The sequence below is a fragment of the Methylobacterium indicum genome (assembly GCF_001043895.1).
Taxonomy (GTDB): domain Bacteria; phylum Pseudomonadota; class Alphaproteobacteria; order Rhizobiales; family Beijerinckiaceae; genus Methylobacterium; species Methylobacterium indicum.
This window is the reverse complement of sequence record NZ_JTHF01000024.1, coordinates 1-57,015: the sequence shown is the minus strand read 5'-3', so window position 1 is coordinate 57,015 and position 57,015 is coordinate 1. Positions and strand designations below refer to the sequence as shown.

Below are 57,015 nucleotides of genomic sequence, written 5' to 3'. Positions count from 1 at the left end.
CATGGCATCACCTTCGACGTGAAGCCCGGCGAGGTGGTGACCCTGCTCGGCCGCAACGGCGCCGGCAAGACGACGACGCTCCGCGCCATCATCGGCATCCTGGGCAAGCGCAAGGGCTCGATCCGCTACGACGGCACCGAGACCATCGCCATGGCCTCGCGCAACATCGCCAAGCTGGGCTTGGGCTACGTGCCGGAGGAGCGCGGCATCTTCTCGAGCCTGTCGGTCTACGAGAACCTGATGCTGCCGCCCCGGGTGAAGCCCGGCGGGATGACGGTCGAGCAGATCTACACCCTGTTCCCCAACCTCAAGGAGCGCTCGGGCAGCCAGGGCACCAAGCTGTCGGGCGGCGAGCAGCAGATGCTGGCCATCGGCCGCATCCTGCGCACCGGCGCCAAGCTGATCCTGCTCGACGAGCCGACCGAGGGTCTCGCGCCGGTCATCGTGCAGCAGATCGGCCGGACCATCGCCCGGCTGAAGTCCGAGGGCTACACGATCATCCTGGTGGAGCAGAACTTCCGCTTCGCCCAGACCGTGGCCGACCGGCACTTCGTCGTCGAGCAGGGCCGGGTGATCGACATGATCCCGAACGCCGAGCTCGACGCCAACATCGACAAGCTGCACACCTATCTCGGCGTGTGATGCGGGCGCGGGTCCTCCTCACGGCCCTGCTGGCGGGGCCCGCGCTCGGTCTCGGCCCGGGCGTGGCAGCGCTTGCGGGGACCCCCGGCCGGGTCGTTCCGGTCAAGATCGGCGTGCTCAACGACCGCTCGGGGGTCTATGCCGACATCTCGGGCGAGGGCTCGGTCGTCGCCGCCCGCATGGCGGTGGAGGATTTTCGCGCGCAGAATCACGGCCTGTCGGTCGAGGTCGTCTCCGGCGACCACCAGAACAAGCCCGCGGTCGGCGCGAGCCTCGCCCGGGCCTGGTACGACCGCGAGGGGGTCGACGCGATCTTCGACGTGCCGACCTCGTCGGTGGCGCTGGCGGTGCACGAGGTCACCCGCGAGAAGAACAAGGTCTTCGTCGATTCCGGCGCCGGCACCGCGGACCTCACCGGGCCGGATTGCTCGCCCAACACCGTCCACTGGACCTTCGACACGGTGGCGCTCGCCAACGGCACCGGCGGCGCGATGGTCAAGCGCGGTGGCGACACCTGGTTCTTCGTCACCGCCGACTACGCCTTCGGCGAGGCGGTGCAGCGCGACACCACGGCGCTGATCGAGCGCCGGGGCGGCCGGGTGCTCGGTGCGGTGAAGACTCCGTTCCCGGCCTTCGACTTCGCGCCCGCCCTCCGGCAGGCGCAAGGCTCGGGGGCCAAGGTGATCGGGCTCGCCAATGCCGGCGGCGACACGATCGGGGCGGTGCGCGAGGCGGCGCGGCTGCGGGTGGCGGAGGGCGGACAGGCACTCGCCGGGCTCCTGATCTTCTCCTCCGACATCCACGCCCTGACCCCGAGGGTGGCGCAGGGGCTGGTGCTGACCGAGCCGTTCTACTGGGACCTCAACGATAACACCCGGGCCTTCTCGGACCGCTTCGCCAGGCTCGCCGGCGGCAAAAAGCCGACGGCGGCGCAAGCCGGGGTCTATGCGGGCGTGCTCCACTACCTGAAGGCCGTGGAGGCGCTGGGCTCGGCCGCGGACGGAGACAAGGTCGTCGCCAGGATGAAGGAGATCCCGACCGACGATCCCCTGTTCGGCAAGGGCACGATCCGGGCCGACGGCCGCAAGATCCACGACATGTACCTGTTCGAGGTCAAGAAACCCGCCGAGTCGAAGGGCGAGTGGGACCTCTACAGGACCCTGGCGACCATCCCGGGTCGCGAAGCCTTCCGGCCCCTCGACCAGGGCGGATGCCCGCTGGTCCTGAAGGCCGCGCAGGCGGAAGGACCGAGGCCCTGACGGGCTCTCTCCATCCAGAAGCGGGCACGGCGCCGTCGCGGCGCGCGAAGCCCGCCCGACTCACCAGCCGAACGCCGCCGCATGCGGGCGGCATCCACAGGGAGGTAGAACGATGCTGAAACGGTTGTTGCTCGCCAGCGCCCTCTGCGCCGTTGCCGCCGGCCAAGCGCTCGCGCAGACACCGGTCAAGATCGGCGTGCTGAACGACCGCTCGGGCGTCTATGCCGACATCGCGGGCGAGGGCTCGGTCGTCGCCGCCCGCATGGCGGTGGAGGACTTCAAGGCCGCCGAGAAGGGCCTGAAGGTCGAGATCGTCGCCGCCGACCACCAGAACAAGCCCGACGTCGGCGCCTCGATCGCCCGGCAATGGTACGACCGCGACGGGGTCGATGCGATCTTCGACGTCCCGACCTCCTCGGTGGCGCTCGCCGTCAACCAGGTGACGCGGGAGAAGAACAAGGCCTTCGTCAATTCGGGCGCCGGCACCGCGGACCTCACCGGCCCGCAATGCTCGCCCAACACCGTCCACTGGACCTACGACACCGTGGCGCTAGCGAACGGCACCGGCGGCGCCATGGTCAAGCGCGGCGGCACCACCTGGTTCTTCCTCACCGCCGACTACGCCTTCGGCCAGGCGCTGCAGCGCGACACCACCGAGGTCGTCAACAAGAACGGCGGCAAGGTGGTCGGCGCCGTCAAGACGCCGTTCCCGACCGCCGACTTCTCGTCCTTCCTGCTCCAGGCCCAGGGCTCGGGCGCCAAGGTGATCGGGCTGGCCAATGCCGGCGGCGACACTATCAACGCCATCAAGCAGGCGGCCGAGTTCGGCATCACCGAGGGCGGCCAGGCCATCGCGGGCCTGCTGATCTTCTCCTCGGACATCCACGCCCTGACCCCGAAGATCGCGCAGGGGCTGGTGCTGACCGAGCCGTTCTACTGGGACCTCAACGACGGCACCCGCGCCTTCTCCGATCGCTTCGCCAAGCAGAACGGCGGCAAGAAGCCGACCGCCGTGCAGGCCGGCGTCTATGCCAGCGTGCTCCACTACCTGAAGGCGGTCGAGGCGCTGAAGTCGGCCTCCGACGGCGGCAAGGTCGTCGCCAAGATGAAGGAGATCCCGACCGACGATCCCCTGTTCGGCAAGGGCAACATCCGCCCCGACGGCCGCACCATCCACGACATGTACCTGTTCGAGGTGAAGAAGCCGGCCGAGTCGAAGGGCCCCTGGGATCTCTACAAGACCCTGGCGACCATTCCCGGCGACGAGGCGTTCCGCCCGCTCAACCAGGGCAACTGCCCGCTGGTGAACAAGAGCTGACGCTCCTTCCGGCGGCGCCTCGCGGCGCCGCCGGCCCCATCCGCACCAGGCCCGGTCCCCACGCGAGTCGCCAGACCCCATGCCCACGATCCTCGGCGTCCCCATGCAGGCGCTCTTCGGCCAGCTCCTGCTCGGCCTCATCAACGGCTCGTTCTACGCCATCCTGTCGCTCGGGCTGGCGATCATCTTCGGGCTGTTGAACATCATCAACTTCACCCACGGCGCGCAGTACATGATGGGCGCCTTCGTCGCCTGGATGCTGCTGAACTACGCCGGCCTCGGCTACTGGTGGGCGCTGCTCCTCGCGCCGATCATCGTCGGGTTGTTCGGGGTGATCCTCGAGCGGCTGCTGATCTCGCGGCTCTACAAGCTCGATCACCTCTACGGCCTGCTCCTGACCTTCGGCCTCGCGCTGATCATCCAGGGCCTGTTCCGCAACGAATACGGCGTGTCGGGCCTGCCCTACGCGATCCCCTCCGAACTCTCGGGCGGCCAGCGCCTGCCCTTCATGTTCCTGCCGAACTACCGCGGCTGGGTCGTCGTCGCCTCGCTCGTCGTCTGCATCGCCACCTGGCTCGTCATCGAGAAGACCAAGCTCGGCGCCTACCTGCGCGCGGCCACCGAGAACCCGACCCTGGTCCAGGCCTTCGGGGTGAACGTGCCGCTGCTGCTGACGCTGACCTACGGCTTCGGCGTGGCGCTCGCCGCCTTCGCGGGCGTGCTCGCCGCGCCGGTCTATTCGGTGAACCCGAACATGGGCGCCGACATCATCATCGTGGTCTTCGCGGTCGTGGTCATCGGCGGCATGGGGTCGATCCTCGGCTCGATCATCACCGGATTCAGCCTCGGGCTGGTCGAGGGCCTGACCAAGGTCTTCTATCCGGAAGCCTCCTCGACCGTGATCTTCGTCATCATGGTGCTGGTGCTGCTGGTGAAGCCCGCCGGCCTGTTCGGCCGCACCGCCTGACCCGCCACGCCTGAAGGAACACCCCCCATGTCCTCCGCCGCGGCGTCCACCGACGCCACCCCGATCGCCGCCACCCTGCCCGAGGGCCGAGACGCCAAGGCGTTCCACCGCCTCGTCTTCGTCATCATCGCGGTCCTGCTCGCGGTGCTGCCCTTCATCCTGTATCCCGTCTTCTTGATGAAGGTGCTGTGCTTCGCGCTGTTCGCGCTGGCCTTCAACCTGCTGCTCGGCTACGGCGGCCTCCTGTCCTTCGGCCATGCCGCCTATTTCGGCATGGCGAGCTACGTCACCGCCTACACCGCCAAGAACTGGGGCCTGACGCCGGAACTCGCGATCCTGGGCGGGACCCTGATGGCGGCGCTTCTCGGCCTCGTCTTCGGGGCGCTCGCCATCCGGCGCCAGGGCATCTACTTCTCGATGATCACCCTGGCGCTCGCCCAGATGGTGTTCTTCTTCTCGCTGCAAGCCAAGTTCACCGGCGGCGAGGACGGCATCCAGGCGGTGCCGCGCGGCAACCTGTTCGGCGTCATCAGCCTCGCCGACGACCGGGTGCTCTACGGCCTCGTGGCGGTGATCTTCTTCCTCGGCCTCCTGCTGATCTACCGCATCATCCACTCGCCCTTCGGTCAAGTGCTGAAGGCGATCCGCGACAACGAACCCCGCGCCATCTCGCTGGGCTACCGCGCCAACCAGTACAAGCTCGCGGTCTTCGTGCTCTCGACGACGCTCGCGGGGCTCGCCGGCTCGACCAAGGCGATCGTGTTCCAGCTCGCCTCGCTCACCGACGTGCACTGGTCGATGTCGGGCGAGGTGGTGCTGATGACGCTGGTCGGCGGCATGGGCACGGTGTTCGGCCCGATCCTCGGCTCCTTCGTCATCATCGCGATGGAGAACTACCTGGCGCAGTTCGGCGCCTGGGTGACGATCATCCAGGGCGTGGTGTTCGTGGTCTGCGTGCTGGTCTTTCGCGAGGGCATCCTGGGCCTCGTCGCCCGGATGCTGAAGCGGCCGCTCTGATCCGCCTCGGCGGATGACGAGACGGCGCCGGTCCCGAGCGGGGCCGGCGCCGTCGTCGTTTCGGGGGCCTGGTCGAGGGGCGCCTCGGCTAGAGAGCGTCACGATCGCGTTGCAATCGCGAAGCTCTCTCGGCTTTTGATTTTGCCGCTTTTTCTTCGACGAACCGGTATCCACTTCGTCGGACAATGCTCTGGCGCCTCACCGCCCTCCGGCAGCAGGCGGGTCTCTTCAGGCGATGGCCCGCCGGATCGCGGCGCGGACGCGCTCGGGCGCCTCGAAGGGCAGGAAGTGGGTCGTGCCCGGCACCGTCTCGACCGCGATGTCCGGGCGGGGGCTCTCCGCCAGCGCACAGGTGCTGCCGGTCTCGGCGCGCAGGATCTCGGCCGGGCAGGACAGGCGGGCGAGGGCCGCCCACGGGTCGTGCCCCTGCGCCATGTAGCTCGACGCCTCCCAGGCGCCGGTGCAGGCGAGCGTGACCCCGCCCGGGACCTCGCGAAAACCGTCCGCGACGTAATCGGCGAGCGGCGCGTCCGGCCAGGTGCGGAAGGCGCCCCGGCCCCGATAGGCGGCGAGTGCCGCCTCGCGGGACGGGAAGTCGCTGCGCCGCCTGAGCGCGCCTCCGGCGAGACCGGCATGGCCCTCACCGCGCCGCTCCGGCGCCTGGATCACCGGATCGAGGAGGACGAGGCGGCGCACCCGCTCCGGTCGCTCGGCGGCGGCGAGCAGCGAGGCGGTGCCGCCCATCGAGTGACCGATCAGCACGAGCGGACCGGTCTCCAGCCGGTCGAGCACGGCGATCAGGTCGCGCGTGACGTCCCACCAGTCGATCCGCCCGGCGGGCTCGGCCGGCAGGGTCGAGCGGCCGTGGCCGCGCTGGTCGTAGGCCAGGATGGACCGGTCGGCGAGCGGCGCGACGAGGCTGCGATAGGTGCGGGCGTTGAAGCCGTTGGCATGGAGCAGGATCGCGTCCGGCGGGCGCGAGGCCGGCCCGAATTCGAGCGCGGCGAGATGCCCGCCGGAGGGGTCGCCGGTCGCGAGGCTGCGCCGCACCAGGCCGTTATCGGTCACTGCTTCACTCCCTTGGGCCGGGCGAGCGCGGTGCCGGCGGCGCCTAGGGCCATCAGCACGGCGGTGCCGAGGAAGACCGCCCGCATGCCGACATGCCCGCCGATGAAGCCGCCGAGCAGCGGGCCCACCACCTGCCCGACATATTGCGACGAGGTCGAGTAGCCCAGGACCGTCCCGGCGACCCGGTCGGGCACCGAGTGCCGGATCACGCTGGCGATGCAGGGCAGGAGCCCGCCGAGGGCCAGCCCCATCAGGAAGCGCAGGGCGACGAGCTGCCAGTCGCGCGTCACCAGGGCCTGGGGCACCAGGAGCAGGGCGCAGACCGTCAGGCTGGCGGTGATGACGGTCCAGGGGCCGATCCGGTCGGCAAGGCGCCCGAGCCGCGGCGCCGACAGGATGCTCCCCAGGGCCGTCGCCGACATGGCGAGCCCGGCGACCAGGGTGACCCGGGCCGGGTCCGGGGTCAGTTCGGCGACGTAGACGGTGATGATCGGCTCGATCGACATCACCGCCAGCATCAGGAGCATCCCGGTCGCCAGCATGGCGAGCGCCGGGCGCTTATCGGGGATGCCGGCAAAGCTCGCCGAGGCCCGCGCGGCGCGCGGCGGGCGCGGCGCCTCGCGAATCAGGAGAAGCGTCGCCAGGAAGGCGAGGAAGATCACCCCGCCGGCGGCGAAGAACGTCGCCCGGATGCCGATCAGCGGCGGCAGCACCCCGCCGACGAGCGGCCCGACGAGGTTGCCCGCCATGATGCCGGAGCCGAGCATCCCGAGCGCCCAGGCCGAGCGGTCCTTCGGGGTCTGGGTCGCCACGAGCACCGTCGAGCCCGAGGCGTAGCCGCCGAGCAGCCCCGCGAGGAGGCGCAGGCCGACGAGCTGCCAGACGTCGCCGGCGAGCCCGATCAGCGACATCGCCACCGCCATGCCGAGGCTCGCCCGGATCAGCATCAGCTTGCGGCCGTAGAGGTCGGCCAGCCGCCCCCAGAGCGGCGCCACCAGGGCGGCGCTGAAGAAGGTCGCCCCGAACGCGACGCCGGACCATTGCACGATCGCCGCCTGGTCCTTGACCCCGAGCTCCTCGACGTAGAGCGGGAGGAACGGCAGCAGCAGGGTCATCGCCACGAGGGTGGTGAAGGAGCCGAACACGCAGACCGCGAGGTTGCGCCGCCAATAGGCGTCCTCCGGCGCCGCGTCTTCGGGTGCCGCGCTGCCGTCGCGGGTCATCGCTTCTGTCCTCCCCCGTGCGGCCGATGGGCTCGCGCGCCGCGATCTTGGCTGAGAGGACGACCCTAGCCCCCTCCTCCTTCCGCGCGAACCCGCCTCGGACGCGCCTCGGCATGACGGGATGTCATGCCGGTGGCCGCCAGTCCGGCCAGGCCGAGACGCGATGGACCAGTCGCCGGTCCCGTGCCTCCTCGCCGAACGGCGCCAGGATCCAGTCCCAGCTCCGCGGCGCGGGGCCCGGATCGACCCCGTAGAGCAGGTCCAGGCGCTCGATCACCCGCCCGTCCCGGTCCTCCTCGATCTCGTCGCGATCGGCGACGAGGCAGATGCGGGCGGTGAGTCCGGCGAGCGCCGCGAGATGCGCCGCCACGATGCGGCACCCGCAGGCGTCGGGATCCGTGAAGGGGCCGAGCCGGCCCGTCGCCTCGAGGCGCGCGACCGGCAGGATCGGCAGCTGCGACAGGAGATTGGCCGAGATCACGAGATCGGCCTCGCGGCAGACCGGCGGCAGGACCGGGCCGACGGTCTCGCCACGGCCGAGCATCAGGTCCTGCATGCCGCTGAGGTCGAAGGTCAGACGCACGACGTTGGGATGGCGCCGCGCCCGCCACCGGCCGCGCCAGGGATGCACCGCGTCGACGAGCACCACCCGGCGGAACGCGGCGGCGAGGTCGTCGATCGGCACGTCGTCGAGGAGGCCCGCGCCCAGCACCACGGCGGTGTCGCGGCGGGGCAGATCCGCCATCGCCGCCCGGACCGTATCCCGCGCGGCGGCGAGGTGCGGCGCCCAGGCCCCGCGGCAGCGCCGGGAGCGCGAGGCGAGCCGCACGCTCTCGCCGGCATGGCCGAGGCGCCGCGCCGCGAGGGTCGCGGGCTGGACGAGCCAGTGCAGGAGGTCGAGGAGCACTAAAGCCCCCCGGCCTCCACCACGAAGCGGGCCACCGCCTCGACGCCGTCGCCGTGGCGCAGGGACGCGAAGACGTAGGGCCGCGTGCCCCGCATCCGCTTGGTGTCCTCCTCCATCACCCCGAGATCGGCGCCGACGAGGGGCGCGAGGTCGGTCTTGTTGATGACGAGGAGGTCCGAGCGGGTGATGCCGGGACCGCCCTTGCGCGGGATTTTTTCGCCGCCGGCCACGTCGATGACGTAGATCGTGATGTCGGCGAGCTCGGGCGAGAACGTCGCCGCGAGGTTGTCGCCGCCGGATTCGAGCAGCACCAGATCGAGCGCGGGAAAGCGCCGGCGCATCTCGGCCACCGCCGCGAGGTTGATCGAAGCGTCCTCGCGGATCGCGGTATGCGGGCAGCCGCCGGTCTCGACGCCCATGATCCGCTCTTCCGGAAGGGCGCCGGCCACCGTGAGGAGGCGCGCATCCTCCTTGGTGTAGATGTCGTTGGTGATGGCGCAGAGGTCGTAGCGCTCGCGCAGGGCCTTGCACAGGCCCTCCATCAGGGCGGTCTTGCCCGACCCGACCGGGCCGCCGATGCCGACCCGCAGAGGTCCGTGGCTGGTAGTCATGACGCTCTCGCTCTCCGTGAGATTCAGTAAAGCCGCCCGCCGTTCGGCACAGGCCGCTCGGGTGCGATCAGCACCACGGCGCCCTCCCCGTCCGGCACCCCGAGGGTCAGGACCTCGGAGCGGACCGGGCCGACCTGGCGCGGCGGCAGGTTGACGACGCACAGCACCTGCCGGCCGATCAGAGCCTCGGGGGCGTAGTGCACCGTCACCTGCGCGGAAGACTTCTTCAGGCCGAGCGCCGGGCCGAGATCGATGACGAGCCGGTAGGCCGGGCGGCGCGCCTCGGGGATCGGCGCCGCCTCGACGACGGTGCCGACCCGCACGTCGAGCTTCAGGAAGTCGTCGATGGCGATCGGGGCCGGCGGCTCGGTCTGGTCCATGGGATGTCCGGGCGGAAGAAAGGGTTCTCCTGCCTAACCCAGCGGACGCGACGCGGCGAGCCGCTTTACCCCACGGACATCGTGAGCGGCGGCTGCACCTCCGCCGGCAGCGGCGAGACGTAGCCCTCGGGCCCGGTGCGGGCCTTGAGGTCCGCTTTCGCCGCCTCGCGCAGGGACGCGTCGGTGGCGAGCCGGGCGCCGAGCGCCGCCATGGCTTTGGCCACCTGCACCATCGCCTTGTGGGCCGCCGGGGTCTTGCCCTGCGCCACCACCTGCCAGGTGTGGAACGGGGTACCGACCGCCACCGTCGGGGCGTGGGCCTGCACGGTCGGCACCACCCAGCTCACGTCGCCGACGTCGGTCGAGCCGATCGCCGGGTTGCGGTTCGCGTCGAGCGGCACCAGGAAGTCGGCCAGCGGCGCGTCGGTCACCGGGAGGCCGATGGTGCGGTAGACGGCCGCGATGTCCTGCGGGGTGAGCGTGCCCTGGATCTCGCGGGCGAAGGCCCGGTCGGAATCGTCGAAATGGGGGGCGCCCAGATCCTCCATGACCCCGTGCAGGGCCTCCTCCAGCGGAGTGTTGCCGACGAGGTTCGAGACCGCGCTGACGATGCGCACCTCCACGCGCGTCTCGGTCATCAGGGCCGCGCCCTCGGCGATCTTGCGCACCCGGGCGACGAGGTCGCGCATACCGGGAAGGTCGCGGGCGCGAATCGAGTAGCGCACCCGGGCATGCGCCTGGACGACGTTCGGGGCGATGCCGCCGGTGTCGAGATAGGCGTAGTGCACCCGCGCATCGCTCGGCATGTGCTCGCGCATGTAGTTCACGCCGACATTCATCAGCTCGACCGCGTCGAGGGCCGAGCGGCCGAGATGCGGGGCCGCCGCCGCGTGCGAGGCGCGGCCGGTGAACACGAAGTCGGCGCGGGTATTGGCGAGCGAGAGCGGCGGCGAGACCTCCCAGAAGCTCGACGGGTGCCAGGTGACGGCAGCGTCCGCATCCGAAAACAGCCCCTCGCGGACCATGAACGCCTTGGCGGCGCCGCCCTCCTCCGCCGGGCAGCCGTAATAGCGCACGCGGCCGGGGAGCCCCTGCTCGGCGAGCCAGTCCTTGAGGGCGGTGGCGGCGAGCAGTGCCGCCGAACCGAGCAGGTTGTGCCCGCATCCGTGGCCGTGGCCACCCTGCTGGACGGGAGTATGGGCCGCCACGCCCGCCTCCTGGCTGAGCCCCGGAAGCGCATCGTACTCGCCGAGAAACGCGATGACGGGACCGCCCTCCCCGGCCTCGCCGATGACGGCGGTCGGAATGCCGGCGGCTCCCTGCGTCACGCGAAAGCCCTGATGACGCAGCTCGGCGGCGTGCGCGGCGGCCGAGCGTTCCTCCGTGTAGCAGACCTCCGGCGTGCCCCAGACCTCGTCCGAGAGGGCGATCAGCCGGGCCTTGTGGGTGTCGACCTGGCGCCAGACGGCGTTGCGGTTGTCCATGGGGTTCACTCCCTCGCGGGCCCTGCGGCGGGCCGCCTTGCGGGCGAGCCTCATGCAGGCGGCGCGCCGGCTCAAGCGCGGCGGGAGCGGATGTGGCGCGCGCAGCCGGAATAGCTTGGATCGACGCGCGGCGTGGGGCAAGTGGCCCGGGCTTTGCCTGATGGAATCTCGTTAGTGCTAACAACTAGTGCTGATTTTTGCAGAGCCGCTTGTAAGGACAAGCGGCGGGCGCGATGCTGATGGCCGCGAGAGGCCAGCCAGAAGGGTGTTTGTCGATGACCGAGCGTGGCGTAACCGAGCATGACCTGCGCGCGCTGATCGGCGAGGTGAAGGACGGCAGCCTGTCGCGGCGCGGTTTCGTGGGCCGGATGCTGGCGCTCGGCCTCACCGCTCCGATGGCCGGGATGATGCTCGCCCAGAACGGCGTCGCCTTCGCGGCGAGCCCCTTGCGCGACGCCTACAAGCCGACCAAGGCCGGCGGCGGCGGGCCGCTGAAGCTGCTGTTCTGGCAGGCCGCGACCCTGATCAACCCGCATTTCGCGGTCGGCACCAAGGACCAGGAGGGCTCGCGGATCTTCTACGAGCCGCTGGCGGCCTGGGACGCCGACGGCAACCTCTTCCCGATCCTGGCCGCCGAGATCCCCTCGAAGGAGAATGGCGGCGTGGCGGCCGACGGCTACTCGGTCACCTGGAAACTGAAGCCGAACGTGAAGTGGCACGACGGCAAGCCCTTCACCGCCGACGACGTGGTGTTCACCGCCGAATACGCCGCCAACCCGGCCACCGCCGCGGTGACCGGCGGCAGCTACATGAACGTCAAGGTCACGAAGGTCGATGATCTGACGGTGAAGCTCACCTTCAAGGAGCCGACCCCGTTCTGGGCCGATGCGTTCGTGTCGAGCGCCGGGATGATCATCCCCAAGCACGTCTTCGCGGATTACAACGGCGACAAGTCCCGCGACGCGCCGGCCAACCTCGCGCCGGTCGGTACCGGCCCCTACAAGTTCAGCGAGTTCCGCCCCGGCGACATCCTGCGCGGCGTGCGCAACCCGGATTACCACGTCCCGAACCGGCCGTTCTTCGATTCGATCGAGATGAAGGGCGGCGGCGACGCGGTCTCGGCCGCCCGCGCCGTGCTTCAGACCGGCGAGTACGACTATGCCTGGAACATGCAGGTCGAGGACGAGATCCTCAAGCGGCTCGAGGCCGAGGGCAAGGGCCGGGTCAAGATGGATTACGGCGGCAACCTCGAGTTCCTGCTGCTCAACGCCACCGATCCGAACGTCGAGGTCGACGGCGAGCGCGCCTCGCTCAAGACCAAGCACCCGGCCTTCTCGGATCCGGCAGTGCGCAAGGCGATGAACCTGCTCGTCAACCGGGCGGCGATCCAGCAATTCATCTACGGCCGCACCGGCCGGGCCACCGCCAACGTGTTCAACGGCCCGGCGCCCTTCGTGTCGAAAGGCACCTCCTTCGCCTTCGAGCCCGACAAGGCGGCGCAGATCCTCGAGGACGCCGGCTGGAAGAAGGGGAGCGACGGCATCCGCGCCAAGGACGGCAAGAAGCTGAAATTCGTCTTCCAGACCTCGATCAACGCGCCGCGCCAGAAGACCCAGGCGATCATCAAGCAGGCCGCCCAGAAGGCCGGCATCGACATGGAGCTGAAGTCGGTTCCAGGCTCTGTGTTCTTCTCCTCGGATGTCGCGAACCCGGATACCTATCCGCATTTCTACGCCGACATGGAGATGTATACCTGGAACATGACGCAGGCCGATCCGGCGGTGTTCGCACTCCAATACGTCTCCTGGGAAGCCGCCACCAAAGCCAACAAGTGGCAGGGCCGCAACATCTGCCGGATGCAGAACCCGGACGTCGACGCCGCCTACAAGGCGGCGCAAAGCGAACTCGACCTCGTCAAGCGGGCCGCCCTGTTCGTCAAGATGAACGACCTGGTGGTGGCCGACTACGTCCTGCCGCTGCTCCACCGCGCCCAGGTCTCGGCGATCAACGGCAAGCTCGAGGCGCCGGCGAGTGGGTGGGACAACTCGCTGGCCTTCCTGGCCGAGTGGTACAAGCAGGCGTAACGAACCCCCGATGGGAGCCTATCTCCTCCGCCGCCTGCTGATCGCGATCCCGAGCCTGCTCGGGATCAGCCTCATCCTGTTCACCGTCCTGGCGCTGGCGCCCGGCGACCCGTTCGGGGAGCTGGCCACCAACCCCAACGTGCCGCCGGAGGTACGCGAGGCCCTGCGGCTGAAATTCGGCCTCGATGACCCGATCCTGGTGCGCTACCTGCATTGGCTGACGGCGATGCTCCAGGGCGACTGGGGCTTCTCCTTCGCCAGCCGGGTCGATGTCGACGAGTTGATCCTGCAGCGGCTGCCCACGACCCTGTTCGTGGTCGGCTCGTCGCAGGTGCTGGCGCTGCTCATCGCCGTGCCGGTCGGCATCCTGGCGGCGATCCGGCCCTACTCGGTCTTCGACCAGGTCGCCAACACGCTCGCCTTCATCGGCTTCTCGCTGCCGACGTTCTTCACCGGCCTCTTGTTCATCCTGCTGTTCAGCCTCACCCTCGACTGGCTGCCCTTCGTCTACCAGGCCGACATCTCGGCCACCGGCTGGCGCTGGGCCTGGGAGCACGTCCGGCAGGCGATCATGCCGGTCTGCGTGCTCGGCTTCTTCCAGGCGGCGTCCTACACCCGCTACGTCCGCGCCTCGGTGCTCGACGTGGCGCGCCTCGACTACGTCACCACCGCCCGGGCCAAGGGCCTGTCGGACGGCACCGTCACGGTCCGGCACATCGCCCGCAACGCCCTGATCCCGGTCGTGACGCTGGTGGCGCTCCAGATCCCGGCGGTGTTCGGCGGCGCCATCGTCACCGAGCAGATCTTCCGGATTCCCGGCATCGGCTCGCTCCTCATCAACGCGATGCTCGCCAACGACACGCCGGTGGTGATGGCCGTCACCTTCGTGTTCGCCTGCCTCGTCGTCCTGTTCAACCTCGTCGCGGACCTCCTCTATGGCTGGCTCGACCCTCGCATCTCCTACCGCTGAGGCGGCCGCCCCCGCGCCGCCGGCGGCGTCGGGGCGGGACACCTGGCGGCGCTTCCGCCGACACCGCCTCGCGGTGGTCAGCGTCGGGGTGCTGGGCTTCCTGGTGCTGGCGGTCGTGGTCGGCGGCTGGGTCTGGCCGGTGGCGATCGACGAGATCGACTTCGCGGCCACCCTCCAGGGCCCGTCCTGGGCCCACCCGCTCGGCACCGACGATCTCGGCCAGGACCTCCTGGCCCGGATGATCTATGGCGGGCGGATCTCGCTCGCCGTGGGCTTCGCCGCCATGGTGGTGGCGACGCTGGTCGGCGTCGTGGTCGGCGCGCTCGCCGGCATGTCGCGGCGCTTCCTCGACCCGTTCCTGATGTGGCTGACCGACCTGTTCCTGTCGCTGCCGCAGCTGCCGCTGCTCCTCCTCATCATCTACCTCTTCCGCGATCAGCTGAAGCAGGTCTTCGGGGTCGAGGGCGGGGTCTTCGTGATGATCGTCGCGGTGATCGGGGGCCTGCGCTGGATGCCGGTGGCCCGCCTCGTCCGGGCGCAGTTCCTGAGCTTGCGCGAGAAGGAGTTCGTCGAGGCCGCGCGCTCGCAGGGCGCGACCGCCTGGCACCTCGTCACCCGCCACATCCTGCCGAACGCGATCGGGCCGGTGATCGTCGCGGCGACGATCGAGGTCTCGTCGGCGATCATCGCCGAATCGACCCTGTCGTTCCTAGGTCTCGGCTTCCCGCCCGATATCCCGACCTGGGGCCGGCTCCTCTACGACGCCAAGGACCACCTCGACGTGGCGCCGCACTGGGCGCTGTTTCCGGGCGCCGCGATTTTCTTGACCGTGCTGTCGATCAACTTCATCGGCGACGGCCTGCGCGACGCGCTCGATCCGCGGCGGGTGTTGTAGTGCTCACAGCCTCACCCTTTCCCGGACGACTGTAGCGAAGCGGAAGGAGATCCGGGATCCAGCATGAAAATTCGCGAAGCGTCCTTATGTCTGCAACGGTGCAGCATACGGCGCTGCTTCGCAGCACATTCTCTGCTGGATCCCGGATCTCCTTCCACTTCGTTGCAGTCGTCCGGGAAAGGGGGAGCGTATGTGAAGGCTCGACCCCGCCTTTCGACCGAAACCCATTGAGGGGACACCCATGACCACCCCGATCCTCTCGGTCCAGGACCTCACCGTCGCGTTCCGCTCCGAGCAGGCCTGGCGCCCGGTGGTGCACGGCGTCTCGTTCGACATCGGCCCCAAGGAGACGGTCGCCCTCGTGGGTGAATCGGGCTCCGGCAAGAGCGTCACGGCGATGTCGATCATGCGGCTCACGCCGCGCGACGCGACCCGCACCGGCGGCCGGGTGCTGCTCGAGGGCCGCGACCTCCTGCGCCTGCCGGACGCCGAGATGCGGCGCATCCGCGGCGATGACGTCGCGATGATTTTTCAGGAGCCGATGACGAGCCTGAACCCGGTGCTCACCGTCGGCTTCCAGATCGGCGAGGCGCTGCGGCTCCACCGCGGGATGTCGCATGGAGAGGCCGAGGCCGAGACCGTCCGGCTGTTCGACAAGGTGCGCATCCCGGCCGCCGCCTCGCGGGTGCACGACTACCCGCACCGCTTCTCCGGCGGCATGCGCCAGCGGGTGATGATCGCCATGGCGCTCGCCTGCCGGCCCAAGCTCCTCATCGCCGACGAGCCGACGACGGCGCTCGACGTGACGATCCAGGCCCAGATCCTCGACCTCATCAAGCTCCTCCAGGAGGAGGAAGGGATGTCGGTCCTCTTCATCACCCACGACATGGGGGTGGTGGCCGAGATCGCCGACCGCACGGTGGTGATGGTCGAGGGCCGCGCCGTCGAGACCGGCGCCACCGAGCAGATCTTCCGCCGCCCGGCCCACCCCTACAGCCGCGCGCTGCTCGCCGCCGTGCCGCGCCTCGGGGCGATGCAGGGCACGGAACGGCCGGCCCGGTTCGAGATCGTCGACCGGGCCACCGGCGAGCCGGAGGCGGCGCCACCGCTCCCCGACACGGTGCGCGAGGGCGAGCGGCCGGTGCTCGAGGTGAAGGGGCTCACCACCCGGTTCGACATCCGCGGCGGCCTGCTCTCGCGGGTGCGCGGCCGGGTCCACGCGGTCGAGGCCGTGTCCTTCGCGGTCCGGGCGGGCGAGACCCTGGCCCTCGTCGGCGAATCGGGCTGCGGCAAGTCCACGACCGGCCGCTCGGTGCTGCGGCTGATCGAGCCGGTCGCCGGCGCGGTGCTCCTCGACGGCGAGGACGTCCTCGGCCTGTCGCCCTCTGCGCTCCGCGCCACGCGCCGGCGGATGCAGATGATCTTCCAGGATCCCTTCGCCAGCCTCGACCCGCGGATGAGCGTCGGCGCCGCCATCGCCGAGCCGCTGCTGATCAACCGCCTCTGCTCGCGCGGGGAGGCGCGTGCGCGTGCCGCCGACCTGCTGCGCCGGGTCGGCCTCAAGCCCGAGATGGCGAGCCGCTTCCCGCACGAATTTTCCGGCGGCCAGCGTCAGCGCATCTGCATCGCCCGCACGCTGGCCCTCGAACCCCGGCTGATCGTGGCCGACGAATCGGTCTCGGCGCTGGACGTCTCGGTGAAGGCGCAGGTGGTGAACCTGATGCTCGACCTTCAGGCCTCGCTGGGTCTGGCCTACCTGTTCATCTCGCACGACATGGCGGTGGTGGAGCGGGTGAGCCACCGGGTCGCCGTGATGTATCTCGGCGAGATCGTCGAGATCGGTCCCCGGGCGGCGATCTTCGGCGCGCCCCAGCACCCCTACACGAAGAAGCTGATGGCCGCCGTGCCGGTGCCCGATCCGGGCCGGCGCCGCCAGCTCCACGCCGTGCGCAGCGACGAGATCAAGAGCCCGATCCGCCCGGTCGACTATGTCCCGCCCGAGCGGATCTACCGCGAGGTCTCGCCCGGCCACGTCGTGCAGGTCTGGGGCCCCGAATGGGAGGCCCCGGGCGCCATGGCGGCGGTGGCCTGACGCTCGGTCGCCCGGCGCGTCAGAACGCCAGCTTCATCCCCCCGACGACGCTGCGCGGCGCGCCCGCGAAGATCGAGCCGGTGGTGGTGGCGAGCACCCCCGCCCCGTTCTGCAGCCCGGTCGCCGCGCTGATCGAGTTCGCCAGCGGCTGGGCCGAGGCGATGTAGGTCGTGTCGAGGATGTTGCGCACCTCGACGTAGAGGCTGAGGCGCTTGGCGTAGGACCCGACGAGGTCGGTGTCGTAATGGAGGTTGGCGTTGAGGAGCGTGTAGCCCGGCGCCTTCAGCTGGTTGGCGTTGTCGAGGAAGAAGCCGTCCTGGTAGACCGCCTCGACGAAGGCGCCGAGCCCCTTCAGCGGCCCCGTCGGCTGGTTGTAGCCGATGCGGGCGAGGAGCTGGTGGGCCGGTACCCCCGGGATCAGGCGCCCGGCCCGGTCGAACCGCGCCGTCAGGCTGCCGGCGCTCAGTTGCTCGACGTAGCGGGTGTAGAACTGGTCGTTGAGGCCGTAGGCGGCGGTCGCCCGCCAGCCGGGCGAGAACGCCCATTCGGCCCCCGCCTCGATGCCGCGATGCTCGGAGGCCGGGGCGTTGAAGGTGTAGCTGAGGAGCCCCGCCCCCGGCGACTGCGTGACGAGCTCGTTGCGGAAGAACTCGTAGAAGCCGGTCAGGCTGAGGCGCAGCTCCGGCAGCGGCGACCAGTCGACCCCGAGGTCGACGCCGAGGTTGGTCTGGGTGCGCAGGTCGGTGTTGTTGCCCGGCACGCCGGCCGGGGTGACGAAGAGCTGGCTTGCCGCCGGCGTCGCATAGCCGGTGGCGACGCGGCCGCGGAACGCCAGGGTGTCGTCGGGCCGGTAGACCAGTGCCAGTTCCGGCGCGACGTTGAGGAAGCTGCGGTCGATGTCGGCGAGCGCGGTCTTCGTGCCGTTCGCCGAATACGTGTAGGTCAGGGTCCGGCCCTTGAGCCAGGTATTCTCGGCCGAGATGCCGAGCACGCCGGTCCACTGCTCCGACAGCGCAACCTCGGCCCGCGCGCGGCCGCCGAGATTCGACTGCGCCGCCTCCTGGTTGCTCGCGAGCGCGCCGAGGCGCGGCCCGAGATAGGGCGCCCGGTTGAACAGCGAGATGTAGTTGTCGATGGCGCTGTACGAGAGCGCCGCGTAGCCCACCGTCGGCAGGCCGAACACTTCGCCGCGATGCGTTATGTCCGACAGGACGGTGTAGGACGGATAGCTGCCCCGCGAGGAGGTCGTGTAGAATGGCTGGTTGAAGTTGCGCTCGTCGAAGCCGACCTGCGTGCGCCAGGTCGTGTTCGCGTCGATGTCGTGCTCCCAGCGCGCCGCGATGATCGTGCGCCGGTCGTTGCGGCCGAAGGCGCCCTCGGAGGCCGTCACCGGCACGGTGGCGCCGAAGGCGCCGTTCCGCAGGAGGTTGACGGTGGTGCAGCCGGGCGCCGCGGTGGCGGCGCTGGCGCAGCCGCGCTGGTAGGGGTTGATCCGGTACTGCGCCAGGGACGAGCGGGCGGGAAGATCGGCCTCCAGCGTGTTGTTGATCACCTTGAGGGTGAAGCGGTTGTCGGGGCTGGGCGTGTAGCTCGCCAGCAGGTTCACCGTCTGGGTGTCGGCGCTGGCGTGGTCCTGGTAGCCGTTGCTGCGAAAATCGCTGGCGAACAGGCTGACCTCGTAGGGCCCGCTCACGCCGCCGACCGTGAAGTACCGGCTCAGGGTGCCGAAGCTGCCGGCATCGACCCCGACCTCATAGCCGTCGATCTCCCGGCCGGTGCGGGTGCGGAACGCGATCGCCCCGCCGGTGGCGTAGTTGCCGAACAGGGGCGATTGCGGCCCGCGAAAGACGTCGATGCGCGAATAGGCCCGCGGATCCGTGATGTCGAAGCGCGAGGCGCCGTCGGGCTGGGTGACGACGAAGCCGTCCTCCAGCACCACCATGTTCTTGATCACGCCGGTCGAGCGGGCGTTGTTGCCGCGGATCGACACCACGACGTCGCGGGGCCCGTTGCCCTGGCGGACGGTGACGCCGGGACTGTTGACGAGCACCTGCGCGACGCTGGTCGCCGGCCGGTTGGCGATCACGTCCCGCCGGCCGATCGCCGTGACGATCTCGCCGACCGGGCGCTCGATCACGCTCGGGGCGGAGCCGGGCGGTGCCGCGACCCCGAAGGCGGGCGTCGAGGATGGATTTGGGGACGCCGCCGCGCCCGCGACCGAGATCTCGTCGAGGGCGATGGTGTCCTGTGCGACGGCAACCTGGGGAAAGGCGGCACCGGGGATGGTGGCGAGCAGCAGGGCGAGCGCGCGGGGGCGCAGGCCGGAACCGGAGGGGCGCGGCATCGAAACGAATCTCGGGACGAGGATGCGAGGGCCCGGCGCGGGTCGCGCCGGCGTCGGATCAGGCGGCGGCGGGGCGCCGGGATGTGCGGCGCAGGCCCATGAACGCGGCGTCGAGCGCGATCATCGCGAGGATCGCCAGCCCGGTGAGGGGAAAGACGATTCCGAGCGCGACGACGATCCCGGTGACGCCGCCGACGACCCGGCGGTTCCCGGGCCAGGGTGGCACGCCGAGGCGCCCGGCGGGCCGGCGCTTCCACCACATCACCGCGGCGCTCGCCGCGAGCAGGATCGTGGCGAGGCAGAAGGCCAGCATGAGGAGCTGGTTCACCCGCCCTGCGAGCTCGCCCTTGTGGAGCCCGATCCCGTACTGGATGCCGCGCCCGACGAGGCCGATATCGCCGAAGCGCACATCGACCAGCGGCCGGCCGCTATACTGGTCGAGGGTGATCATCCGCTGGCGCGTGACGTCGCGCGGATAGGCGGCGGCCGCGTAGACCCCGGCCGGGCCCTCCGGCAGGGCGAGCTCGTAGCCCGCCGGCATGCCGAGCCCGGTCATGATCGCGACGGCCCGGTCGATGCCGATCGGAACCCCATCCCGTCCGGGAGACCGTCCTTCCGAGCGCGGCAGCGGCGCGGCTTCCAGCGCCCAGCCCGCCGTGTCGAGAACCTCGCCCATCGGCACGGTCGAGACCGGCACCCGGGCCCAGAGAGCACTGGGCTGGCCGAGCCCGGCCCGGTTCGAGATCGCCCGGACCTGATCGCCCCACAGGATCGACCATGGCAGCCCGGTCGTCGCGAGGAACAGCAGGCCCGCCCCGGCGACGAAGCCCGTGACCGCGTGCAGATCGCGCCACCACACCCGCCGCCGCGGCGTCCCGCGCACGGTGACGACCCCGCCCCCCTGCCCGCGGGGCCACCACAGATAGATTCCGCTCAGGACCAGGATCACCGTGAAGCCGGCGACGACCTCGATCAGTCCGTTCGCCACCGGGCCGAAATAGGCCAGGCTGTGGAGGCGGCGCACCACCATCATCGCCTCGGCGTCGCGCCCGACCCGGTCGAGCACCGCGCCGTCATAGGGGTCGAGATAGACGAGCGTCCTGCCCTGCGGCCCGGCCATGGTGACGATCGCCGCCCGGTCGGGGGCGTCCGGGCTCGCGAACGTCTTCGGCGCGGCATCCGGCACCGCCTCGGCGGCGATGAAGATCAGCCGCTCGGGCGAGAGCGGCGGCGTCGCGCGCACCGGCACCACCGTGCGGTAGGCAAACAGCGTCCGGTTGATCTCGTCCTTGAACAGGTAGACCGAGCCGGTGGCCGACAGGAGGATCAGGAACGGCAGGCAGAGAAGGCCGGCATAGAAGTGCCAGCGCCAGACCGCGCGGTAGAGCGCGTCGCGCAAGGCGCCTCCCTGCGGGGGAACGCCGCGCGAGGACGCGCGCCCCGCGGCGGGAGCGGCGGAGAATGTGGACATGGGGTTGGGGATCCGAACAGGCGGGCGATCGATGGCGAACGGGATCGATCAGGCCTGCGGCGGTCCCCTCGGGCTGGCGATGCGGTCGGGCGGCGCCCGGGCCGGGACCTCGTCGGCGGCGGGCGGAGCGTGTTCGGGCGGGCGCGGGCCGTCCCAGGCGAACCCGAAGGCGAGGAGGACCGGGACCGCGAGGGCGACGTGATGGGCCGCGACGCAGCAGGCCAGGGCGCAATGCGTGCCGGTCCGGGGCGAGCCGTCGCCCGCATCGTGCTGGCAGATCACCGCGCCGGAGGCCGCGACGGCCGGCACCGGCGCGAGCGCGCCGAACAGAGCCTGCAGGCATAGCGCATAGAGCGCGACCACCGCGATGGTCGCGCGGCCGATCGATCGTTGCGGCGAGGCCCTGCGCATGATCGCCGGTTAAGCCCTGCGACCCGGAGGCGTCAATGGCGAAGGTCGGGCCGCACGCGAGCTCCCGGCGATCTTTTCCGGGTCTTCCCGATGTCCGTCATCTCGCACGACATGGTTGGCAGGCGGTCGAGACAATGTCTCCCGCGCGCTCGACCGCATCCCGGGATGGGGCCGCCGGGAGCCTCATCGGACATCTCCACATCATCGCGTTTTCCGCAGATCGTGCTTGGCGACAGATCGCTCCTCGGTCGATCGAGGTTTCACCGGGGAACCGCGACGTTAAGGGGGAAGTCAGAGGCTCAGGCGGTTGCGGCGTCTCGTCGGCGGCGATGTCCGGTGCGGCTGAATCTCGCTCCCTCCTCACGGTTCCTCCGTAGAGCCTTGCCGTCGCGGCCACGGCCGGACGCATGGCCCCAATGTCTAGGGCACGATCGTTCCGTCCGTGACACACCGATATCGGCGGAAAATGGTTCCTTCCCCAAGGGCGATGGGGCCGATATCTGCCAGATTTAATCGTCAATTAACCACGATGAGCGAGGCTTGCGACGGAAATTCGGGGCGACCCGGCTGGAGCGACGGGACGGACGTCATGGGAGTCGATTTCTTCGCCAGCCAGCGCGCGGCGCGGCGGAGCGCCTGTGAGGATCGCTCCTCGCCGGAGGGCCACCCGCATCTCGCGGCGGTGATCCGGTCGGTCGTCGAGCGCCACGCGGAGAGCGGCCTGGGCTCCATCGATCGCCGCTCCCCGCCCCGGGACTGGGACCGGCTGATCGCCCAGGTCCAGACCGCCGCGCGGATCGTCGAGGAGACCGATGCGGAGATCCGGCGGCGCGAGGCGCAGGCCCGGAGCCTCCTGCGCAGCGCCCATAAGCGGCTCGACGAGGCGAGGCAGCGCATCGACGAGGCCGAGGAGCGGGCGCGAAGGATCGAGACCGGGGCGGATGCCCGGGTCGCCGCCGCCGAGGAGCGGGCGCGCCAGGCCGAGGATGCGGCCCGCAGCGCCCTGGCCTGGCTCCAGCGCGCGAACCGCCCAGAGCAGGCCCGGTCCCCCGACGAGCTGGCGGTCGTGATCCCGCCCCTGCCCCCGGTCCTGCGGCGGGTGGCCTGAGCTAATACCCCCGCGCCACGTCGACGGAAGCGGGGATGCGCCCCGTCGCCCGGTAGGCCCGCACGTTGCCGGCGACGACCGCCGCCGCGCTGCCCGGCGTGGTCGGCCCGGAGATGTGCGGCAGCACGGTCACGCCCGGATGGCGCCACAGGCGCGAATCCGGCGGCAGCGGCTCGACCGAAAAGACGTCCAGTACCGCGTGCGAGACCCGGCCTGTATCGAGGGCGGCGACGAGCGCGTCGGTATCGACGATCGCGCCGCGGCCGAAATTGATCAGTGCCGCCCCGGGCCTCATCGCGGCGAAGCGCCCGGCATCGAGGAGGCCGCGCGTCTCCTCGGTGAGCGGCAGCAGGCAGACCGCGATGTCGCTCGCCGCCAAGAGGTCCGGCAAGCCCTCCGGCCCGGAATAGGCCGTCACCTCCGCCGGCACGGGCTTGGGCGCGCGGGTCCAGGCCGCGACCCGGAACCCCGCCTGCACCAGCCGCGCGGCCGCCGCGCTCCCGAGCGCCCCGAGGCCGAGGAGCCCGACCCGGACCTCGCCCGGCGGACGGTAGGCGAGCTGGCGCCAGGTCGCGGTCTCCTGCTGGCGCCGGTAGGCCGGCATGTCGCGCTGCAGGTAGTAGGTCCAGGCGAGCACCGCTTCCGCCATGGTGCGGGCGAGTTCGGGATCGATGAGCCGCACGATCGGCGCGGTCCCCGGACCGAGGTCGCGCACCAGACGCTCGACCCCGGCCCACAGGCTCTGGATCCAGGCGAGGTTCGGCAGCAGCGCCACCTCGGCCGGATCGGGATTGGCCACGATGGCGATCCGCACCGTTGCGCGCTCGTCGGGCGTGAGCGTGCGGAACGGCCGGATGGTTTCCTCCGGCAGAGCGGCGCCGAGGGCGGCGAGGAAATCGGCCTCCTCGTCGGGATCGAGATTGCCCAGGAACGCGATCGGCTCGGACATCGGGGGCCCTTCTTCAGCGGCCGAGGACGGCGGAGAGCCGCGCCACCGCCTCCCGGGCGAGGCCGGGGCTGATGGCGAAGCATAGGCGGATGAAGCCCTCGCCCTCGGGCCCGAAGGCGGTCCCGGGCGCGACGCCGACCTTGGCCTCGGCCAGGAGCCGGAAGGCGATCGCGAGGCTGGTCTCCTCCGGCCGCGGGGTGCCGGGGCCCGCGACCCGGGCCATCAGGTAGAAGGCCCCCTCCGGCACCGACACGGTGATGCCGGGCAGCCGCGACAGGCCCTCGACCAGGATCTCGCGGCTCTCGGCGCAGCGGCCGACCATCTGGCGGATGAAGCCGTCGCCCTCCTCCAGGGCGGTCACGGCGGCATGCTGGATGAAGGTCGGGATCGAGGTGGTGTTGTACTGGCCGAGCTTGGCGAAGGTGGGGGCCAAACCCCGCGGCGCGATGAGCCAGCCGGCGCGCCAGCCGGTCATCGCCCAGTTCTTCGAGAAGGTGTTGGTGACGATCAGGCGGTCGTCCTCGGTGCAGATCTGCAGGAAGGACGGCGCGATGGCGTTGCCGTAGGCGAAGTGGGCGTAGACCTCGTCGGCGACGATCCACAGCCCCCGCGCCCGGGCGAGGTCGCGAAGGGCCTTCATCTCGTCGAGCGGCATGATCCAGCCGGTCGGATTCGAGGGCGAGTTGACCACGACGGCGCGGGTGCGTGGCGTCAGGGCGGCCTCGATGTCGGCGAGCGGCAGGGCGAAGCGCCCGTCTCCCTGCACCCGGTACGGCACCGTCACCGGCACGCCGCCGGTGATGCGCACGGCCTCGGCGAGGTTGGGCCAGGCCGGCGAGGGAATGACGATCTCGTCGCCGGGCTCCAGCAGCGCCTGGGCCGCCTGCATGATGGCGTTCATGCCCCCCGCCGTCACGGCGAAGCGCTCCGGCGGCACGTCCACGCCCCAGTGCCGGGCGTGGTAGGCGCTCAGGGCTTCGCGCAGGCGCGGCAGGCCGAGCGAGGTGGCGTAGCGGGTATGCCCGGCCAGCATCGCCTTGTGGGCGGCCTCGACGATGAAGGGCGGCGTCGGCAGGTCGCCCTCGCCGATCCACAGCTTGACCACCTCGGGATCGTCCCGGCCCCGGTCGGCGACGAGGCCGATCTGGCTCGTGCCGATGCCCTGCATCCGCGGCGACAGGGTACCGGCGAGGTCCGGCGGCGTGGCGGTCTCCGCATGGGTCATCGGCGGCTCGTGCCCTCGTTGGTTCAAGCGTGTCGGTCACCCCTCCATAGCACCGGTACTGCGGCGCGCGAGCCGCGTCCCGCGCATACATCGCGGTGGACCCGGGCCGTTCCGCCGCTACAACGTGGCAAGAACGAACAAACTCAAGAACGAACAAACTCGAGAACGATCCGGAGGACACAGCGCGTGACGGTCAATCGCAGAACGGCCCTGGCGGGCGTCTCCCTGGCGGCGGCGGCCCTGGCGCCGGGCGCGGCGCAGGCGCAAGGCGCGGCTTCGAAGACCTACGTCCTCGTCCACGGCGCCTATGGCGGCGGCTGGATCTGGCGCGATGTGGCGGCGGGCCTTCGCGGCCGCGGGCACCGGGTCTTCACGCCGACGCAGACCGGGCTCGGCGAGCGCAGCCACCTCCTGTCGCGCCAGATCACGGTGGACACCCATATCGACGACGTGGCGAGCGTCTTCGCCTTCGAGGACCTGCGCGACGTCGTGCTGGTCGGGCATTCCTACGGCGGCATGGCGGTGACCGGGGTCGCCGACCGCCTCACCGACCGCATCCGCCACGTCGTCTATCTCGACGCGCTGATCCCCGAGACCGGCGACACCGCCTTCACGATCCTGCCCGCCGGCATGGCCGACGCGCGGCGCAAGGTGGCGCTGGAGCAAGGGGCTGGGGTGGCCCTGCCGGTACCCGGCCCGGAGGCGTTTCCGATTCCGGCCGGCCCGGCCAAGGACTGGTTCATGCAGCGCCTGCGGCCGCACCCGATCGGCACCTACGAGAGCCCGGTGCGGCTCTCCAAACCCGCCGGTGCCGGCCTGCCGGTGACCTATGTCGCCTATACCAACCCGGCGCTCGCCGCGATCGAGCCGAGCCGGCAGCGGGCGCGGGCGAAATCCGGCTGGACCTACCGCGAACTGGCGGTCCCGCACGACGTCGAAGTGCCCCACCCCGAGACGGTCGTCGAGCTCCTGGCGGGGATCGGCTAAGCAGATTTCGCCGAAGTGGGTACCGGTTCGGCGCAGAAAATCTGAGATAAAGCCATAGTCTCGACAGACTTGCGTTGGCCTACCAACGCAAGTCTGTTTAGGGCCGCGCGTCCTGGGCGAGAGCCGGGGCTGAGCGTCGCCCGATCCGGGGCCGGGCGGCGTCCTCGGTCTGTGCCGCAACCGGACGCCCCCGCCCGGATGCGACGCCGCCCATCGTCCGCGGCGCGGTCAGCGCCCCGGTCCGACCACCTCCGGCATCGTCACCGGCACCGGCACCACCGCCGGGCCCGAGGCACCGGAGGCCAGGGTGTTGATGGTGCCGGTCTTCGGGGCGGCGGTCCCATTGGTCGCGCCGGGCGCGGACGCGTGGGCCGGGCCCGCGGAGGCGCGGCCCAGGAGATCGGGCGGGGTCTGCCAGACGAAGGCGTCGAGGCGGCCGCTCACCGGGGAGACCGGGGCCCAGCGGTCGGAGACGAGGCCGTCGGCGCACCAGGCCGGGTCGCGGGCCGCGCGGGCCGCGCGGGCCTGCCACTCGCGGGCCTTGCCGGAGGACGCGCCGTGCTCGGCCTCCTCGATCTCCGCCATCGTCTCGTAGGCACGCACGGTCGGCTGGTCGGCGAGCAGCGGGCTGAGCACGTCGCGGGCCCGGGCAAATTCGCGGGCGTCGAGCGCCGCGCGGGCGATGGCGAAGCGCGATTCCGGATGCCACGACGAGATCCGGGCCAGCGTCTCGGCGCGGGCGAGGCGGTCGCGGCTCGAATCACCGGTGCGCAGGTCGAGATAGACCCGGGCGAGGTCCGGATGCGGGCCGGCGCGCCAGGCCGCCTCGACCACCCGGGCGCCGCGCTTGAGATCGCCGCGGCGGGCGAAGAGGCGCCCGGCGAGGGCGGCGGCCGGCACCAGGTCGGGGGCGAGCTTCACCGCCTCCCGGGCCTGGGCGAGCGCGCGCTCGGGATCCCCGGCCTCGAGGTCGAGGGCGCTGGCGGTGAGCAGCACGGCGCGCTGGCGGCGCATCGCCGCCTTGTCGGAGAGGCCGAGCGCGGCGCGGCGCGACACGGTGTCGAGGGCGCCGGCCCAGTCGCGGTCGGCGCACTGGCTTTCCATCACCGCCTCATTGGCCCAGGTCACGCTCGGGGCGAGGCGGGAGGCCTCGATGGCGTAGGCGCGGGCCGTGGTCTCGTCGTCCTGGCGCCGGGCCTCGACGAAGAGGCCGCGCAGGCCGAGGACCCGGGTCTCGGGATCGTCGACCATGCGCTGGAAGGCGCGCTCGGCCCCGGCGCGGTCGCCCGAGATCTGGGCGGCCTGGGCGGTCAGCAGCAGGGCGAGCGGCTCGTTGCCGAGCAGGCGCTCGGCCTCGCCGGCATGGCGGCGCGCCGCGACCGGGTCGCCGGAGCCCACCGCCACCATGCCGCGCGAGAGCGCGTTGTAGCCGCGGGCCTGGCGCCGGCGCCGGCTCGACAGGGTCAGCCGCTCGGGCAGGTTCAGGATGCCGCGGGCGAAGGCCCAGATGAAGCCGAGCACCACGGCGAGCACCATGACGCCGACGAGGGCCGCCGCGAGACTGGTCGCCAGCTCGTAGCCGCCCCAGGTCACGGTGACCACGCCGGGCCGGTCGGCGAGCCAGACCGCCCCGTAGGCGGCGAGGGCGAGGAGTGCCACGAAGGCGAGTGCGCGCCACATCGGTCCATCAACTCCAGAAAGCCGCGCTGCCGCACCGGGCGCGCGAGGGGGCGTCGATCGAGCCCCGGGAGGTTGCTTCCCGCGGCCGCCCGGGCAGGCGGCCGCACTGCGTCAGGTGGTCAGCGGGTCGCCGGACCCTGGATCGCCGCGAAGGCGGCGGCGAGCCGGGCCCGCGCCGCCTCGCCGGCGGCGGCCCGGGCCTTGAGGCGCTGGCCGACATCGCCGGCCTCCTGGCGGGTCTGCTCCGGCAGGGCGTCGAAGGCCTTGGCGGCATCCGCCACCGCGCCGCGGGCCAGCGCGTCCTGGACCTTGGCCACGCCGGCCTCGGTCGGATCGGCGGGGGTGCTCGCCGCCGGGGCCGCGCCCTCGCTGCCGACCTTGCGCACCGAGACGATCGACTCGGCCATGCTGGTCAGCCGGTCGGTGATGCTGCCGCGCTCCGCGACCGCCTTCTGCCGCGCGGCGAGCGCCGCGGCGTTCAGCTTGGCGGCGACGGGCTGGAAGCTCTGGGCGAGCGAGGCCGCGGTCGGGGCGCCGCTCTGGGCGAAGGGCTCGAGCGGCGCGAGCGCCCCGGCCTGGCCGGGATCGAGCTGCTTGAGGGTGGCGAGCGCGTCGGCATAGGGCGCCCCCGAGGCGAGCGCGCTGGCGATGCGGTCGGCGGCGACGACCCGGAGCGCCGCCTGGACGGTGCCGGCCTCGGCCCGGCCCTCGACCGACTTTGCGAGGTCGGCGAGGCGCTGGTCGACGGTCTTGGTGCGGGCGTCGAAGGCCTGCTGCAGCCCGTCCGCGCGCTGGTCGGCGGCCTTTGCCCGGGTGTCGAGGGCCTGGCGCAGCTCGTCGATGCGCTGGCCCAGCGCCTTGTCGGCCTGCTCCTCGGCGGCCGTACGGGTGCCGAGATCGGCCTGGAGCGCCTTCAGGCCCTTGTCGAGCCCGTCGAGGCGGCCGCGCAGGTCGGCGCCGTCGTTCCGGCCCTGGAGCGCCGTCACCGCCTGGGCGAGACCGTCGACCCGCTGGCGCAGGCCGGCATCGCCGCCGCCGCGGCCCTGGAGGTCGGCGAGCTGCTTCTCGATGCCCTGGAGGCGCGCCGGGTCGATGCCGGCGGCCGGCGCCGAGGTCGCGGGGGCTTGCGTCGCGGGAGCCTGCGCGGTGGGGGCCGTCTGACCGGCGGGAGCGGCCTCGGCCTTGCGCAGGGCCTCGTCGGCGCGCTGGGTCGCGGTCTTGGCGGCGGCATCGGCCGCCCGCACCGCGTCGGGGAGCGGTCGCACGGTCTGCTCGATCGAGGCGATGCGCCGGTCGAGGGCCTGGACGCTCTCGCGCGGGGCGAGGTCGGCGAGGCGTTGATCGAGCGGCACCGCGTCCTGCGCCTGCGGCGTCGCGGGCTTCGGCAGGTTGATGCCGTAGGCCGGGGCGTAGGTGGTGGCGCCGTAGAGGAGGCCCGCACCGACCACGCCGCCGAGCAGCGAGGCGGCGAGAAGCGAGCCGAAGCCGGCGCCCGAGCGGGCCGGGGTGGGGACGACCGGGGTCGCCGCCGTGGTCCTGGGGGGTTCCTTGGAGGTGTCCTTCGGTGGGACCGCACTCCCGGCGGCGGCGCCCGCCTGCGGGCCGGTCTTCGGCACCGTCGAAGGGCGTGCCCCGGTGGCGCCGGTCGCGCCCGTGGGGGCCGTGCCCGTCGCTCCGGCAACGGTCGTGCCGGTCGCGCCCACGGCCTTCGGGCTCGCCGGGTTCGGGCCGGAGCCCGCCGCGGCGGCGCCCGTCGTCGCGCCGGTTCCGGCGGTCGGGGCCTTGCTGTCGATCGCGGGCTTGATGCCGGGCACGCCGGCCGGCGAGGTGCCAGGCTTCGCGTCCGCAGCCTTCGTCTCACCCGGCTTGGTCTCGCCCGGCTTGGTTTCGCCCGGCTTGGCATCCCCGAGCTTGAGCGGCCCGCTGCCGGGGCCGGTGGCGACCGGAGGGGTGCCGGGCTTCGCGGTGCTCCCCGGCATGGCCGACGCCGCGGGTCCCGTGGACCCGGTCGATCCCGTCGCGCCGGGCTTGGTCTCCACCGCATTGGCGGCCTCGCCCGGCTTCGTCGCCGTGGCCGATCCCGTCGCCCCGCCCGTCGCCCCGCTCGGGCCGGTGGAACCGGTCGAGCCCGTGGGTCCCGTCGGGCCGCCCGTGGCGCCGGCCGGCTTCGCCGCGGACGCGCCGGACGCCGTTGCCGAGCCCGGTACGGTCCCGGTCGCGCCGGGCTTCGGCGCCTCGCCGCTCTTCGTCGGCTCGCCAGGACGCGCGGACGCCGCCGCGGGCGAAGAGGGCTTGCCCGCCTCAGCTTTGCCCGCCTCGGCCTTGCCCGGCTCGGCCTTCGGCGCGTCGGCGACGCGGGTGGCCTTCAGGTCGATGATCGGCCCATCCGCCGGGTTGCCGCCGCGCCCGCCGGAACGGTTGCGGGAATCCTTCTGGTCCTTGTCGGATGGGTTCACGGCGAAAGATCCTCACCTCTGGGTCGGGCCGGGAGTCCGCCGCGAAGGCGGGCCCGTCGGCTCGGCTGGAGCGCGTCCACGGGGCAGGATCCCGCCCGGGCGCTGATTCATCGTCCCTTAGCATCGGTCCCGGCCCGGGCGAAGGGCCGGCGACGCCTCTGCGTCACACTCCGGGTGGACGGAGGCGAGTCCGGCCATCAGGGCGTCCTCGTCGGGCCGCGCCGCGACCACATGGGACAGGATGCCGGCCGCGACCAGGGGCGCGGCGACGTCCGCCGACAGGCAATGGTGCACAAGGCGCCGAAATCCCGCTTCCCGGCCCGCCGCCCGGGCGAGACCGAGCGCCGTCGCGGCGCTGCGCCGCGAATAATGCAGGGCCGCGTCGAGGCTCCCGTCGACACGGTTCGCTTCGGCAAGGCCTCCTTCGGCGAGGCCCTGGTCGGCCAGGGCCGCCGCGACGGCCTCCGGCAGGGCCGGCAGGGGCGTGGCGGCATAGGCGACCCAGACCTTGAGGCGGTAGCCGCGGCGCCCGAGCGTCGCGGCCGGCTCGTCCTTGCGCTCGCGCCCGGCGGCGTGAAGGAGGCGCGCCCCGGGCGGCAGGGTGCGGCCGATCAGTCCGGCCAGCGCCGCGGCATCGCCCGCGGCCTCATGGACGGACTCGTGGACGGACCCGAGTCCCGCCGCCCGCGCGGCGGCCGCGGTGCGGCCTCCGACGCAATAGGCCGGCAAGGCCGCGAACCGCGTGCCCGCCACCGCCGGAATCGCGCTCGCGCTCGTCAGCACCAGGGCGTCGAAGGGACCGTCGGGCGGCGGCGCGCCGCTCGGCGCCAGGGCGAGGACGGGGGCGAGGAGCGGCCGGTGGCCGAGGGCGGCGACGCGCTCGGCGGTGCGGCGCCCGGCCGGCAGCGGCCGCGCGACCCAGACCCGCAGGGCGGTCCCGCCTTCCGTCGGCCCCGTCACGCCATCCTCCCCTTCCCGCGATCCGGCCCGCGCCCCCACCGGACCGATCGGCCGAACGGACACGATCGACCCGGCTGATACGTTCGACCCCTTGGCCGGCCCCGTGCCGGCGGGTTATCTGGTGGCACCATACCGGCCGCCGCGCGGCGTGCCAGCCCCCTCGCGAGACCACCCCCACGCCATGAACGTCCTCGGGATCGAGACCACCTGCGACGAGACCGCGGCCGCGATCGTGGCGGTGGAGGAGGATGGGCGCGCCGTCATCCGCTCCAACGAGGTGCTGAGCCAGATCGCCGAGCACGCCGCCTATGGCGGCGTGGTGCCGGAGATCGCGGCCCGCGCCCATGTCGAGGTGCTCGACCGCCTGGTCGCCCGGGCCCTCGACACCGCCTCTCTGCGGCTCGCCGACCTCGACGGCATCGCGGTGGCGGCGGGACCCGGCCTGATCGGCGGCGTGCTCGTCGGCCTCGTCACCGGCAAGACCCTGGCGCTGGTCGCCCGCAAGCCCCTCGTGGCGGTCAACCACCTCGAGGCGCATGCGCTGACCGCCCGGCTGACCGACGGCCTCGCCTTCCCGTACCTGCTGCTGCTGGCCTCCGGCGGCCACACCCAGCTCGTCGCCGTGAAGGGCGTCGGCGACTACGTGCGCCTCGGCGGCACCATCGACGACGCGATCGGCGAGGCCTTCGACAAGGTCGCCAAGCTCCTGGGCCTCGGCTATCCGGGCGGCCCCGAGGTCGAGCGCGCGGCCGAATCCGGCGACCCCGAGCGCTTCGCCCTGCCGCGCCCGATGCTCGGCCGGCGCGAGCCGAACTTTTCCCTCTCGGGCCTCAAGACGGCCTTGCGGATCGAGGCCGAGCGCATCGCGCCGCTCACCAACCAGGACGTCGCCGATCTCTGCGCCGGCTTCCAGGCGGCGGTGGTCGACGTGGTGGTGGATCGGGTGCGGGTGGCCCTGCGCGATTTCGGCGACGTCGCCGGCCATCCGACCGCGCTGGTCGCCGCGGGCGGCGTCGCGGCGAACGGAGCCCTGCGCCGGGCCCTCACCCACCAGGCGGGCGAGGCCGGCCTGCCCCTCGTCGCCCCGCCCCTGCCGCTCTGCGGCGACAACGGCGCGATGATCGCCTGGGCGGGGATCGAGCGCCTGCGCCTCGGCCTCACCGACGACATCACGGCGCCGGCCCGGCCGCGCTGGCCCTTCGCGCAGGCCCGGTCCGACGCCCGCTCCCCCGCGGCCGGATGAGCCCCGCGGAGGTCGAGGCACAGCGCCGCCGCTGGCGGGCCCTGGTGGACGAGCGCCTGCCCGAGGCGGCGGGCGGGCGCCCGGACTGGCCGGTCTCGCGCAACCACTGCTTTGCCCGCATCCTGCTCGACAATGCCTGCGGCGGGCCCTGGCGCGAGAGCGTCGCCCCACCCGCCTGGGCCAACATGCCGCCCGAGCGCCTCGACGTCGCCCTCGCCCTCGGCGAGGCGGTGCTGGCCGGCCGGCAGGACCTCGCGGTGCTCAACCACCGCTCGCTGCTGTGGCGGCGCAAGCGCCCGGTGCCCCAGCCCCCCGCGAGCCTGCCCGGCGACGGGTTCGCGCTGCGGCGCTGGCGGCTGACCGACGACGCGCCCTTCGCGGCGCTCTGCGCCGACCCGGCGGTGATGCGCTTCTTCCCCGCGCCGAAGACCGCCCGGGAGAGCCAGGCGGAGGCGCGGGCGCTCGCCCGGCGCTTCGAGGAGGACGGGTTCGGCCCCTGGGCCGTCGAGGCCCCGGAGGGGTTCGTCGGCTTCGTCGGCTGCTGGCGGCCGGCCCGGCCCCTGCCCCTCGGCTCGCTGATCGGCCGGGAGGCCGGCCTCGTCGAGATCGGCTGGCGGCTCGCCCGCCCGGCCTGGGGCCGGGGCTTCGCGGTCCGCGGCGCTCGCCTCGCCCTCGCCGACGCCTTCGCCCGCTGCGCCCTGCCCGAGATTTTTGCCTATACCGCCAGCCTCAACGAACCGTCCTGGCGGGTGATGGAGCGGCTCGGCATGGCGGCGGTCGGCGGGTTCGACCACCCGGCCCTGCCCGAGGGCCACCCGTTGCGGCCGCACCGGCTCTACCGGCTGGCGGCTGCGGATTTCCTTGCCGGAGATGCAGCATGAGCACCCTCGGGCCGACGACCACCGTCGGACCGGTCGCAGTCCTGGGCGGCGGCGCCTGGGGCACGGCGCTCGCCAACGCGGCGGCGGCCTCCGCGCCGCGGCGGGTGACGCTGTGGATGCGCGACGGCGAGGCCGCCGCCGCCATGGCCCGTTCGCGCGAGAATGCCCGCCACCTCCCCGGCGTGACGCTGCACCCGGGCGTCGCGCCCACGGCCGACCCGGCGGACCTCGCCGGGGCCGAGGCGGTGCTGGTGGTGACCCCGGCCCAGACCCTGCGCGGCGTGCTGACGGGTTTGCGTCCCCACCTCGCGCCGGACGCCGCCCTGATCCTGTGCGCCAAGGGCATCGAGCGCGGCACCGATGCGTTCATGACCGACGTCGCCGCCGAGGCCGCGCCGGGAGCAACCCTGGCGGTGCTGTCGGGCCCGAGCTTCGCGGCGGACGTCGCCCGCGGTTTGCCCACCGCCGTGACGCTCGCGAGCCGCGACGGGGCGCGTGCCGCCGCCCTCGCCGCCGCCCTGTCGGGGCCGACCTTCCGGGTCTATCACGGCAGCGACCCGCGCGGCGTCGAGATCGGCGGGGCGGCCAAGAACGTGCTCGCCATCGCCTGCGGGGCGGTGATCGGGCGCGGCCTCGGCGAGAGCGCCCGCGCCGCCCTCGTTGCCCGCAGCTTCGCCGAATTGATGCGCTTCGCCCGCGCCTGGGAGGCCCGGCCCGAGACCCTGATGGGGCTGTCGGGCCTCGGCGACCTCGTGCTCAGCGCAGCCTCCGCGCAATCGCGCAACTTCGCCTTCGGCGAGCGCCTGGGACGCGGCGCGAGCCTCGAGGACGCGGCCGGCGGCAAGCTCGCCGAGGGCGCCCTGACCGCCTCCGGGCTGGTGGCGCTGGCCCGGCGCCGCGAGGTCGAGATGCCGGTGGCCGAGGCGGTGGCGGGCCTCGTCGCCGGCACGCTGCATCTCGACGAGGCCGTCGCCGGCCTGCTCAGCCGGCCGCTGCGCGCGGAGGAATGATACCGACGCTCGTCGAAACGACCATGGGTTCCGGTCTCGGATTGTCGCCGAGCGTGTGGCCCGGCATCGACGATGCGAGATCGACAGGACGGATGATCCGAGACCCGGCCGGATGCCGTCCGGCTCTCGCGAACCGGAGCAAGACAGGAGATTCCTCCCGTGACGGCCTACCTCGATCCCCTCGCCGGCGGCGCCCTGATCGGCGCCGCGGCGGCGCTGCTGCTGCTCGCCAACGGTCGCATCGCGGGCATCAGCGGCATCCTCGGCGGTCTGGCCGGAGCGGAGGCCCGCGACCGGGCGTGGCGGCTGGCCTTTCTCGTCGGGCTCCTCGCCGGTCCGGTCCTGTACCGCCTCGTCTCCGGCGACTGGCCGGCTGTCGGCAGCGTTGCGTCCTGGCCGGTCCTGGTGCTGGCCGGCCTCCTCGTCGGGTTCGGGACGCGGCTCGGCTCCGGCTGCACCAGCGGGCACGGGGTCTGCGGCCTCGCCCGGCTGTCGCCGCGCTCGTTCGCGGCGGTCGCGACCTTCATGGCCTGCGCCATCCTCACCGTCTTCCTCGTCCGGCACGGACTGGCCCGATGAGCGCCCTCCGCCTCCTCGCCGCCGTCGCGAGCGGTCTGCTGTTCGGCCTCGGCCTCGCCCTGTCGGGCATGATGGACCCACGCAAGGTCCTGGGTTTCCTCGATCTCGCGGGCGCCTGGGATCCGAGCCTCGCCTTCGTGCTCGCCGGGGCGGTCGGCGTCTCGGCGCTGGGCACCCTCGCCCGGACGCGCATGGCGCACCCCGTCCTCGCGGCCCGCTTCGCGGTGCCGGAGAACCGGCGGGTGGATGCCCGGCTGCTCGCCGGCGCCGCCCTGTTCGGCATCGGCTGGGGGCTCGCCGGCTTCTGCCCCGGCCCGGCCCTCGCCGGCCTCGTCCTCGGCCTGCCCGCGGTCGCCGTGTTCGTCGCCGCGATGCTCGCCGGCATGGCGCTCCATCGGCTCACCATGGAGCGCCGGCCCGGCGCGGATCGCGGGGCGAGGCCCGCGGCGTGAGACGGAGCGGGGCCCGGCGCCGCCAAGCAGACTTGCATTGGCAGGCCACCGCTTCGCCCGCTCAGGTTGTTGTCTTGTCGCAGATTTCGCCGAAACGGTGTCCGCTTCGGCGAAATCTGCTTAGGTGTCCGGCCCACGCCGATCGTTCCTGTCGGGTCTCGTGGACGAAGGTCCGGGCTGACGCCGGCCCGATGATCACGAGAGTCGTCCGTCGAACCAGCGCGCCCTCCGTTCCGTCGGGGACGGCGGGCTTCCGGGAGAGACGCGCATGCATGTGACGATCGAGCAGGCCGAGACCGCCATCCGCGCCGCGCGGGAGAAGGCGGTCGAACTCGGCACGCAGATGTGCATCGCCGTCGTCGATTCGGGCGGCAACCTGAAGGCGTTCCACCGGATGGACGGCGCCTGGGTCGGCTCCATCGACATCGCGCACAAGAAGGCTAGGACCGCGGTGTTCTTCGGCATGAAGACCGGCGCGATCGGCGGTCTCTCGCAGCCCGGCGGCCCGCTCTACGGCATCGAGCACTCGAATGACGGGCTGATCACCTTCCCGGGCGGCATCCCGATCGTCGACGAGACCGGCGAGATGTCCGGTGCGATCGGCGTATCGGGCTCGTCGGTCGAGAACGACGACGCGGTGGCGCTCGCCGGGGCCCGGGCCATCGGCGACACCGAGTTGCCGGCGCATCCCTGGCGCACCTGAGCGGGACCTTGCCTCACCGGCTCACTCGGGCCGCCGCAGGACGGCGCGGTCGGCGTTGACGCGCTGCGCCCAGTCCCGGGCGCGATCCTGGCCCTTGAGGTCGACGAGCTTCGCCCCGCCGACATCGGCGCTGCGGAAGTCGGCGCCCGCGACCGTCGCGCCGGTGAGGTCGGCCCCCGACAGGTCCGCGCCGGTCAGCGCCACGTCGGTGAGGTCGGCGCCCGCGAGGTTGGCGAAGTCCAGCCGGGCCCGGCCGAGATCGGCCCCCGTCAGGTTCGCGCCGGACAGGTTCACCGAGACGAACACCGCCCGCATCAGGCCCATGGACTGGTTGCGCAGGTCCGCCCCGCCACGCAGGCCGACGAGCGTCGCGCCCCGCATGGTCGCGCCGCGAAAGTCCCCGATCGGCACGGCGCGGCTGAGGTCCGCCCCGGTCAGGTTCGCCTCCCGGGCGGTGATGCCGAACATCCGGGCGCCGACGAGCTTCGCGCCGGTCAGGTCGGCCTTGATGATCCAGGCCTGTTCGAGGTTGGCGCCGCTGAGGTCCGCGCCGCGCAGATTCACCCTGTTGAGCCGGGCGGTGCGCAGGTTCGCGCCCCGCAGGTCGAGCCCCGAGAGATCGAGGCCGGAGAGAGCCTTGTCGGAGAGATCGATCGGCCGGCCGGCGGCGCGGGCGATCAACGCCTCGACGTCGGCCCGGGTCATCTCGGCCCGGGTCATCGCCGGAGAGGCCATGTCGGCCCCGAGCAGCATGTCCTGCTCGGCGGGGGCCGGGCCGGTCCCGAGGAGGGCGAGGCAGGCGGCCAGTGCCGTCGTCGGGACGAGGCGTCGCATCGGTCACTCCCCTGAACCGCCCCGGATGCCCCGGTGGCCGATCGTCTGTGGGACGCTTCGATCGCGCCCGAACGAAACGATAGCGCGCTTCCGGTCCGTTGGGCGGGTCGTCGCCGGCCTCGACCCCGCGTCACTTCGCCCACCGAGGGCATCCCTCGGGCGGGATCACGCCGCGGCCTGGCCGGCAGGACGGGGAGCCTGGCGGCGGATCAGATCGTCCACCTCCCGGGCCGGGACCGGACGGCCGAAGAGGTAGCCCTGGACCTCCGTGCAGGCCCGGGCGCGCACCGCCTCGAACTGATCCTGCGTCTCGACGCCCTCGGCGGTCACGGTCGCCCCGAAATGCGCCGCCATCCCCACGATGGCCCCGACGATCGCCGCGGTGTCCGCATCGGCGATGTCGCGGATGAACGAGCGGTCGATCTTGATGCGGTCGAAGGGGAAGCGCCGCAGGTAGCTCAGGGACGAGTAGCCGGTGCCGAAATCGTCGAGCGCGATGCGCACCCCGAGCGCCTTGAGGCGCTGCAGGCAGGAGAGCGAGGCCGGGTCGTCCTCGACGAGGACGCTCTCGGTGATCTCGATCTCGAGGCGCGCCGCCGGCAGGCGCGCCCCCGCGAGCGCCGCCACCACGGTCTGCTCCAGGCCGGGCTGGCGCAGCTGGATGGCCGAGACGTTGACGGCGACCCGCAGGTCCCCCGGCCAGCGCGCGGCGGCCCGGCAGGCCTCGTGCAGGGCGAAGGCGCCGAGCGCTACGATCTGGCCGGTCTCCTCGGCGAGCGGGATGAAGTGCGACGGCGCGACGAGCCCGAGCTCCGGATGGCGCCAGCGCATCAGCGCCTCGAACCCGCACAACGCCCCGTCCGCGCCCCGCAGGATCGGCTGGTAGTGCATCACCAGCCCACCGGCGCTGCCCAGGGCGGCGTGGAGGTCGCGTTCGAGCCGGGCGCGGCGGGTGATCGCCTCGTTCATCCCGGGCACGTAGTAACGGAACGTGTTGCGGCCTTCCGCCTTCGCCCGGTAGAGCGCGATGTCGGCCTTCTTGAACAGGTCGTCGGCGTCGGTCTCGCCGTCCGCGGCCGCGATGCCGATGCTGATCCCGACCCCGGCCACGACGCCCCCGAGGGGGACCGGCCGCTCCACCGCCTCGATCAGGCGCTGCGCGATCCCGTCGATGCAGCGCGGGTCGTCGATCCGGTCCAGGATGATCGCGAACTCGTCGCCGCCGAGCCGCGCGATCGTGTCGGCGCTGCGCACGACGCCGCGCAGGCGGTCGGCGATGACCTTCAGGAGCGCGTCGCCCGCCGGGTGGCCGTAGGTGTCGTTGACGGCCTTGAAGCGGTCGAGGTCGCAGGCCAGCACCGCGACGCTGCCGCGCCGGGTCGATGCGCCCGCGAGCCGCTCGCTCAGGCGCTCGCGAAAGAGTACCCGGTTCGGCAGCCCGGTCAGGGCGTCGTGCACGGCCATGTGGGCGATCCGCCGCTCGGCCTCGCGCCGGAGCGTCGTGTCGACCTGGAGGCCGACCATGCGGACCGGGCGGCCGGGCTCCCCGGCCCCGTCGCCGTCGCGGCCGACGACCTTGCCGCGGGCGACGACCCAGCTCCAGGCGCCGTCCTTGCGCCGCAGGCGATGCTCGCACTCGAAGACCGCCGTTCGTCCCGTCAGGTGGTCGTCGAGGAGCCGCACGACCTTCGCGGCATCCTCGGGATGGACGAGGCCGTGCCAGGTCTCGATACGGCCGTCGAGCTCGCCGGGGGCGTAGCCGAGCATCGTCTGCCAGCGGTCGGACAGCCACATCGCCCCGGTCGTCAGGGTGAGGTCCCACAATCCGTCGGTATCGACGGCGAGCGCCAGCCGCTCCTCGCTGACACGCAACGCCGTCTGGCTCGCCCGCAGGGCCGCGTTGGCCCGCAGGGTGCGGTCGGCGAAGAGCGCCAGGACGCCGAAGCCGAGGATGCTCAGCATCACCGCCGTGATGCTGGCGGCGAGCACGAGGCGGGGCAGGATCGCCCCGGTCTCGACCGGCATCAGGTCGGGCACGATCACCAGGGCGGCCATCGCGGTGAAGTGCATGGCGGCGACCGAGGCCGTGAGCACGGTGGCGACGACGAGGCGGCTGTGCGGCCGGGCGGGACCGCCATGGATCGCGAATCCCGCCGTGGCGAGCGCGCAGCCGACCGCGACGGCGGCGAGCGCCAGCGGCTGGTCCCAGGCGAGCGTGCCGGGCACCTGGAGGCTGAGAGTTCCGACGCCGTGCATCGCCGCGACGCCGAGGCCGAGGATCAGGCCGGCCCCGAGGGAGGCCACTGCGCGGTTGCGGGCACGGCTCGCCCCGAAGGCGGCCAGCACCGAGAGGACGGAAGCCACGAGCGACAGGAGCGTCCCGTCGAGGCGATAGCCGATGGTGAAGCCGGGATCGTAGCCGAGCATTCCGATGAAGTGGGTGCACCAGATCCCCGCCCCGGCCGAGAAGCTCGCCACGACGAGCCAGACCCAGCGCCCCATCCCGACCGTGTCGAGGCTGTGCCGGTTGAGGCGCAGGGCCGTGTGGAGCGAGACCCAGCAGATCAGGCCGGCGAGCGGGACGACCCAGGCGGCGTGCTGTTCGACCAGGCAGGCGATCGGGCGGTACATCGAACGACCTCGGTGAAGACGGACGTGATTCGGGGCTCGCGCGGGCGCGACGTTCCTGCACGGCGAAGACGAAGGGTGGCGGGAGGAAGAGCGGTATCCAGAAAAGCGTCGCGACGGTCGCGTTACTGAATTTCTCGTCCGGGCGGAAAGTCGGTCCGACGGGTCTTGTCCGCTATCCGCGTCGATGCTCTTGGCATCACTGCACCAGGACGGCACCGCCGCACCGGGTGCCGGTGACGGCCACGTCCGCGGCGCCGAGCTGCACGCCCGCCAGGCCCAGGATCGAGAACAGCAAGGCATCGATCGGCCCCGCCGCGGCGCCCAGCGCCGTGGCGACCAGGCCCTTCGGGTCGACGAGGCCCGGCAGCGACAGACCGTTGATCTGAAGGTCGAGGTTGGCGAGCAGCGAGGCGGTCACCGAGGTGACGAGCGTCGTGGTCGACACCGTCCGGATACGCCCGGTCCGGATGTCGTCGTCGGTAAAGGTCAGGGACCGGGTCGACGCGCCGAGCTGCACCGCCGAGACGCCCGTGACGGAGAGGAGCGGCGCCTTCAGGATCGTCACCGGCGTGGGAGCGGGACGCGGGGTTCCGAGGTCGAGGGCGTTCGCCGGAATCGCGCCGATCGAGAGCGCCGCGATGCCGGTGGTGACGTCGAGGGTCGCGGTGCGCTCGTTGCTGGCGTTCCACGGGCAGACGACCGAGCGCAGCACGGCGCGCGCGGGCGCCAGCTCGATCGCGATCGGCAGGTAGAGATCCACGAGGCCGACCGGTCCGGGGATCCACAGCTCGACGAGGATGCGCTGCTGGGCCGTGCTCAGGCTGCCGCCGATCCCGGTGAAGCCGGAGGTGTGCCAGGCATCCCCGGTGCGCAGCGAGACCGACGCGCGCAGGAGGCCCGGCACGGCGGTGCCGAGGTCGAGCCCGACCTGCCGGCCGCCATTGGCCAGGAAGGCCGCCCCGCCGATCATGTCGAGGGCGTTGACCCAGAGGGCCTCTCCGGTCTGCGCCACCGGGGACGACCCGATCTCGCCCGCCGTCAGCAGGCCCGCGAGGCGGACCGAGGTCCCGGTCCCGCTCAGGGCGGCGGTCAGGGCGTTGAGGCTCGCGCGAGCGGCGGCGCTCCCGCTCGCCGGCTCGGAGGCCTGGCCGAGCAGGGCCACGAAGTCCGACAGGCGCAGGCTGCCCTTCAGCACGTCGTCGTAGGTCACGGCCTGAAGACCGATCCGGGGCGCCGCGCTGCGCAGGAAGCCCAGGGCATCGACCCGCAGGGCGGCGAGCGCCCGGTAATCCATGAGCGAGAGCGACACGGTGGTGCCCAAGAGGCGCGACAGCAGCGCGTTGGCGATACCGGCATCCAAGCCGACGAGACGCGAGCCGATGCCGAACGCGGCGAGCTCGGCCCGCCGGGCCGTCGCGTCGCCGGAGACGACGAAGCTCGACGGACCGCCGACGATCCGCGTGAAGGCGGTCCTCACCGTGTTGGCGAGCCGGATTCGGATGGCGTTGGGGGCGCTCGAACCCGGGGTGAAGCGGCTCGCGGCCGGGATCGCGCGGTCCGGCACGTAGGTGCCCGGGGTGACCGTGACGTCGTCGGGGATGCGGTAGCCGTTGTCGACGAGCGCCCGCGTCGCCGCGGCGGCGCCGTCGCTGGCCCGGGCCGCCGCGAGGGCGGCGAGATCGACCGCCGACTGGATGCGGCGCTTCTCGAGATAGACGAGGCCGAGATCGACCCCGAGGCCGGCGATGCCGCACAGCATCGCCAACACCACCGCGACCAGCGGCAGGATCGAGCCCGCCTCGTCGGATCCCAGCCGGCCGAGCCGGTCCTTCACGGGCCACCCTCTCATAGCCCGCCCCTCCGGATACTCGCGGAGCGCGAGAGGGTCTGGGGCAGCGGCACCGACCGGGGGAAGACGTTGAGCAGCGTCGTCTTGAGGTCGTAGCGCAGCGTGACGGTGAAGATGTCCGGGTCGCCGGTATCCGGCTTCGCCTCGATGGTGACGGCATCGGGCCGCAAAATCGTGCTCGCAACAACACTACGTTGTGCCGCCGAGGTCGCGAGGGCAACCCGCTCGGCCGAATCCAGACCCGCGACGGCCGCCCGGGCGGATTCGCTGGCCGCGTTCTGCAGGGAATGCGCAGCACCGAGATAACTCCCGAAGGCGATGATTCCCAACAGGATGGCGAGAAGGACGGGCGCCACGATCGCGAATTCGACCGCGGCCGAGCCCGATCGCTGCCGCGCGAACGCGGCCACGAGGGAGCGTGATGCCGGCATGAGCAACCCCGAGTTGATCAACCTGAAATTGATTTGATCGCACGGAGGTTTCACATACGTTAATCGCGCTGTTAAAGCTGTGGTGATCCGCGGGTTGGCCCCGGACCGCGATGTTTTCGCCCGGTCTCCATCCTCATGAAGCTGCGGCCCCGCGGCAAACCCCCGGTCAAGCTGCAATGCGGACCCAGCCCTCAGGCGAAAAAAGCCGATCGTAGATTGTCGCGCTGGCCCGATAGGCGATTCATAGGGAGAAAAAGCCGTATTTTCGAATTTTTCGAGATCATTTCACTTGCAATCAGAAGCATCACGAGCGCTGACCAAGCGGCATGCCCCTGATTTAACGGGAGATAACGGCTCTGCCGTGAGCCGGTCATCAGGCCGGGCGATCCCGCCGGGCCCGATGGCCTTCCGCGAGCGAACCCTCGCCCAGTATTGTCCGCCTCCGACCCGCAACGGCGTCCCCACGGATCCCGCGGCCGGACGAGAACGGCTCTCACGAGGGCGGTTGCAGGCCTCGCGACACGACCGGCCCCGGCGCCGATCGTCCGGAGCCTGCCCGACCCGATCGATAGGGTCTTCGTGCCCTCATGGTCAGTCCGGGCTCCTCTTCGCGGCCCCGGAACGACATGGAGAGCGTCGACCGCGCGGCATCCGATCGACCCGGTCGTCGGACCGCGGAGCGATCGACGTGCCAAGCTCCGTCCGCTCAGCCCGTCAGGGTCTCGACCGGGATGCCGATGTCGATGACCAGCCCCGTGGCGGCCCAGTCATACGTGATGCTGCCGCCGAGCTGGTCGCGCGCGCTGCGGGCGGCCAGCACCGTGCCGAAGCCCCGCCGGTCGGGGGCGCGGGCGATCGGGGGTCCGCCCTCTTCCCGCCAGCGCAGGCGATAGGTGTCGCCGTCGCGCGTGCCGTCGATCAGCACGATGCCCTCGGGCACGGCGAGCGCCCCGTACTTGATGGCGTTCGTGGCCTGCTCGTGGACGATCAGGGCCAGCGCCGTCGCGGCGCGCTCGCCGATCGCGGTCTCGGCGCAGCGGATCCGGATGCGCTCGGACCCCGCCGCCCGGTAGGGCGCCAGGAGCCCGTCGAGCAGGCCCTGGATCGTCGTCGTGCCGCCGCCCGCCCCGTCCTCGTTCAGGTGGGGACGCACGTAGTCGTGGGCGCGCGACAGGGCGTCGATCCGCTCGCGCAGGTCGCTTGCATAGGGCTTGGCCTCCGGGTGGTCCCGGGCGCTCAGCGCGACCATGCTGGTGACGACCGCGAAGATGTTCTTGATCCGGTGGCTCAGCTCGCGCGTCAGCAGGGCGCGCGCCTCCTCGGCCTGCCGGGCCGCCGTGATGTCGCGGAACGTGCCGACGAGCTGGAGGCCGCGGCGCGCCGGGCCCTCCCCGACGAACTCGACCTGGCCCATGGCGGCGATCCAGACGATGCGCCCGTCCGGCCGCAGCAGCCGGTAGGACGTGCGGTAGGCCCCCTCCCCCCGGGGATCGAACGCCGCCTGCACCAGGCGGTGATTCTCGTCCCGGTCGTCGGGATGCAGCATCCCGAGCCACTGCCGATAGGTCAGCGGCGCCTCGCTCGGAAAGCCGATGATGCGCCGGCAGCGCGGCGAGCCCTTGAGGGTGTCGGCCTCCAGGCTCAGCCACCACAGGCCGAGATCCGCCGCCTCGACGGCGAGTTCGAGCAGGTGCGCGCTCTCCTCGAGCTGAGCGCTCAGCGTGGCGGGGTCGGTGGGGTGTGGCGGCACGGGCAGGATCGTGGGTGGCGTCGCGGCGGCCCCGGTCTACAGGCGCAACCGGTGCGAGGCGAGGCGCCGCGGCGTCGCGCTCCCCCTACGTCACCGTTAGGTGCGGGCCGGCGGCCCGCCGGTCGCGCGAGGCCCCGCGCCGATGCGACGGGTGTGGATGCGTGCAGTCCCCGCATACCTGTCCCAATTGACGGACAGCAACCTGTCTGCATAATCGGACAGGTGAGTGCGTCGCCGGTTCGAGCCGGCCGCCACCAAGCAAGCCACGAGCCAGGGATGGCCCCGTGACCTCCGCGATCGAACCCCACAAGGCGCGCCGGCTCTATCTGCTGCTGCGCGACCAGATCACCAGCGGCCGGCTGCCGAACGGCGCCCGGCTGCCGGGCGAGCCGGTGCTCGCCGCCGATCACGGCCTCGCCCGGGTGACCGTGCGGCGCGCCCTCGACCTCTTGGCCGGCGAGGGACTGGTGCGCCGGCGGCCGGGCTCGGGCACCTTCGTGCAGGCACCGGCCGGCCCCCGGCCGGTGGTGGCCGACCTCCCGAACCTGCTCTCCGGGCTGATCGCCATGGGGCGCGCCACCGGCGTGCGGCTCCTGTCCTTCGAGTACGTGGCGGCGCCCGCCGGCATCGCCGAGGCGTTGCTGCTGGAGCCCGGCGAGCGGGTGCAACGCTCGGTGCGGGTGCGGCTGATCGACGGTCAGCCCTTCTCCTACCTCACCACCCACGTCCCCGAGCGGGTCGGCCTGTCCTACTCGGAGGCCGATCTCGCGGCGACGCCGCTCCTCTCGCTGATGGAGCGCTCCGGCGTCGTCGCCGACCGGGCGACCCAGGCGATCGGCGCGACGCTGGCCGGCCCCGAAGTGGCGGGCGCCCTCGACCTCGAAGTCGGCTCGGCGCTGATCGAACTGACCCGCGTGGTGTTCGACCCCTCCGCACGCGGCGTCGAGCATCTGCACGCCCTCTACCGGCCCGACCGCTACGCCTTCCAGATGGATCTGGTGCGCACCGGCGATGCCGGCGAGCGGCGCTGGACGCCGGCGATCCCGCGTCCGGCCAAATCCGAATCCCCCCGCCGTCCCGCCCACAGGAGGCCCGCCCCGTGACCTCGATCCTCGCTCCGTCCCGCCGCGCCGTCCTGCGCACCGGCCTTGCCGCGACGTCCCTCGTGGCGATGCCCGCGATCCTGCGGGCGCAGGGCGCCGCCGTGAAGCTCGGCATCATCCAGCCGGTCACCGGCGCCCTCGCCAATGACGGCGATCTCGGCAAGCTCGGCGCGGAACTGGCGGTCCAGGACATCAACGCGGCCGGCGGCCTGAAGGCCCTGGGCGGCGCCAAGCTCGAGATCGTCTTCGCCGACAGCCGCTCGAACCCCGAGACGGCGGCGCAGGAGACCGAGCGCCTGAACGGCGAGGGCGTGGCGGCGATCGTCGGCGGCTTCGGCAGCGGACTCTGCGCCACCGCGAGCCAGGCGGCCTCGCGCTACGACCTGCCCTACCTGATCGATGTCGGCGTCGCCGACCAGCTGACCAAGCGCGGCCTCAAGAACACGTTCCGGTTCTCGCCGAGCTTCGGCATGGTGACGAAGAACGCCCTGGAGCGCCTCGTCGCGCTCAACGACGCCGCCGGCAAGCCGGCCCGTACCGTCGTCATCGTGCACGAGGACGGGTTGTTCGGCTCCGGCCTCGCCAAGCTCCTCCAGACGGAATTGCCCAAGCTCGGCTTCGAGATCCTCGAGACCATCGCCCATCCGAGCCCGGCCCGCGACATGGCGAACGTCGTCCTGCGGATCCGCTCGCTCCAGCCCGACCTGGTGATTCCCTCGAACTACTACGGCGAGTTCGTGCTGCTCGCCCGCACCATGCTCCAGCAGCGGGTCCGGCCGAAGGGCATCTACGCGATCCTCGGCGGCGGCGCCTCGTCCCTGCGCTTCGTCAAGGAGTTCCCGCAGGCGGCCGAGGGCGTGATGGATTGCAACCACTGGCCCGATCCGAAGAACCCGCTGACCGCCGAATTGCGCAAGCGCACGGAAGCCGCGGGCCGCGCCTTCGCCTACAACGTGCCGATGAACTACTCCGCCGTCCGCCTGATGGCCGAGGCGATCGAGAAGGCCGGCGCGCCCGATCGGCAGAAGATCATCGAGGCGCTGTCCACCCAGAGCTTTGGCAGCGGCGTGATGCCCTACGGCCAGTCGAAGTTCGACACCGGCCAGAACACCAGCGCCATGCCGCTCAACACCCAGGTCCAGGGCGGCGACGTCAAGGTGATCGCCCCGGAGGCCTTCGCCGAGGCCAAGGCCAACTTCCCGCTCAAGGCGTGACGATGTACGCCCCCCAGATCCTGATCGAGGCGGCCCTCAACGGCCTGATGACGGGGGCGGTCTACGCCCTCATCGCCCTCGGGCTGACCCTGGTCTACGGGGTGCTGCACATCATCAACTTCGCCCACGGGGCGCTCCTCACCGTCGCGATGTTCGCGGTCTGGGGCGCCTTCGCGCTGGTCCATGTCGATCCCTACGTGGCGATGATCGCGATCGTGCCGCTGATGTTCGGTCTCGGCTACGGGTTGCAGCGCTTCGTCATCGGACCGGCGAGCCACGGCAACGACAACAACGTGCTGCTGGTCACGCTGGGCCTGTCGATCGTCTTGGAGAACGGGCTTCTGGCCCTGTTCACCTCCGACACGCGGGCGCTCGATTCCGACGCCGCGCTCCAGGTGATCGAACTCGGGCCCCTCCTGCTCTCGACGCCGCGGGTGATCGGCTTCGTGGCGGCCCTGGCGGTGACCGGCCTGCTCTGGCTCCTCCTCAACCGCACCGATACCGGGCGGGCGATCCGGGCGGTGGCGCGGGAAAAACTCGGCGCCCGCCTCGTCGGCATCGAGGTCGACCACGTCTACGCCGTGACCTTCGGGCTCGGCTGCGCGTGCCTCGCCGTCGCCGCCTGCCTGTTGATGCCGACCTATTATGTCAATCCGCGCTCGGGCGCCGCCTTCGTGCTCGTCGCCTTCACCATCGTGGTGCTGGGCGGCATGGGGTCGATCGCCGGCGCCCTCGTCGGCGGCCTGATCATCGGCGTGGTCGAGAGCTTTTCCGGGCTGCTGCTCGGCGACAGCCTCGGGCAGATCGGCATCTTCCTGATCTTCATCCTGGTGCTGCTGGTGCGGCCGGCCGGCCTGTTCGGAGCCCGCGCATGAACGCCCGCGACCTCCTGCCCCTGATCCTCGTCTTAAGCGTGCTCGCCGCCCTGCCCTTCCTCGGGCTATCGGGCAGCGTCCTCAACTTCCTCGTCACGACGCTGATCATCGCGCTCGCGGGGCTTGGCTGGAACGTGCTCGGCGGCTTCGGCGGCCAGTATTCCTTCGGGCATGCCGCCTTCTTCGGCACCGGCGCCTACGCCACCGCGATCCTGCAGATGAAGCTCGGCTGGAACGCCTGGGGGGCGCTCGGGGCGGGGATCGGGCTCGGCGCGCTCGTCGGCCTCGCCATCGGCTACCTGAGCTTCCGGGCGGGGCTTCGCGGCTCCTACTTCGCGCTCGTGACGCTCGCCTTCGCGGAAGTCTTCCGCATCCTGGCGAATGCGGCGGACTTCACCGGCGGAGCGGCCGGCCTGCTCCTGCCCCTGCGGCCGGGCCTCGCGACCCTGCAATTTGCCGACCGCAAGCTGTTCTACCTCCTCGTCCTCGCCTTCGTGGGCGTGGCGCTCCTGATCTCGCGCTGGCTCGAGCGCTCGCGCTTCGGCGCCCACCTCATCGCCGTGCGCGAGAACGAGGAGGCGGCCCGGGCGCTCGGGGTCGACGCCCTCGCGGTCAAGCTGCGCGCCATCGCGCTCTCGGCGGCGATCACCGGTGCGGCGGGCGGGCTCTACGTCCAGTCCTTCCTCTACCTCGATGCGGGCGTGGCCTACGGCACCTGGATCTCCGTCGAGGCGCTTTTGGCGCCGATCGTCGGCGGCATCGGCACCGCCTTCGGGCCGCTCGTCGGGGCGCTCGCCCTGCAGGGCCTCGGCGAGATCACCAAGCACCTCGCCGGCGGCGTCCCGGGGGTCGACCTCGTGGTGTTCGGCGCCTGCCTGATCGCCGTCATCGCCTTCGCGCCGCGGGGCCTCCTCGGCCTGCGCCGCCGCCCGCGCAAGGCGCGCGCCGTCCCGGTGGGAGCCTGATCCATGCTCAGTGTGGTGTCCCTCACCAAGCGCTTCCAGGGCCTCGTCGCGGTCGATCACGCCTCGCTCGCCGTACCGGCGGGCTCGATCACCGGGCTCATCGGCCCGAACGGCGCCGGCAAGACCACCCTGTTCGGGATGATCTCGGGCTTCCTCACCCCGAGCGAGGGCCGGGTACTGTTCGAGGGACAGGACGTGACCGCCGAGGCGCCGCACCTGCGGGCGCGCCGCGGCATCGCCCGGACCTTCCAGATCGTCCAGCCCTTCGCCGGGCTGACGGTCGCCGAGAACATCGCGGTCGGCGCCTATCTGCGCCATCCGAAGCGTGCCGATGCCGTCGCCAAGGCCCGCGAGGTCGGGACCCGCGTGGGTCTCGGCGACCAGCTCGACAAGCCGGCATCCGACCTCACGGTCGCCGGGCGCAAGCGCCTGGAGGTGGCCCGGGCGCTCGCCACCGAGCCGCGCCTCCTCCTCCTCGACGAGGTGCTGGCGGGCCTCAACCCGTCGGAGATCCGCGACATCCTGCCGGTGGTGCGCTCCATCCGCGACGGCGGCGTCACCATCCTGATGATCGAGCACATCATGCAGGCAGTGATGACCCTGTGCGAGGAGGTTTTCGTCCTCGCGCAAGGCCGGATGATCGCCTCGGGGCCGCCGCGGCAGGTCTGCGCCGATCTCCAGGTGATCGAGGCCTATCTCGGCAAGGGCGCGGCCGCCCGCATGAAAGCTGAGGAGGCCGTCGATGCTTGAGATCTCGGGCCTTCGCGCCGGCTACGGCGCCACCGAGGTCCTGCGCGGCCTCGACCTGTCCGTGCAGCCGGGCGAGATCGTCGCGGTGCTCGGCGCCAACGGCGTCGGCAAGACGACGCTGAACAAGGTCCTGTCCGGGGTCGTCTCGGCGCGGACCGGCACGATCCGCTTCGACGGCCAGGCGATCACCAACGCCTCGGCCGCCGCGATCGTCGAGGCCGGGCTGATCCACGTCCCGGAAGGCCGCAAGATCTTCCCGAACTTGAGCGTGCGCGAGAACCTGGTGCTCGGCAGCTACCGCCGCGGCCGGGCGCGGCGCGCGCAAAACATCGAGCGGGTCTTTGCCACCTTCCCGCGGCTGCGCGAGCGGGCGGCCCAGGCCGCCGGCACCCTCTCGGGCGGCGAGCAGCAGATGCTCGCCATCGGCCGCGGCCTGATGGCGGAACCCCGCCTCCTCATCCTCGACGAGCCCTCGCTCGGGCTCTCGCCGCTCCTCGTCGAGGAGATGTTCACGCTCGTCCGGACCCTCAACCAGGAAGGACTGCCGATCATGCTGGTGGAACAGAACGTGGTGCAGTCGCTGGATCTCGCGACCCGCGCCTACATCCTGGAGAACGGCACCGTCGCGCTCGAAGGCGACGCCGCGACGCTCGCCGCCGACCCGGCCCTGCGCCGCGCCTATCTGGGGCTCTGAGCCATGGGCATCGTCACCCCGGGCATCGTGCCGGCCACCACGCTGATGGCCGAGCCCGCCCCCGCCTGGCTCGGGCGCTGGACCGCCTTCGCGGCGGATCTCCGCTTCTCCGACCTGCCCGAGGCGGCGATCGACCGCGCCCGGCTCGTCCTCCTCGATTCCCTCGGCGTCATCGCCGCCGGGATGCGCGAACCGGAATGCCGGGCGCTCGCCGAGCGGCTGGCCGCCCGCCGCACGGGTGCGGCCCCGGCGATCGGCAGCGGCCTGTCGCTCGATCCCCGGGACGCGGCCTTGGTCAACGGGGCGGCGGGCACGACGCTGGAGCTCGACGAGGGCAACCAGTACGCCCGCGGCCATCCGGCGATCCACGTCGTCCCGGCCGCCCTCGCGGTCGCCCAGGAGATCAAGACCTCGGGCGCCGACCTGATCGCGGCGCTGGTCCTCGGCTACGAGATCGGCGCGCGGATCGGCATCGCCTCGAAGCTGCGGGTGACGATGCACCCGCACGGCACCTGGGGCACGGTCGGCGCCGCGCTCGCGGTGGCGAAGCTCCATCGGGCCGATGCCGCGACGATCGGCCGGGCGATCGGGCTCGCCTCGTCGCTGGGTCTGAGCACCAGCCGGCGCACGATGCTGGAGGGGGCGACCGTCCGCAACGTCTATGCGGGCCTCTCCAACCAGCTCGGGCTCACCGCCTGGGACCTCGCCGAGAGCGGCTTCCTGCCCGAACGCGACGGCATCGGCACCGTCTATGGCGGCATCCTGGCCGACGACTTCTCGGCCGACGCGATGGTGGAGGAGCTGGGCACCCGCTGGGAGATCGCCCGCAACTACTTCAAGCGCCACGCCGCCTGCCGCTACACCCACGGCGCCCTCGACGCCCTGGCGCAGATCCGGGACGAATCCGGGCCGATCGACCCGGATTCCGTGCGGTCGGTCGAGGTCGCGACCTATGTCTGGGCGGCGCAGCTCGACCACCCGGCCCCCGAGACGATGCTGGCGGCGAAGTTCTCCCTGCCCTTCGCCCTGGCGGCGGCACTGGTGCGGGGCGAGGCGAATACCGACGCCTTCCGGGACGAGGCGCGGGCCGACCGGCGCATCCTGTCGCTGGCCCGCCGGGTGATGGTGCGGGAGGATCCGGCCATGACGGCGCAGCTGCCGTCCCTGCGGCCCGCCACCGTCACCCTGACGCTGGCCGACGGCCGCAAGCTCTCGGCCAAGGCGCTCACCAACCGCGGCGACACCGAGGACCCGTATTCGGCCGACGACGTCCGGGACAAGTTCCGGGCGCTCGCCGGGCCGGTCTGGGGGACGGAGCGGAGCGAGGACGTCATCCGCGCGGTGGCGGAGATCGACAAGGCGGAGGGGGTTGGGGCGTTGCTGGGGCTGGCGGCGTGAGCTTCTGCCAGTACAGCACAATAATACACTGATGAGATGAGACACTTGAAGCGGCGTCTATCGACGCCAAACTCAAGCTCAAGCACACACCAGAAAAGCACAGGATTTCTCCTCTCCCCGCGGGCGGGGAGAGGGCTTCATCGACCTTGTCGTCGATGAAGCGAGCGCAGGCGAAAGCCGGAGCGAGGGTGAGGGGGAGGCGACGGAAGAGCCATCTCCGGCAACACCCCCTCACCCTCGGCTGCCGCCTCGCTGCGTTCCCTGAACGGGAACACAGCCCTCTCCCCGCCCGCGGGGAGAGGAGACATGCGCACCCCGCAAACGCGATGAAACCGAACGAGGAACACCCCGCGTCATGTCCCTGAAGTCCCGTCTCGCCGAGGACCGCGTCCTCGTCGCTCCGGGCGTCTACGACGCCCTCACGGCCTCGCTCGCCACGGATGCGGGATTCGAGGCCCTGTACCTCTCGGGTGCGGCCATCGCCTATACGCGGCTGGGCCGGCCCGATATCGGCCTCGTCGCGATGAGCGAGGTCGCCGAGACCATTACGCTGGTGCGCGACCGGGTGGCGACGCCCCTCGTGGTCGATGCCGATAACGGCTACGGCAACGCACTCAACGTCGAGCGCACCGTGCGGCTGTTCGAGCGAGCCGGCGCCAGCGCGATCCAGCTCGAGGACCAGAGCTACCCCAAGCGCTGCGGCCACCTCCAGGACAAGACCTTGATCGGCCAGGGCGACATGGTCGGCAAGATCAAGGCGGCGCTCGACGCCCGCGTCAGCGCCGAGACCCTGATCGTCGCCCGCACCGACGCGGTGGCGGTCGAAGGGTTCGAGCGCGCCATCGAGCGGGCCCGGGCCTATGCGGAGGCCGGCGCCGACGTGTTGTTCGTCGAGGCCCCCCGCTCGGCCAACCAGCTCGCCGAGGTGACGAAGGCCCTCGGCCACACCCGGCCGCTGCTCGCCAACATGGTCGAGGGCGGCGACACGCCGCTGGCCTCGGCCGCCGATCTCGGCGCGATCGGGTTTCGCCTCGTGATCTTCCCCGGCGGGATCGTCCGGGCGCTCGCCCGCACCGCCCAGGCCTATTACGGCTCGCTCGCCAAGGCCGGCACCAACACGCCGTTCGCCGACCGGATGTTCGATTTCGGCGAGCTCAACGCGCTCATCGGCACGCCCGAGATGCTGGCCCGCGGCCGCGCCTATGAAGGAGCGGGACAATGAATCCGATCGATCCCGTCACCCTGGCGGTGCTGAAGGGCCGCCTCGAGCAGATCGCCGACGAGATGGACGCGACGCTCTACCGCTCGGCCTTCAACCCGATCATCGCCGAGGCCCGCGACGCCTGCCACGGCCTCTACCACGCCCAAACCGGCGACACCCTGGTCCAGGGCACCAAGGGTCTGCCGATCTTCGTCGGCGCCATGGCCTTCGCGGTGAAGGCCGTCATCGCCAAGGTCGAGCGCGAGGGCGGGTTGGTGCCCGGCGACACCTTCCTGTTCAACGACCCCTATAGCGGCGGCACCCATCTCAACGATTTCCGCCTCGTCCGCCCGGTGTTTCGCGATGGACACCTGTTCTGCTGGCTCGCCTCGGTCGGCCACTGGCTCGATATCGGCGGCAACGTGCCGGGCGGCTACAACCCGAAGGCCACCGAGAGCTTCCAGGAGGGCGTGCGCTTCCCGCCGGTGAAGCTGTTTTCCGCCGGGCGCCTGAACCAGGACATCGTCGACATCCTGGCCGCCAACACCCGCGTGCCGACCTCGAACTGGGGCGACCTCAACGGCCAGCTCAACGCCCTCGACCTCGGCGAGCGCCGGTTCATCGCTCTGCTCGACGAGTACGGCGATGCGACCGTGGATGCGGCATTCGCGGCCTTCTCCGACCGGGCCGAGGCCCTGATGCGCGCCGCGATCCGGGCGCTGCCGGACGGCCATTACGGCTTCTCGGACGTGCTCGACAATGACGGCATCACCGACGAGCCGCTGACCATCGCCCTCGACCTGACCATCGCGGGCGATGCGATGACGCTCGACTTCTCGCGCTCCTCGGCGCCGGCTCAAGGCCCGATCAACATCTCGCACGCCACCACGGTCGCGGCCTGCTACGTCGCCCTGAAGCACGTCTTCACCGAGGTGCCGGCGAATGCCGGCTGCCTGCGGCCGATCACCTTCACGGTGCCGGAGACGACGCTGCTGGGCGCTGGCGCCCCGAAGCCCATGGCCGGCTACACCGAGACGATCCTGCGGCTGATCGGCGTGGTGCTGGGTGCGCTCGCCGAGGCCGACCCGGATCGCGCCACCGCCGCGCCCTTCGGCACCATCAACGCGCTCTCGCTCGCCGGCCACCGGGCCGACGGCTCGCGCTGGGTGATGTTCTCGTTCTTCGGCGGGGGGCTCGGGGGCAATCCCGAGAGCGACGGCTTGAGCCACGCCAACAACCCGATCTCGACCGCGACGATTCCCCCGGTCGAGATCCTGGAGGCCGCCTATCCGGTGGTCTTCACCCAGTGGGGTCTGCGGCCCGACAGCGCCGGGGCCGGCGCCCATCGCGGGGGCTTGGGCGCGGTCTACGAGATCGAGACCCTGACCGATGCCGACGTGTTCCTGCTCGGCGAGCGCGGCAAGGTGGCGCCGTTCGGCGTCAAGGGCGGGCATTCCGCGGCGCTCAACCGCTTCGGCTGGCAGACGCCGGATGGCTGGGCGAGCCCGCCGATGGTCTCCAAGGTGACGGATGTTCGCATCAAGGCCGGCGAGCGGGTGCGGCTCGAGACCCCCGGCGGCGGCGGATTCGGCCACCCGGCCGAGCGGAACCGCCAGTCCCTGCAACGCGACCTGCGCCTCGGCTACGTGAGCCCGGAGGCCGCCGCCCGCGACTACGCCCTGACGACCGGAGACGAGCAATGACCCCCCGTGCCATCGTCGGCGTCGATGTCGGCGGCACCTTCACCGATCTCTTCTACTACGACGAGGCCGCCGGCCGCTTCCAGACCGGCAAGGTCCCGTCGAACCGCGGCGACGAGGCGGTGGGCTTCCTCGCCGGCCTGAAAGGTTTTGGGCCGGTCGCCGGCCTCGCCTCGATCGTCCACGGCACCACGGTCGGCACCAACGCGCTCCTGGAGCGCAAGGGCGCCCGGATCGGCCTCATCACCACCCGCGGCTTCCGCGACGTGCTGGAGATGCGCCGCCGCGACCGGCGCCACACCTGGGGCCTGTGGGGCGACTTCGTCCCCGTCGTCGACCGCGACCTGCGGCTCGAGGTCGACGAACGCACGCTCGCCGACGGCACGATCCGGGAGGCGGTAAACCCGGACCAGGTGGCCGAGGCCGCCCGCGCCCTGATCGCCAACGGCGCCGAGGCCCTGGCGATCTGCTTCGTCAACGCCTACGCCAACCCGGAGAACGAGCGGATCGCGCTGGAGGCCGCCGCCGCCGTGTGGCCGAACGCGAATGTCGAGCGCTCGTCGGGCATCCTGCCGGAGATCCGCGAGTTCGAGCGCACCTCGACGACTGTGCTCAACGCCTATCTCCAGCCGGTGGTCGGCAGCTATCTCGGCAAGCTCGACCGGGCGCTCGAATCGGAGGGTTTTTCCGGCCGCTTCCACATCGTCCAGTCCAACGGCGGCGTGATGTCGACCGCCACCGCCCGGCGCCTTCCCGTCCGCACCGCCCTGTCGGGGCCGGCGGCCGGCGTGATCGCGGCGGCCGCCATCGCCAAGGAGGCCGGCTTCCCGAACGTGATCACGGGTGATCTCGGCGGCACCTCCTTCGACGTGTCGCTGGTGGTCGAGGGCGAAACCGCCTTGGCCGCCCAGACCACGATCGATTTCGGCCTCGTCATCCGCACGCCGATGATCGAGATCAGCACCATCGGGGCCGGTGGCGGCTCGATCGCCCATGTCGATGCCGGCGGGCTGCTCCAGGTCGGGCCGGAGAGCGCCGGCTCGCGGCCGGGCCCAGTCTGCTACGGCCAGGGCAACACCCGCCCGACGCTCACCGACGCCAACGTGGTGCTCGGCCGGATCAACGCCGAGCGGCCGATCGGCGGGGCGCTCAAGCGCCTCGACGTCGAGGCGGCGAAGGCGGCGATCCAGGAGCATGTCGCAGGTCCCCTCGGCCTCGACGTCATGGCGGCGGCGGAAGCGATCGTGCGGGTGGCCGACGGCAAGATGGCCGGCGCGATCCGCCTCGTCTCGATCGAGCGCGGGCACGACCCGCAAAAATTCGCCGCGGTGCCGTTCGGCGGCGGCGGGGCGCTGCATGTCGGCGCGCTGATCAAGGATGTGGGCCTGCGCGGGGCGCTGGTGCCGCGCTATCCGGGTGTCACCTCGGCGCTCGGCTGCGTCATCGCCGACATCCGGCACGACCAGGTCCAGACCCTCAACCTGTCGCTGGCCGGCCTCGACGCCGCCGCCCTCGACCGGCGGATGGTGGCGGAGGCGCAAGCCGCCCGGGAGGTGGTCGAGGCCGCCGGCCTCACCGTCTCGCGCATCGACACGGTGTTCGAGCTCGACATGCACTATGTCGGCCAGACCCACACCGTGGCGGTCGCCCTGCCGGTGACGGTCGAGAACGGCACCACCGGAATCACCACGGCGATCATCCAGCAGGCATTCGAGGCGGCCTACCGCACCTCGTTCAGCCGCCTGCTGCCGGGCCTCGGCACCCGGATCGTCAACCTGCGCACCGCGGCAATCGGACGGCGCCCGCATTTCGACCTCGCTGCGCTCGCGCCGGGGGCCGACGCCTCGCTGGACGCCGCCCGCACCGGCAGCCGGCCGGTCTGGTTTGCCGGCGCCTGGCACGAGGCCACAATCTATGCCCGCCTCTCGCTTCCCGTCGGCGCCGAGATCCCCGGCCCGGCGATCCTGGAGCAGCCGGACGCCACCACCGTGGTCGATCCCGACCTGACGGCGCGGGTCGACCGGCTCGGCAACGTGGTCGTCACCCGCACGGGAGCCCCTGCATGAGCCATGGTCCGATCCCGATGGAGCGCACCGCGCTCCTGATCTGCGATCTCCAGAACGACTTCCTGCACCCGGACGGCGCCTATGGCCGGGCCGGCCAGGCGGCGCCCGAGATCGCGGCCGTTCCGGCCACGGTCCGGCCACTGGCCGAGTTGATCCGGGCGCGCGGCGGCTTCATCGTCTCGACCCACTTCACGCTGGTGCCGGGCAAGGGCGGCGAGCCGATGATCTCGCCCCACCTGCGCGAGCTGCGGCCGTTCCTGCGCAAGGGCGATTTTCTGCCCGGCGCCTGGGGCCACGCGCTCGTGGACGAGCTTCAGCCCGCCGACCTCACGGTCGAGAAGGTCGCCTATTCGGCCTTCTACATGACCCGGCTCGAATGGGTGTTGCGCAAGGCGGGAATCGAGCGGCTGCTGGTCTCGGGCATCGTCACCAATGGCGGCGTCGCCTCGACGGTGCGCGACGCCCATGTCCGCGACTTATCCGTGACCGTGCTGTCGGATGCCTGCGCGGCCTTCTCGCCCGCCATCCACCAGACCGCGATCGACGCGTTGAAGCCGGTCTGCCGCGTCGCGCCCGTCGCGGAGATCCTGGCGGAGCTGTCCGCATGACGATCGAATCCGCCAAGGGAGCCGCCTTCGACATCGAGGTTCCGGTCGCGGTGATCGGCGCCGGCGCCGCCGGGCTGGTGGCGGCGCTCGCCGCGCACGAGGCCGGGGCCGAGGTTCTGGTGATCGAGCGCGATCCCGTGCCCCGCGGCTCCACCGCCCTCTCGGCCGGATTGATCCCGGCCCCCGGCACCCGCTGGCAGCGAGAGGCCGGCCTGGAGGACAGCCCGGCCTTGTTTGCCGCCGACATCATGGCGAAAGCCAAGGACGAGCCCGATCCGGCCCTCGTCGCGCGGCTCGCCAATGCCGTGGGCCCAGCCCTCGAATGGCTCGCCGATCGCCACGGCCTCCCCTTCTCGGTCATCACCGACTTCCGCTATCCGGGCCACTCGGCGAACCGGATGCACGGCCTGCCGAGCCGGTCCGGCGAGGAGCTGGTCGACCGCCTCGCCCGCGCCGTCGAGGAAGCGGGTATCCCGATCCTGTGCGAGGCCGCGGTCGACACGCTCTACGCCGAGGACGGCGAGATTCGAGGCCTCGGCCTCGTGCGGCCCGACGGCTCGCGCGAGCGCGTCGCCTGCCGGGCGCTGGTGCTCGCCTGCAACGGCTATGGCGGCAACAAGGCCCTGGTGGCCCGGCACGTCCCGGACCTCTCGGGCGCGCTGTATTTCGGCCACGAGGGCAACCAGGGCGACGCGCTGCTCTGGGGCGAGGCCTTGGGCGCCGCCACCCGCCATCTCTCGGGCCACCAGGGCCACGGCTCGGTGGCGCATCCGCACGGCATCCTGATCACCTGGGCGACCGTCACCGAGGGCGGGTTCCAGGTGAACGCGGAGGGGCGGCGCTTCTCGAACGAGAGCAAGGGCTATTCCGAGCAGGCGGCGGAAGTGCTGCGCCAGCCCGGCGGCCACGTCGTGACGGTGTTCGACGCCCGCATCGCCGGGATCGCCCGCCAGTTCGAGGATTTCCGGAAGGCCCAGAGCGCCGGGGCGATCGTCGAGGCTGAGACCATCGCCGAGCTGGCGGCGCGGCTGCACCTGCCGGAGGACGCCCTGGCGGCGACCCTGGCCGAGGTCGAGGCGCTGAAGCGCGACGGGGGACGGGATGCCTTCGGGCGCTCCTTCGCCGGCGTGCCGGCGCTCACACCTCCTTTCCGGGCGGTGCGGGTCACCGGGGCGCTGTTCCACACCCAGGGCGGCCTCGTGGTCGACGACGACGCGCAGGTCCTCACGAAGAGCGGCGCCGCGATCCCGAACCTGTTCGCGGCGGGCGGAGCGGCCTGCGGCGTCTCGGGGACGGGGCCGGGCGGGTATCTCTCGGGCAACGGGCTGCTGGCGGCGGTGGCGCTCGGGCGCATCGCGGGCCAGGCGGCGGGGGCGATGGGGGTTTGTTAGCTCCTAGATCCTCGCCATCTCTTTAGTCCCGCGTCATGACACCCTCCCCTTTCCCGGACGACTGCAGCGAAGCGGAAGGAGATCCGGGATCCAGCGAAAGAAGTGCCGCGAAGCGGCTCTGCCTGCTGCACCGTTGCAGACAAGAGGACGCTTCGCGACTTTTCGTGCTGGATCCCGGA

At 72.0% G+C, this 57,015-nt stretch carries 48 protein-coding genes (1 of these 48 only partly in view); 29 read left to right on the top strand and 19 right to left on the bottom strand.

Translation table 11 applies throughout. From position 1 onward, the window contains the following. The 5 genes from QR78_RS03570 to QR78_RS03550 all read left to right on the top strand — a co-directional run. Nucleotides 1-642 carry the 3' portion of an ABC transporter ATP-binding protein gene (locus QR78_RS03570; protein ID WP_048426116.1) on the top strand. It extends 108 nt beyond the left edge of the window, so 642 of the gene's 750 nt are visible here — the last part of the coding sequence; the start codon falls outside the window, past its left edge; its stop codon occupies nucleotides 640-642. Further along, entirely contained in the window at nucleotides 642-1,901 is a 1,260-nt protein-coding gene (locus QR78_RS03565; protein ID WP_082171706.1) for an ABC transporter substrate-binding protein, read from the top strand. Before QR78_RS03570 ends, QR78_RS03565 begins: the two co-directional genes overlap by 1 nt. A 112-nt stretch (nucleotides 1,902-2,013) precedes the next feature. Further along, entirely contained in the window at nucleotides 2,014-3,219 is a 1,206-nt protein-coding gene (locus tag QR78_RS03560) for an ABC transporter substrate-binding protein (protein ID WP_048426115.1), read from the top strand. A gap of 79 nt (nucleotides 3,220-3,298) precedes the next feature. Next, complete coding sequence (locus tag QR78_RS03555) at nucleotides 3,299-4,186, top strand: branched-chain amino acid ABC transporter permease (protein ID WP_048426114.1); 888 nt, start codon at nucleotides 3,299-3,301, stop codon at nucleotides 4,184-4,186. Between the two features lie 27 nt (nucleotides 4,187-4,213). Beyond that, nucleotides 4,214-5,203 (top strand): branched-chain amino acid ABC transporter permease, encoded by a 990-nt coding sequence (locus QR78_RS03550; protein WP_048426113.1) that lies wholly within the window; start codon nucleotides 4,214-4,216, stop codon nucleotides 5,201-5,203. A 228-nt stretch (nucleotides 5,204-5,431) separates the two neighbouring features. Here QR78_RS03550 and QR78_RS03545 read toward each other — a convergent pair whose 3' ends face one another. The 6 genes from QR78_RS03545 to QR78_RS03520 form a co-directional block, all read right to left on the bottom strand. Beyond that, complete coding sequence (locus QR78_RS03545) at nucleotides 5,432-6,271, bottom strand: alpha/beta fold hydrolase (RefSeq protein ID WP_048426112.1); 840 nt, start codon at nucleotides 6,269-6,271, stop codon at nucleotides 5,432-5,434. After that, nucleotides 6,268-7,494: an MFS transporter gene (locus QR78_RS03540; protein WP_048426111.1), complete on the bottom strand. Its 1,227-nt coding sequence runs from the start codon at nucleotides 7,492-7,494 to the stop codon at nucleotides 6,268-6,270. Before QR78_RS03540 ends, QR78_RS03545 begins: the two co-directional genes overlap by 4 nt. A gap of 124 nt (nucleotides 7,495-7,618) precedes the next feature. Further along, a complete protein-coding gene (locus QR78_RS03535; RefSeq protein ID WP_048426110.1) occupies nucleotides 7,619-8,401 on the bottom strand; it encodes a hypothetical protein in 783 nt (260 codons plus the stop codon). Then, the gene (gene ureG / locus QR78_RS03530) at nucleotides 8,401-9,012 is read right to left on the bottom strand and encodes an urease accessory protein UreG (RefSeq protein WP_048426109.1); all 612 of its coding nucleotides are present in this window, start codon (nucleotides 9,010-9,012) and stop codon (nucleotides 8,401-8,403) included. Before ureG ends, QR78_RS03535 begins: the two co-directional genes overlap by 1 nt. 23 nt (nucleotides 9,013-9,035) lie before the next feature. Next, a complete protein-coding gene (locus QR78_RS03525) occupies nucleotides 9,036-9,392 on the bottom strand; it encodes a tRNA-binding protein (protein WP_048426108.1) in 357 nt (118 codons plus the stop codon). Between the two features lie 65 nt (nucleotides 9,393-9,457). Next, on the bottom strand, nucleotides 9,458-10,876 hold the full coding sequence (locus QR78_RS03520; RefSeq protein WP_048426107.1) for a M20 family metallopeptidase: 1,419 nt from the start codon (nucleotides 10,874-10,876) through the stop codon (nucleotides 9,458-9,460). A gap of 275 nt (nucleotides 10,877-11,151) precedes the next feature. Here QR78_RS03520 and QR78_RS03515 point away from each other — a divergent pair, with 275 nt between their 5' ends. From QR78_RS03515 to QR78_RS03500, 4 genes are all read left to right on the top strand, one after another. Then, complete coding sequence (locus QR78_RS03515; protein WP_048426106.1) at nucleotides 11,152-12,960, top strand: peptide ABC transporter substrate-binding protein; 1,809 nt, start codon at nucleotides 11,152-11,154, stop codon at nucleotides 12,958-12,960. A 10-nt stretch (nucleotides 12,961-12,970) separates the two neighbouring features. Further along, complete coding sequence (locus tag QR78_RS03510; protein ID WP_048426105.1) at nucleotides 12,971-13,930, top strand: ABC transporter permease; 960 nt, start codon at nucleotides 12,971-12,973, stop codon at nucleotides 13,928-13,930. Continuing rightward, nucleotides 13,896-14,825 carry an ABC transporter permease gene (locus tag QR78_RS03505; RefSeq protein ID WP_048426104.1) on the top strand — a complete coding sequence of 310 codons (930 nt, stop codon included), beginning with the start codon at nucleotides 13,896-13,898 and terminating at the stop codon, nucleotides 14,823-14,825. Before QR78_RS03510 ends, QR78_RS03505 begins: the two co-directional genes overlap by 35 nt. Nucleotides 14,826-15,066: 241 nt before the next feature. Beyond that, nucleotides 15,067-16,917: an ABC transporter ATP-binding protein gene (locus QR78_RS03500; protein WP_048426103.1), complete on the top strand. Its 1,851-nt coding sequence runs from the start codon at nucleotides 15,067-15,069 to the stop codon at nucleotides 16,915-16,917. Nucleotides 16,918-16,936: 19 nt separating this feature from the next. Here QR78_RS03500 and QR78_RS03495 read toward each other — a convergent pair whose 3' ends face one another. Genes QR78_RS03495 through QR78_RS34800 form a run of 3 tightly spaced genes read right to left on the bottom strand, consistent with a single transcriptional unit; the run spans nucleotide 16,937 to nucleotide 21,143 of the window. Beyond that, a complete protein-coding gene (locus tag QR78_RS03495) occupies nucleotides 16,937-19,261 on the bottom strand; it encodes a TonB-dependent receptor family protein (RefSeq protein ID WP_048426102.1) in 2,325 nt (774 codons plus the stop codon). 58 nt (nucleotides 19,262-19,319) lie between these two features. Next, a complete protein-coding gene (locus QR78_RS03490; protein ID WP_048426101.1) occupies nucleotides 19,320-20,732 on the bottom strand; it encodes a PepSY-associated TM helix domain-containing protein in 1,413 nt (470 codons plus the stop codon). Between the two features lie 48 nt (nucleotides 20,733-20,780). Further along, a complete protein-coding gene (locus QR78_RS34800) occupies nucleotides 20,781-21,143 on the bottom strand; it encodes a hypothetical protein (protein ID WP_048426100.1) in 363 nt (120 codons plus the stop codon). 589 nt (nucleotides 21,144-21,732) lie between these two features. On the opposite strand from QR78_RS34800, the gene QR78_RS03480 reads away from it, so the two are divergent. Next, nucleotides 21,733-22,251 carry a hypothetical protein gene (locus QR78_RS03480; RefSeq protein ID WP_053220776.1) on the top strand — a complete coding sequence of 173 codons (519 nt, stop codon included), beginning with the start codon at nucleotides 21,733-21,735 and terminating at the stop codon, nucleotides 22,249-22,251. 1 nt (nucleotide 22,252) lies between these two features. Here the strand turns inward: QR78_RS03480 and QR78_RS03475 are convergent, their stop codons facing one another. Both QR78_RS03475 and QR78_RS03470 read right to left on the bottom strand, forming a co-directional pair. After that, entirely contained in the window at nucleotides 22,253-23,200 is a 948-nt protein-coding gene (locus QR78_RS03475; protein ID WP_048426099.1) for a 2-hydroxyacid dehydrogenase, read from the bottom strand. Between the two features lie 13 nt (nucleotides 23,201-23,213). Continuing rightward, on the bottom strand, nucleotides 23,214-24,425 hold the full coding sequence (locus QR78_RS03470; RefSeq protein WP_048426098.1) for a pyridoxal phosphate-dependent aminotransferase: 1,212 nt from the start codon (nucleotides 24,423-24,425) through the stop codon (nucleotides 23,214-23,216). 186 nt (nucleotides 24,426-24,611) lie between these two features. Between QR78_RS03470 and QR78_RS03465 the strand changes: the two genes are divergently transcribed. Beyond that, entirely contained in the window at nucleotides 24,612-25,412 is an 801-nt protein-coding gene (locus QR78_RS03465) for an alpha/beta hydrolase (RefSeq protein ID WP_244276383.1), read from the top strand. A gap of 228 nt (nucleotides 25,413-25,640) precedes the next feature. Here QR78_RS03465 and QR78_RS03460 read toward each other — a convergent pair whose 3' ends face one another. The 3 genes from QR78_RS03460 to QR78_RS03450 form a co-directional block, all read right to left on the bottom strand. Then, nucleotides 25,641-27,092 (bottom strand): heme biosynthesis protein HemY, encoded by a 1,452-nt coding sequence (locus QR78_RS03460; RefSeq protein ID WP_082171707.1) that lies wholly within the window; start codon nucleotides 27,090-27,092, stop codon nucleotides 25,641-25,643. Between the two features lie 119 nt (nucleotides 27,093-27,211). Further along, nucleotides 27,212-29,548 (bottom strand): COG4223 family protein, encoded by a 2,337-nt coding sequence (locus QR78_RS35820; RefSeq protein ID WP_048426097.1) that lies wholly within the window; start codon nucleotides 29,546-29,548, stop codon nucleotides 27,212-27,214. A gap of 117 nt (nucleotides 29,549-29,665) precedes the next feature. Beyond that, nucleotides 29,666-30,478, bottom strand: coding sequence for a uroporphyrinogen-III synthase (locus tag QR78_RS03450; protein WP_048426122.1), 813 nt, complete (start codon nucleotides 30,476-30,478; stop codon nucleotides 29,666-29,668). Between the two features lie 211 nt (nucleotides 30,479-30,689). Here QR78_RS03450 and tsaD point away from each other — a divergent pair, with 211 nt between their 5' ends. The 6 genes from tsaD (at nucleotide 30,690) to QR78_RS03420 (ending at nucleotide 35,376) form a co-directional block, all read left to right on the top strand. Continuing rightward, nucleotides 30,690-31,751 (top strand): tRNA (adenosine(37)-N6)-threonylcarbamoyltransferase complex transferase subunit TsaD, encoded by a 1,062-nt coding sequence (gene tsaD, locus QR78_RS03445; protein WP_048426096.1) that lies wholly within the window; start codon nucleotides 30,690-30,692, stop codon nucleotides 31,749-31,751. Continuing rightward, on the top strand, nucleotides 31,748-32,632 hold the full coding sequence (locus tag QR78_RS03440; protein WP_048426095.1) for a GNAT family N-acetyltransferase: 885 nt from the start codon (nucleotides 31,748-31,750) through the stop codon (nucleotides 32,630-32,632). The genes tsaD and QR78_RS03440 overlap by 4 nt, the downstream gene beginning before the upstream one ends. Continuing rightward, nucleotides 32,629-33,642 (top strand): NAD(P)H-dependent glycerol-3-phosphate dehydrogenase, encoded by a 1,014-nt coding sequence (locus QR78_RS03435; protein WP_048426094.1) that lies wholly within the window; start codon nucleotides 32,629-32,631, stop codon nucleotides 33,640-33,642. Before QR78_RS03440 ends, QR78_RS03435 begins: the two co-directional genes overlap by 4 nt. Nucleotides 33,643-33,801: 159 nt before the next feature. Continuing rightward, a complete protein-coding gene (locus QR78_RS03430; RefSeq protein ID WP_048426093.1) occupies nucleotides 33,802-34,221 on the top strand; it encodes a YeeE/YedE family protein in 420 nt (139 codons plus the stop codon). Further along, on the top strand, nucleotides 34,218-34,673 hold the full coding sequence (locus QR78_RS03425; protein ID WP_048426092.1) for a DUF6691 family protein: 456 nt from the start codon (nucleotides 34,218-34,220) through the stop codon (nucleotides 34,671-34,673). Before QR78_RS03430 ends, QR78_RS03425 begins: the two co-directional genes overlap by 4 nt. A 268-nt stretch (nucleotides 34,674-34,941) precedes the next feature. Beyond that, complete coding sequence (locus QR78_RS03420) at nucleotides 34,942-35,376, top strand: GlcG/HbpS family heme-binding protein (RefSeq protein WP_048426091.1); 435 nt, start codon at nucleotides 34,942-34,944, stop codon at nucleotides 35,374-35,376. Between the two features lie 21 nt (nucleotides 35,377-35,397). On the opposite strand, the gene QR78_RS03415 is transcribed toward QR78_RS03420, so the two are convergent. The 5 genes from QR78_RS03415 to QR78_RS03395 form a co-directional block, all read right to left on the bottom strand. Beyond that, complete coding sequence (locus QR78_RS03415; protein WP_048426090.1) at nucleotides 35,398-36,210, bottom strand: pentapeptide repeat-containing protein; 813 nt, start codon at nucleotides 36,208-36,210, stop codon at nucleotides 35,398-35,400. Between the two features lie 165 nt (nucleotides 36,211-36,375). Further along, nucleotides 36,376-38,841 (bottom strand): bifunctional diguanylate cyclase/phosphodiesterase, encoded by a 2,466-nt coding sequence (locus QR78_RS03410; RefSeq protein ID WP_048426089.1) that lies wholly within the window; start codon nucleotides 38,839-38,841, stop codon nucleotides 36,376-36,378. Between the two features lie 196 nt (nucleotides 38,842-39,037). Then, nucleotides 39,038-40,690 (bottom strand): pilus assembly protein TadG-related protein, encoded by a 1,653-nt coding sequence (locus QR78_RS03405; protein WP_082171840.1) that lies wholly within the window; start codon nucleotides 40,688-40,690, stop codon nucleotides 39,038-39,040. Further along, nucleotides 40,687-41,100 carry a TadE/TadG family type IV pilus assembly protein gene (locus QR78_RS03400; protein ID WP_158004008.1) on the bottom strand — a complete coding sequence of 138 codons (414 nt, stop codon included), beginning with the start codon at nucleotides 41,098-41,100 and terminating at the stop codon, nucleotides 40,687-40,689. The genes QR78_RS03405 and QR78_RS03400 overlap by 4 nt, the downstream gene beginning before the upstream one ends. A gap of 727 nt (nucleotides 41,101-41,827) precedes the next feature. Beyond that, nucleotides 41,828-42,871, bottom strand: a complete 1,044-nt coding sequence (locus QR78_RS03395) for a sensor histidine kinase (RefSeq protein WP_053220774.1) — start codon at nucleotides 42,869-42,871, stop codon at nucleotides 41,828-41,830. 284 nt (nucleotides 42,872-43,155) lie between these two features. On the opposite strand from QR78_RS03395, the gene QR78_RS03390 reads away from it, so the two are divergent. From QR78_RS03390 to QR78_RS03335, 12 genes are all read left to right on the top strand, one after another. Next, nucleotides 43,156-43,974, top strand: a complete 819-nt coding sequence (locus QR78_RS03390) for a GntR family transcriptional regulator (protein WP_048426087.1) — start codon at nucleotides 43,156-43,158, stop codon at nucleotides 43,972-43,974. Next, on the top strand, nucleotides 43,971-45,188 hold the full coding sequence (locus tag QR78_RS03385; protein ID WP_048426086.1) for an ABC transporter substrate-binding protein: 1,218 nt from the start codon (nucleotides 43,971-43,973) through the stop codon (nucleotides 45,186-45,188). The genes QR78_RS03390 and QR78_RS03385 overlap by 4 nt, the downstream gene beginning before the upstream one ends. Nucleotides 45,189-45,190: 2 nt before the next feature. Beyond that, the gene (locus QR78_RS03380; protein ID WP_048426085.1) at nucleotides 45,191-46,063 is read left to right on the top strand and encodes a branched-chain amino acid ABC transporter permease; all 873 of its coding nucleotides are present in this window, start codon (nucleotides 45,191-45,193) and stop codon (nucleotides 46,061-46,063) included. Then, the gene (locus QR78_RS03375; RefSeq protein WP_048426084.1) at nucleotides 46,060-47,028 is read left to right on the top strand and encodes a branched-chain amino acid ABC transporter permease; all 969 of its coding nucleotides are present in this window, start codon (nucleotides 46,060-46,062) and stop codon (nucleotides 47,026-47,028) included. Before QR78_RS03380 ends, QR78_RS03375 begins: the two co-directional genes overlap by 4 nt. Nucleotides 47,029-47,031: 3 nt before the next feature. After that, nucleotides 47,032-47,778 (top strand): ABC transporter ATP-binding protein, encoded by a 747-nt coding sequence (locus tag QR78_RS03370; protein WP_048426083.1) that lies wholly within the window; start codon nucleotides 47,032-47,034, stop codon nucleotides 47,776-47,778. After that, nucleotides 47,771-48,472 (top strand): ABC transporter ATP-binding protein, encoded by a 702-nt coding sequence (locus tag QR78_RS03365; RefSeq protein WP_048426082.1) that lies wholly within the window; start codon nucleotides 47,771-47,773, stop codon nucleotides 48,470-48,472. Before QR78_RS03370 ends, QR78_RS03365 begins: the two co-directional genes overlap by 8 nt. A gap of 3 nt (nucleotides 48,473-48,475) precedes the next feature. Beyond that, a complete protein-coding gene (locus QR78_RS03360) occupies nucleotides 48,476-49,870 on the top strand; it encodes an MmgE/PrpD family protein (protein ID WP_053220773.1) in 1,395 nt (464 codons plus the stop codon). Nucleotides 49,871-50,225: 355 nt separating this feature from the next. Then, entirely contained in the window at nucleotides 50,226-51,092 is an 867-nt protein-coding gene (locus tag QR78_RS03355) for an isocitrate lyase/PEP mutase family protein (RefSeq protein WP_048426081.1), read from the top strand. After that, the gene (locus QR78_RS03350; protein WP_048426080.1) at nucleotides 51,089-52,774 is read left to right on the top strand and encodes a hydantoinase B/oxoprolinase family protein; all 1,686 of its coding nucleotides are present in this window, start codon (nucleotides 51,089-51,091) and stop codon (nucleotides 52,772-52,774) included. Before QR78_RS03355 ends, QR78_RS03350 begins: the two co-directional genes overlap by 4 nt. Beyond that, on the top strand, nucleotides 52,771-54,837 hold the full coding sequence (locus tag QR78_RS03345; RefSeq protein WP_048426079.1) for a hydantoinase/oxoprolinase family protein: 2,067 nt from the start codon (nucleotides 52,771-52,773) through the stop codon (nucleotides 54,835-54,837). The genes QR78_RS03350 and QR78_RS03345 overlap by 4 nt, the downstream gene beginning before the upstream one ends. After that, nucleotides 54,834-55,445 carry a cysteine hydrolase family protein gene (locus QR78_RS03340; RefSeq protein WP_048426078.1) on the top strand — a complete coding sequence of 204 codons (612 nt, stop codon included), beginning with the start codon at nucleotides 54,834-54,836 and terminating at the stop codon, nucleotides 55,443-55,445. Before QR78_RS03345 ends, QR78_RS03340 begins: the two co-directional genes overlap by 4 nt. Further along, nucleotides 55,442-56,836: an FAD-dependent oxidoreductase gene (locus tag QR78_RS03335; RefSeq protein ID WP_048426077.1), complete on the top strand. Its 1,395-nt coding sequence runs from the start codon at nucleotides 55,442-55,444 to the stop codon at nucleotides 56,834-56,836. The genes QR78_RS03340 and QR78_RS03335 overlap by 4 nt, the downstream gene beginning before the upstream one ends. Nucleotides 56,837-57,015: the final 179 nt, after the last annotated feature.

Coding starts and splice junctions, on each gene's coding strand:
- QR78_RS03565 (WP_082171706.1), top strand. CDS start 642: ATGCGGGCGCGGGTCCTCCTCACGGCCCTGCTGGCGGGGCCCGCGCTC.
- QR78_RS03560 (WP_048426115.1), top strand. CDS start 2,014: ATGCTGAAACGGTTGTTGCTCGCCAGCGCCCTCTGCGCCGTTGCCGCC.
- QR78_RS03555 (WP_048426114.1), top strand. CDS start 3,299: ATGCCCACGATCCTCGGCGTCCCCATGCAGGCGCTCTTCGGCCAGCTC.
- QR78_RS03550 (WP_048426113.1), top strand. CDS start 4,214: ATGTCCTCCGCCGCGGCGTCCACCGACGCCACCCCGATCGCCGCCACC.
- QR78_RS03540 (WP_048426111.1), bottom strand. CDS start 7,494: ATGACCCGCGACGGCAGCGCGGCACCCGAAGACGCGGCGCCGGAGGAC.
- ureG (WP_048426109.1), bottom strand. CDS start 9,012: ATGACTACCAGCCACGGACCTCTGCGGGTCGGCATCGGCGGCCCGGTC.
- QR78_RS03525 (WP_048426108.1), bottom strand. CDS start 9,392: ATGGACCAGACCGAGCCGCCGGCCCCGATCGCCATCGACGACTTCCTG.
- QR78_RS03520 (WP_048426107.1), bottom strand. CDS start 10,876: ATGGACAACCGCAACGCCGTCTGGCGCCAGGTCGACACCCACAAGGCC.
- QR78_RS03515 (WP_048426106.1), top strand. CDS start 11,152: ATGACCGAGCGTGGCGTAACCGAGCATGACCTGCGCGCGCTGATCGGC.
- QR78_RS03510 (WP_048426105.1), top strand. CDS start 12,971: ATGGGAGCCTATCTCCTCCGCCGCCTGCTGATCGCGATCCCGAGCCTG.
- QR78_RS03505 (WP_048426104.1), top strand. CDS start 13,896: ATGGCTGGCTCGACCCTCGCATCTCCTACCGCTGAGGCGGCCGCCCCC.
- QR78_RS03500 (WP_048426103.1), top strand. CDS start 15,067: ATGACCACCCCGATCCTCTCGGTCCAGGACCTCACCGTCGCGTTCCGC.
- QR78_RS03495 (WP_048426102.1), bottom strand. CDS start 19,261: ATGCCGCGCCCCTCCGGTTCCGGCCTGCGCCCCCGCGCGCTCGCCCTG.
- QR78_RS03490 (WP_048426101.1), bottom strand. CDS start 20,732: ATGTCCACATTCTCCGCCGCTCCCGCCGCGGGGCGCGCGTCCTCGCGC.
- QR78_RS34800 (WP_048426100.1), bottom strand. CDS start 21,143: ATGCGCAGGGCCTCGCCGCAACGATCGATCGGCCGCGCGACCATCGCG.
- QR78_RS03480 (WP_053220776.1), top strand. CDS start 21,733: ATGGGAGTCGATTTCTTCGCCAGCCAGCGCGCGGCGCGGCGGAGCGCC.
- QR78_RS03475 (WP_048426099.1), bottom strand. CDS start 23,200: ATGTCCGAGCCGATCGCGTTCCTGGGCAATCTCGATCCCGACGAGGAG.
- QR78_RS03470 (WP_048426098.1), bottom strand. CDS start 24,425: ATGACCCATGCGGAGACCGCCACGCCGCCGGACCTCGCCGGTACCCTG.
- QR78_RS03460 (WP_082171707.1), bottom strand. CDS start 27,092: ATGTGGCGCGCACTCGCCTTCGTGGCACTCCTCGCCCTCGCCGCCTAC.
- tsaD (WP_048426096.1), top strand. CDS start 30,690: ATGAACGTCCTCGGGATCGAGACCACCTGCGACGAGACCGCGGCCGCG.
- QR78_RS03440 (WP_048426095.1), top strand. CDS start 31,748: ATGAGCCCCGCGGAGGTCGAGGCACAGCGCCGCCGCTGGCGGGCCCTG.
- QR78_RS03435 (WP_048426094.1), top strand. CDS start 32,629: ATGAGCACCCTCGGGCCGACGACCACCGTCGGACCGGTCGCAGTCCTG.
- QR78_RS03425 (WP_048426092.1), top strand. CDS start 34,218: ATGAGCGCCCTCCGCCTCCTCGCCGCCGTCGCGAGCGGTCTGCTGTTC.
- QR78_RS03420 (WP_048426091.1), top strand. CDS start 34,942: ATGCATGTGACGATCGAGCAGGCCGAGACCGCCATCCGCGCCGCGCGG.
- QR78_RS03415 (WP_048426090.1), bottom strand. CDS start 36,210: ATGCGACGCCTCGTCCCGACGACGGCACTGGCCGCCTGCCTCGCCCTC.
- QR78_RS03410 (WP_048426089.1), bottom strand. CDS start 38,841: ATGTACCGCCCGATCGCCTGCCTGGTCGAACAGCACGCCGCCTGGGTC.
- QR78_RS03405 (WP_082171840.1), bottom strand. CDS start 40,690: ATGAGAGGGTGGCCCGTGAAGGACCGGCTCGGCCGGCTGGGATCCGAC.
- QR78_RS03380 (WP_048426085.1), top strand. CDS start 45,191: ATGTACGCCCCCCAGATCCTGATCGAGGCGGCCCTCAACGGCCTGATG.
- QR78_RS03375 (WP_048426084.1), top strand. CDS start 46,060: ATGAACGCCCGCGACCTCCTGCCCCTGATCCTCGTCTTAAGCGTGCTC.
- QR78_RS03370 (WP_048426083.1), top strand. CDS start 47,032: ATGCTCAGTGTGGTGTCCCTCACCAAGCGCTTCCAGGGCCTCGTCGCG.
- QR78_RS03365 (WP_048426082.1), top strand. CDS start 47,771: ATGCTTGAGATCTCGGGCCTTCGCGCCGGCTACGGCGCCACCGAGGTC.
- QR78_RS03360 (WP_053220773.1), top strand. CDS start 48,476: ATGGGCATCGTCACCCCGGGCATCGTGCCGGCCACCACGCTGATGGCC.
- QR78_RS03355 (WP_048426081.1), top strand. CDS start 50,226: ATGTCCCTGAAGTCCCGTCTCGCCGAGGACCGCGTCCTCGTCGCTCCG.
- QR78_RS03350 (WP_048426080.1), top strand. CDS start 51,089: ATGAATCCGATCGATCCCGTCACCCTGGCGGTGCTGAAGGGCCGCCTC.
- QR78_RS03345 (WP_048426079.1), top strand. CDS start 52,771: ATGACCCCCCGTGCCATCGTCGGCGTCGATGTCGGCGGCACCTTCACC.
- QR78_RS03340 (WP_048426078.1), top strand. CDS start 54,834: ATGAGCCATGGTCCGATCCCGATGGAGCGCACCGCGCTCCTGATCTGC.
- QR78_RS03335 (WP_048426077.1), top strand. CDS start 55,442: ATGACGATCGAATCCGCCAAGGGAGCCGCCTTCGACATCGAGGTTCCG.